The organism is Candidatus Baltobacteraceae bacterium, assembly GCA_035502855.1.
Taxonomy (GTDB): Bacteria; Vulcanimicrobiota; Vulcanimicrobiia; order Vulcanimicrobiales; family Vulcanimicrobiaceae; genus Aquilonibacter.
Genome location: DATJTX010000022.1, coordinates 1 through 56,827, shown reverse-complemented (window position 1 = coordinate 56,827; position 56,827 = coordinate 1). Strand labels below are relative to the sequence as shown.

Sequence of the window (56,827 nt, the reverse complement as noted above, 5' to 3'; positions counted from 1 at the left end):
CAACGTCGCGAACGCGCTGGCGGCGATCGGTGTCGCGCGCTCGTTGGATCTCGATCTGGAGACGTGCGCGCACGGGTTGGATGCGCTCGAGCGCGTGCCGGGCCGCATGGAGCACGTGAACGGCGGCGACATCGACGTGGTGGTCGACTACTCGCACACGCCCGATTCGCTCGAGAACGCGCTGATCGCGCTGCGCGAGACCGCTCCGCGCGCGCTGGCCGTCGTCTTCGGCTGCGGCGGCGATCGCGACCGCGGCAAACGTCCGCAAATGGGACGCGTCGCGGCGGCGTACGCGGACCGCATCTACGTCACCAGCGACAATCCGCGCAGCGAATCGCCCGAAGCCATCGTCGCCGAGATCGAGACCGGCATCGGTGCGCATCCGCACGTCAGTCAGGTCGACCGGCGCGCCGCGATTCACCGCGCGATCGAAGAGGCCGGTCCGGGCGACGTGGTGCTGATCGCCGGCAAGGGGCACGAAACCTACCAGATCATCGGCACGCAAACGTTGCCCTTCGACGACGTCGAAGTCGCGCGCGAGGCGCTGGCGGCGCGGGGTGCGCACGCATGAAACTGCCGTTCGACGAAGCGGCCAAAGTGACGCACGGCGTGATCTTCGAGATCGAGCGTGCGCCCGAACGGATCGAGATCTCGACCGATACGCGCACGCTCGAACCGGGCCAAGCCTTTCTCGCGCTGCGCGGGCAACGGTTCGACGGCAACCTCTACACGCAAGACGCCGTCGAACGCGGCGCAACCGCGCTGATCGTCGACGATCCCGACGCGGTGATTCCCGGGATCGCGACGATCGTGGTCGAGAGCACCCTCGATGCGCTGCTGGCCCTGGCCGCCGCCGCCCGCAACCGGTTCGCCGGCAGCGTGCTCGCGATCACGGGCAGCGCCGGCAAGACGACGACCAAGGCGTTTGCCGCGCAACTGCTCGCACTGCGCTACGGCGCGCGGGTGCTTTCCACGCCGGCCAACGAGAACAACGAGATCGGCGTGAGCAAGGTCCTGCTCGCCGCCGAGGGCGCCGAGCACGACGTGCTGGTGATCGAGATGGGCGCGCGGCACTACGGCGATATCGAAAAGCTGGTGCGCGCGGCCCGGCCCGACGTAGCGATCCTCACCAACATCGGCGACGCGCATCTGGAGATCATGGGTTCGCGCGAGCGGCTCGAGATCACGAAGTGGGCGCTCTTTTCAACCGGAGCGCGGGCCGTCCTCAACGCGCAAGACGTGGCCTCGATCAGGCGCGCCCCCTCGCTCTCGGCGCCGCCGCACTGGTTCTTCACCGGCGGTCCGGGCGAGAACGTGCCGATGTACGGGCGCGTCACCGCGCTCATCGGCTCACGGCAATGGATCGAGATCGACGGCGAGCGCGAGCACACCTACGATGTCGACGCGCGCGTGCCCGGTGCGCACAATCGCGCCAATCTTGCCGCCGCGATCGCCGCTGCGGTCGAGCTCGGCGTCGAGCCGATGCAGATCGCGCCCGCGGTCGCCGAGATCGAGCTGCCGCACGGCCGGTACGAACGCATCGAACTCGAGAACGGCGTGACGCTGATCTACGACGCGTACAACGCGAATGCAGCCGGGATGATGGCGGCGCTCGATGCCTTCGCCGGCGAAGATGCGGCGCGCCGCATCGCGTTGCTCGCAAGCATGGCCGAGCTTGGCGAGGGAGCGGCTGACTTGCACCGCCGGGTCGGCAGCCACGCCGCGGCCACCAAGGTGGACGTAATGCTGGTCGGCGGCGAGTTCGCGGGCGAATTGGCATTGGGTGCGCGCAGCGCCGGCCTGCCCTCCGAGCGCATCGTGCCGTTCGTGACCAACGAACAAGCAGCCCAGTGGGTGCGCGATCACACGCGCGCCGGGGATGCGGTGCTGTTGAAGGGTTCGCGCAAGTACAAGTTGGAGGAGATCGTCGAGGACTTACGCCGTTGACGTTGACGCGCATTCCAGGAGTGGTTGCTCTTCCGGTTCGAACGCGCGTCGTGCGCGTCGGTGACGACCTCGCCGCGCTCGTCGCCGCCGCCGTGCACGGCATCGCCCGCACCGGCGACGTGATCGCGATCTCCGAAACCGCGGTCGCGATCGCCCAAGGTGAATTCGTCGTGGCCGAACACATCCGGCCGTCGCGCCTTGCCTACACGCTCTCGCGCCGTGCCGGCGCGATGGCGACGGTGAGCCAACCCGAGTCGCTGCAGCTCGTCATCGACGCGGTCGGTCCGTGGCGCGTCTTCTCGGCCGCGCTGCTCAACGCGCTCGGCAAAATCGTCGGCAAACGGGGGATCTTCTACGAACGGCTCGGTGAAGCAATCGCGGCGATCGACGGCTACACCGGCACGATGCCGCCCTACGAGCGCGCGATCGTACTGGCGCCGCGCGACCCCGACGGCGTGAGCGAGACGATCGCCGCCGCGACCGGCACCGGCGTCGCCGTTGTCGATGCCAACGATTTGCAGAAGGCCAAGGTGCTGGGCGCCTCGCGCGGCGTCGATCGCACGCTGGTCGAGCGAGCGTTGCTGGATAATCCGCACGGCAACGGCGACGAGCAGACGCCGCTCGTCGTGCTGAAGTGGCGCGCGTCCGGAGCGAATCCGCTGCAATGCTGAGCGTCATCTCGATCCTCGTCATCGGAAGCTGCGCGATCGCGATTCTCGCCGGCACCGTGCTGCTGCCGATTCTGCGCTCACTTCAGCTGCGCGCGTTCGCCTACGAAGACGCGCCGCAATCGCATCAAGTAAAAACCGGTACGCCCACGATGGGCGGAATCGTCTTCATTTTGCCGATGCTACTCTTATGCGGTCTCACCTCGTTTCCGTTCGTCGCACCGATGATCTTCATCGTCGCGGCCTGCGGTGCGATCGGGATGATCGACGATCTGCTCGGCATCACCCGCGGACGCAACCGCGGCCTGCGCGCGAGCACCAAATTGCTGGCGACCGCATTGGTGGCGATCGCGTTTCTGCGGATGATCGACGCGACGACCGCGATCTTTCCGCGCGACGTGATCTTCCATGCCGGCACGTTCGCGCTCACCGTGCCGCATTGGCTCTGGCTCGTGCTCGGTATCCTGGCGGTTACCGGCACGATCCACGCGGTCAATCTGACCGACGGGCTCGACGGCCTGGCGACCGGAACGATGATTCCACCGCTGCTGGTCTTCGTGGCGATCGGGTACTCGCTCAAGCTCGCCATCCCGACCGCCGCCGCGCTGATCGGCATCGGCGCCTCTCTGGGTTTTCTCGTCTACAACGTGCACCCGGCCAAACTGTTCATGGGTGATACCGGCTCGCTCGCGCTCGGCGCGCTGCTTTCGGGCATCGCGATTCTCGAAGGCGAGATGCTGCTGCTGATTCTGATCGGCGGCGTCTTCGTCGCCGAGGCGCTCTCGGTGATCGTGCAGGTCACCTATTTCAAGGCCACGCACGGCAAGCGGATCTTTCGCATGAGCCCGCTGCACCACCACTTCGAACTGGGCGGTTGGCCCGAGACCAAAGTGACCGCGACCTTTTGGACCGCCTCGGCGGCCCTCTCCGCACTCGGATGGATCCTCGTAAAATGATGACTTTTGATGCACGCGAGACGGTTCTCGTCATCGGGTTGGGCAAAAGCGGCCTGGCCTGCGTGCGCGTGTTGCGCTCGCGCGGCGCGACCGTCTACGCGACCGACGAGAAACCGATCGACGAGTTGGAAACGGCGATCACGGCGATCGAAACGCTTGGCGTCACCTTTGTTGCGCCGGATGCGCTCGACTCGATCGTCGGGCGTCTGACCTCGGCCGTGCTCTCGCCGGGCGTACCGCTCACCTCGCCGATCGTGCGCGCGGTGCAAGACCGCAGCGTGCCGGTCTTCGGCGAGATCGAACTCGCGTTCCGCCTGTGCAAGGCGCCGATCGTGGCCGTCACCGGAACCAAAGGCAAGTCGACGACCACCGCGCTGATCGGGCACCTGCTGCGGGCCTGCGGCTACAACGTGCGCGTGGGCGGCAACATCGGCAACCCGCTGATCGACGAAGTTATCGACGCGCGCACCAGCGATTGGGTCGTGGCCGAGGTCAGCTCCTTCCAGCTCGAGACGATTCGCGCGTTCAAACCGCGCGTGGCGGTGCTGCTCAACATCGCGCCCGATCATCTCGACCGCTACCATTCGATGGACGAGTACGCCGAAGCCAAGTTCCGCATCTTCGCCAATCAAGCGTTCGGCGATTTCTTCATCGGCAACCGCGACGACGAGCGCGTCGCCGATCTCGACGTGACCAAGAGCGAGCGCAACATTCGCTCGCGCCAGCTCTGGTTTACGCTCGGCGAGCGTCATCACAACGCCACGATCTATTTGCAGAACGATCGCATCGTGTACGCGCCGATCAGCGGCGACCCGCGGCCGATCACCCTGATGGCCCGCAACGAGATTCCGCTGGCGGGCGCGCACAACGTGCAAAACGTGATGGCCGCGCTGCTTGCGGCGTTCGCGGTCGGCTGCGATCCGAGCGCGGTGCGCGAGGCGGTGATGAGCTTTCATGCGATGCCGCACCGGCTCGAGAACGTCGACGAGATCGACCGCGTGCTCTACGTCGACGATTCGAAGTCGACCAATCCGGGCTCGGTGGTGGCGGCGCTGCGCGCCTACGACCGGCCGATCGTCTTGATCGCCGGCGGGCGCGCCAAAGGCACCGACTTCGTCGAGATGGGCGTGGCGATTCGCCAGCGCGCGAAGGCGTTGGTCGCGATCGGCGAGGCGGCCGATGCGATCGCGCAGCACGTGGGCGAGCTTCCGGTCGTGCGGGCGCCCTCGATGATCGATGCGGTCGGTGCGGCCCGCGAGCTGGCCTCGCCGGGCGACGTGGTGCTGCTCTCGCCGGGCTGCGCTTCCTTTGATATGTTCAGTTCGGCTGAAGATCGCGGCGAGCAGTTCTCGGCCGCGGTGCACGCCTTGAGGCAACCCGCTGGTGCTTAACGCGCAGCCCGCGCAGCGGCAGGCGACCAGGGTGCGTTCGTATATCGCGACGCCGCCCGACGCGCTGCTCTTCTTCGCGGTCGCTTCGCTGGTCGCGATCGGGTTGGTGATGGTCTTTTCCGCCTCGAGCGCGACCGCGTATCTCGAACATCACGACGTCGCCTACTACGCGAAACGCCAGATCGCGTGGCTGGCGGTGGGTCTGGTCATCGCGTACGGCGTCTACCGGCTCGATTATCACCTGCTCAAACGCTGGGCGCCGTATCTGCTGGTCGCGTCGATTCTCGGACTCGCGCTGGCACTGGTGCCGCACGTCGGGATCGCGGTCAACGGCGCGCGGCGTTGGATCGGCGCGTCCTCGCTGACGTTTCAACCCTCGGAATTTGCCAAGCTGGGCTTGGTGATCTATCTCGCCGCGATGCTCGCCGCGCGCAGCGACCGCATCCTCTCGCTCGTGCGCGGCCTTTTTCCGCTCTGCATTCCGGTCGCGATCGTCGCCGTGCTCGTGCTCAAAGAACCCGACATGGGGACGGCGAGCCTGCTGGTGATGATCGCGTTCGCGATGTTCTTTGCCGCCGGCGCGCGCTTCTCGCACTTGATCGCGATTGCGCTGGCCACCATGCCGGCCGTCGTGGTGGAGGTGCTCGCAAGTCCCTACAAGCGCGATCGCATCTTCGCCTTCCTCAATCCGTGGAAGGACCCCGAGAATTACGGCTTCCACATCGTGCAGTCGCTGCTCGCGCTCGGAAGCGGGGGCATCTTCGGCGTCGGTCTGGGGAACTCGCGCGCGAAATTCTTCTATCTCCCCGAGCAGTACACCGACTTCATCTTCTCGATCCTGGGCGAAGAGCTGGGCTTGATCGGCGCGCTGGCGGTGGTCGTGCTCTTCATCGTGTTCGGCTACCGCGCGGTGCGCATCGCGATCGCGGCGCCCGACCGCTTCGGCTTCTTTCTCGCGATCGGGTGCATGGCGATCGTAGTGATCCAGGCCTTCGTCAACATCGGCGTCGTGACGTCGTCGTGGCCGGTGACCGGCGTACCGCTGCCGTTTATCTCGTTCGGCGGCAGCTCGCTGATCGTGAACCTGATCGCGGTTGCGTTGATCGCCAACGTCGGCCGCGGAGCACGCATCGCGCAACCGTGATCGCGGATCCGGTCGAGCGGCGTCTCGTGCAGCAGATCGAGGCGTTCGGGATCATGGGCTCGCAGCTCTATCAGCGCGCGTTGGAACGCGCGCTTGCCGATTATCGTGCCCACGGCGCGATGTATCGCTTCTTCGAGGAGGATCCCGCACGCAAGCAGATGTCGACGCCCGGCGTGCGTCTGATGGCGGCCTTTCATTTTCTTGCGCTGAGCGGCGAGGCGCCCGACGTCGCGGCGCTCTTGCCCTCGTGCGGCGGCGCCGAGCGGCAGTGGGACAAACTGTGGGAGGCAATGCGTGCGCGGCTCGAATCCAACGACGAGCGCATCGGCAAGCTCTTTGCGCGGACGCCGCAGACCAACGAGGTGATGCGCGCGCGGGTTCTAGCCGCCGGACTCTCGACGTTCGCGCGAGCCTCGGGGTTCCCGTTGCGCCTGTTCGAAATCGGCGCAAGCGCGGGTCTGAACACGCGGATCGAAATCGACGGGTACGACATCGCCGAACGGGCGGCGTGCGACCTGCACCCCCTCGATATCAATAAGGAAGAAGATCGCAGACGCCTGCTCTCTTACGTCTGGGCGGACGACGGGGAACGCGTCGCCCTCCTTCACCAGGCAATCGAGCGGGCGCGTACGCGGCCGCTCGCGGTCGAGCAGGCGGATATGTTCGAGTGGCTGCCGCGCCGCGTCGAGCCGAAGCCCGGTTACGCAACGGTGGTGATGCAGTCCGTCGTGAGCGATCATCTCACCAAAGACGAGCGCGCGCGGCTTGCCGGCATCATCGAAGCCATCGGCGCTGCGGCAACGGCGAACGGCCCGTTCGCGTGGCTTCGCATGGAATTCGAGCGCGGAAGCCGCCGCTACCAGACGCGCCTGCGAACCTGGCCCGGCGGATACGATGAGCTGATCGCCACGAGCACCGGACACGCGCGAGAGATCGAATGGATCGGCTGAACGTCGTCTTCACCGGCGGCGGAACCGGTGGTCATCTCTATCCGGCCATCGCGATCGCGCAAGCGCTCGGGGATCGGGCGAACGTCACGTTCATCGGTACGGCCGATCGACTGGAAGCAACGCTCGTTCCCAGAGCCGGCTATCCGCTGGTCACGATACGAAGTGCGCCGGCCAAACGCGCGTACGTCAATCTCGTCGGCGTCGTTCAGGCGATGAGCGCGCTGCGCCGGCTCCGGCCGGACATCGTGATCGCGACCGGGGGTTACGTCGCGTTCCCGGTTGCACTCGCGGCACGGATGTTGCGAAAGACGATCGTCTTGCTCGAGCCGAATGCGCACCCGGGGCTCACGAATCGGCTGCTCGCGCCGCTGGTCGACGAGGTGTGGGGCGCGTTCGCGGACGGCGACGCGCACTTTACCGGCAAGTACGTGCACACCGGCATTCCGGTGCGTGCGGCGCTGCGCGCGTTGCCGAGTCGCGATGCCGCGGTCGAGCGGCTCGGGCTTTCGACCAAACGGCAGACGTTGCTGGCGGTGGGCGGCAGTCAAGGCGCGCGCACGATCAACGACGCGCTGACCTCACTGCTCACGAGCGACGGGCTGCCGCAGGGATGGCAACTCGTTCACGTGACCGGCGAAAAAGAGTACGACCGGGTGCGCAGCGCGCTCGGGCGCAGCGACGGTGTTCTTCGTGCATATCTCGATGACATGACCGATGCGTACGCGGCGGCGGACCTCGTGCTGGCGCGCGCGGGCGCTTCGACCCTGGGCGAGCTGGCGGCAACCGGCCGCCCGGCGATCCTCGTGCCCTATCCGCACGCGGCGCAGGACCATCAGCGCGCCAACGCCGCCATGCTTGCGCGATCCGGCGCGGCGGTGGTGGTGGACGACCGGGAGCTGCTCGCCGGGAAGCTGCGCGGTATCCTCGCCGAGGTCACGCGGCCCGCTCGCCTAGCCGAATTGCGCGCCGCCGCCTCGCGCACGGTCGAACCCGATCCGCTTACGACAATTCTCGCCCGGGTCGAATTGCTTACTGTGCGGAAGAATCGAGCGTGAGCAACGCGAGCGAAGCCGGCGCAAAAACCTGGCATTTCGTTGGGATCGGCGGGATCGGCATGAGTGCGATCGCGCGGATTCTGCTCGCACGCGGTCAGCGCGTCTCCGGTTCCGATCTGAAAGAGACCGCGCTCATCGCCGAGTTGCGCGAGGAAGGCGCCGACGTTCGTATCGGCCACGACGCGGCCAACGTCGATGCTGCGCACACGGTCGTCGTCAGCTCCGCGATCGATCGCCGCAATCCCGAATACCTGGCGGCGCAGCGCCGCGGTATTCCGCTTTTGCATCGCGGCGAGATGTTGGCTGAACTGCTGCGCAATCGCAGCGGCGTCGGGGTCTGCGGGACGCACGGCAAAACCACGACGACGGCGATGATTGCCGCGGTGCTGCGTGCAGCCGGGGTCGACGCGAGCCTGGCGCTGGGCGGCATCGACGGCGCGCTCGGCACCAACGCGTACGACGGGCGCAGCGCATGGTTCGTGACCGAGGCCGATGAGTCCGACGGCTCCTTCGCGCTGCTCGATCCGAAGATCGCGATCGTCACCAACATCGAGAACGATCATCTGCAGAGCGACGACGAGCTGCCGCAGCTCGTGCGCGCCTTCGAAGAATTTCTGCGCAAGCTTCCGAAAGACGGCTGCGCGATCGTCGGCGTCGATAACCCGCTTGCCGCCTCGCTGCTCGAACGCGAACGGCGCGCGCGCACGGTGACCTTCGGTTTCGGGCCGCGCGCCGACGTCCGCGCGAGCAACGTGCACGCGCAGGGCTTGGGTACCTCGTTCGATGCGATCGCCGGCGAGGTGTGCCTGGGTACGATCGAACTCAACGTGCCGGGCACGATCAACGTTCAGAACGCACTGGCCGCGATCGCCGCGGCGCGCGAGCTCGAGGTGCCGTTCGTGCGCATTGCCGAAGGCTTGAACGCGTTTCGGGGCGTGCGCCGCCGTTTCGATATTCTGGTGCGCAGCGATCGCATGGTGCTGGTCGACGACTACGCCCATCATCCGACCGCGGTGCGCGCGACGATCGCCGCCGCGCGCCAATACCATCGCGGGCCGGTGATCGTCGCGTTTCAGCCGCACCGGTATTCGCGCACGGCGTATCTCGCGCGCGATTTTGCCGATGCGCTCAAAGGCGCGGATCGCGTCTATCTCGCGCCGGTCTACGCTGCATCGGAACCGCCGATTCCCGGCATCTCGGAACGTTCGATCGGTGAGCCTCTTGCTGCCGCCGGCTCGCCGGTGACGTACGTGTCGCGGGTCGACGAGCTGGAAGAGGTGTTGCTGCGCGATGTGCCGCGCGGCGCGCTGGTGTTGATGCTCGGCGCGGGCAACATCACCGACGTGGCCGCGCGTTTGGCGCGGCGCGCCAACGCCGCCGACGTCAAGGTATGAGTCTCACCAACGCGCTCGCGACGGAGTCGCTGCTCTCGACGGCGGATCGGGCGGCGCTGCTGGAAACGTTCGGCGCGCGCGTGAAATTCGATGAACCGCTCGCGCCGTACACGTCGTGGAGGATCGGCGGGCCGGCGGACGCCTTTGCCGTCGCGGAAAGCGAAGCGGAAATCGCGGCGGTGATGGCACGGTGTTTCAAACGCAAACTCCCCTGGTTCGTGCTCGGCGGCGGCAGCAACGTGCTGATCGGCGACGGCGGTCTGCGCGGAATCGTGCTGCGGCTGGGCGGTGCGTTCAAGGCGATCGAGGCGCACACCGATGCGGCGCGCGTGCTGGTCGATGCCGGCGCTTCGGCCGAGATGGCGGCGGTCACCTCCCGCGCGGCCTCGCTCGGCGCGGTCGGCATCGGGTCGCTCGCGGGTATTCCCGGCACGGTCGGCGGCTCGCTGCGCATGAACGCGGGAACCGATCGTGAGATCGGCGAGTTCGTGCGCGAGCTGTGGGTGCAAAGTCCGGCCAAGCCGCAACCGCACGCCGTGACCGTGCAGTATTTCTACCGGCATACCTCGCTGGCGCGCGATGCGATCGTGGCGCGCGTGAATCTCGCGTTCGATCGCGGCGATCCCAAGCGCGTGCGCGAGGAGATGCGCTCGCGCTTGGTGCGCCGTAAGAGCACGCAGCCGATCGCGCTCCCCAACGCGGGCTCCTGCTTCCGCAATCCGCCCGGCGACAAGGCGGCGCGGTTGATCGAAGCAGCCGGGGCTAAGGGATGGCGGGTCGGCGGCGCGGAAGTCTCGGAGCTCCACGCCAACTTCATCAACAACGTCGGGGGAGCCAGTGCCAAGGATGTCGCAACGCTTCTTGCGCGCGTGCGCCGAGCCGTTTTCGATCGATTTAGGGTCGAATTGCAACTGGAAGTTCATTTGGTCGGTGTCTTCATCGATGAGACATGAAAGCTAAGATCGCCGTTGTCATGGGCGGCTCGAGCGCCGAGCGCGAGATTTCGATCTCGACCGGATCGGGCGTGATGCGCGCGCTGCAGTCGCTCGGCTACGACGCGCAATCGCTCGACTACGATCTGCGCTTCGTCGATGCGATCCGCGAGATCGCACCCGACGCGGTCTTCAACGCGCTGCACGGACCGGGCGGCGAGGACGGGCAAGTGCAGGCGCTGCTCGATTTCCTCGCGATTCCCTACACCGGCAGCGGCGTCGAGGCAGCAGCGATCGCGATGGATAAACATCTCACCAAGAAGTTGCTCGCCGCCGAAGGTTTGCCGACCGCCGCGTGGGATCTCTTCGATCTCTCGGGCGGCACGTTGCCGCTGCTCCCGGGCTCGCTGGATTTGCCGCTGGTGATCAAGCCGCGCTTCGAAGGCAGTGCGATCGGCGTGACGATCGTGCGCACGCACGAGCAGTGGACGAACGCCATGCTCGCCGCCGCCAAGAATTACGCGCAGATCATGGCCGAGGAGTATTTGGACGGACGCGAATTCACCGTCGCGATCTTGGGCGAAGAGGCGCTGCCGGTGATCGAGATCATTCCGAATCAAGACGAGTTCTACACGTTCGAAGCCAAATACGGTCCGGGGGGCAGCACGCACGTCGTGCCGGCGCGGATCGACGAAGATCTGGCGGCACGGTTGCAGATGATCGCGCTCTCGGTGCACCGGCTGCTCGGGCTGCGCGACTACTCGCGCACCGATTTCATCGTGACCAAAGAGGGGCGGCCGCAGATCCTGGAGATCAACACGCTGCCCGGTCTCACTCCGACGAGCCTCGTGCCCGACGCGTGCGGCTCGGTTGGTATTTCGTACGAAGCGCTGGTCGATCGGCTCGTCGGCTACGCGCTCGCGCGCCGCGACGTAAGGGATGTCGCCTAGGCGACTTTTGTCGGCAGGCGGGGGTGGCCGCCTCCTCAAAATTCACTAGGCTCTCGGCTACCTCGGGGGCGTTTCCTGGAGGGTTTTATGTCTACTGGTTTGGTTGTCGATCGCGGTCTCGAGGGCGTCGTGGTCGGATCCACCGTTCTTAGTAATGTCGAAGGCCAGATCGGCCGTCTGACATATCGCGGCTACGACATCGACGACCTCGCGCCAAACGTGACGTTTGAAGAAGTCGCGCATCTTCTGCTATTGGGCCATCTCCCGAACGCCAAAGAATTGGAAGAATTCAAGCGCGAACTCGCGTCTCGGCGCGCGCTTCCGGGACCGTTGCTGACCGCAATGCAGACGGTGCCGAAGACGGCATGGCCGATGGACGTGCTGCGCACGGTCGTCAGCGGACTCGCGCTCTTCGTGCCGGTCAACAATCACGGCGAACATGTCTCCGACGTGCACAGCGCGATCGAACTCATTGCCAAGATGCCGACGATCGTCGCGGCATGGGATCGCATCCGTCGCGGGCTCGACCCGATCGAGCCGCGCACCGATCTCTCGGATGCGGGAAACTTCCTGTACATGCGCACGGGCAAAGTGCCGGCGGCGGTAGAGGAGGACGCGATCGACACCTATCTCGTGCTGCTCGCCGATCACTCGTACAACGCCTCGACGTTTTCGGCGCGGGTGACGGCCTCGACGCGGGCCGACATCTATGCCAGCGTCACCTCGGCGCTCGCCACGCTTACCGGCGATCTCCACGGCGGCGCCGCGAGCGCGACGTACACGAACCTCGTCGCCATCGGCTCGCCCGAGAAGGCCGAGAAGTTCGTCCACGACGAGATCGCCAAACACAATCGCATCATGGGCATGGGCCATCGCGAGTACCGGGTGCGCGACCCGCGCGCCAAGCATCTCGAGGCGATCGCCAAAGATCTTTCCGCGCACAGCGGATCGAAGTGGTATCCGATCGCGCGTGAACTCGAAACGCAGAGTCAGCGCATTCTCGCCGAAGAGCATCCGGATCGCAAGATTTACGCCAACGTCGATTTCTACACCGCGCCGGTTCTGGCTGATTTGGGCATCCCGGGCGATGAGTTCACGTGTCTATTCGCGTGCGGACGAGTCGCCGGCTGGACCGCGCACATCCTCGAGCAACTGCACGACAATCGTCTGATTCGCCCGCAAGCCACGTACAGCGGGCCGCCTCCGGGACCGTTCGTCCCGATCGCATCGCGCCAATGATCGTCATCCCGGCACTGGATCTGCTGGGTGGGAAATGCGTGCGCATGGAGGCGGGCGATATCGCTACCTCGACCGTGTATGCCGAGGATCCGGTCGCGCAGGCGAAGACGTTCGTGTCGCAAGGCGCGCAGCGTCTGCACGTGATCGACTTGGACGCGGCGTTCGGGCATGGCGACAACATGGGCGTGGTGAGCGCGATCTGCAAAGCCGTCGAGGTGCCGGTGGAGGTGGGCGGCGGCATTCGCACCGTCGACAAGGCACAGCAACGGATCGACGCGGGCGCGTCCGAAATCGTGATCGGCACGATGCTGGTAGACGACGAGCGCAGCGCGCGCGCGATCATCGGGCGCTTCGGCGAGCGCGTGATCGCCGGGATCGACGTACGGGGCAAACACGTCGCGACGCACGGCTGGCAAGAGAGCCGGCCGGTCGACCGCGATTCGCTGGTGAAACGCGTCGCGATGTGGGGGATCAAGCGGATCATCTTCACGGAAATTCGCCGCGACGGATTGGGCGAAGGCTACGACATCGAGGCACTGCGCGAAGTCGCGGCCGTCGCCGACCTGAAGATCACCGCCAACGGCGGGGCACGCACGATCGACGACCTGCGCGCGCTCAAAACGCAGGCGCCGCCGGCGGTCGACTCGTGCATCGTCGCGAGCGCGATTTACAAGGGAACGATCAAACTCCCCGACGCTATCGCCGCCGTCAAATAAATTCGCGCGTGAGTGTCGGCGGCAGCCGCGTGACGATCTCGTAATTGATCGTATCCGACCAGATTGCCCAGTCATCGACCGTGATCTCTTCGTCCCCGTCGCGCCCGATCAGCGTTACCGTTGAAGCGGCTTGCGCACCGGGTGCGTGACTGAGATCGATGCTGAGCATGTTCATGCCGATGCGCCCGACGATCGGGCATCGCGCGCCTTCGACCAGTACCGCGCCTTTATTCGAAAGCGCGCGCGGGATGCCGTCGGCGTAGCCGAGCGGTACGACGCCGATACGCATCTGGCGCGGCGCGTGAAAGGTCGTGCCGTAGCCCACCGGCTCGCCGGCCTCGATCGTGCGCACCACCACCAGTTCCGACTGATACGAAAGCGCGGGAAACAGCGGTACATTTGCGCCGTCCATCGCCGCGCGCGTTTGCGCCGAGGGCCACAGGCCGTAGAGGGCGATGCCGAAGCGCGAGAGATCGAGTCGCGTCTGCGGCCAAAGCATTGCGGCGGCCGAAGCGGCGATGTGGCGAATCGGTTTGGCGCCGAATGACGCGAGCGTCGGTTCAGCGTGCGCGTAGGCCGCATTGAACCGTTCGAGCTGGTGCATCGTGAACGGGGAGTCGAGTTCTTCGGCGGCGGCAAGATGCGAAAAGATGCCGGCGACCTCGAGGCTGGCGATGTGACCGTACGCTTCCACCGCGTCGGGCAGATCCTCCGCCTGCAAGCCGAGCCGGTTGAGCCCGGTGTTGATCTTCACGTGCACCTTCGCGCGGGTCTGCGCTGCAGCCGCGGCTGCGGCGACGTCGCGTACGAAGGCTCCGGTATCCCAGAGCGCGATCTCCGCATCTGCACGCATCGCCTCGCCGAGCCGTTCGGGCGGTACCGGCCCGAGAATCAAAATGGGCGCGGTGATGCCGCCGTCGCGCAGTTCGAGTGCTTCATCGACGGCGTAGACGCACACCTTGACCGCAAGCCGTTCGATCGCGAGCGCCGTCTCGACCATGCCGTGCCCGTAGGCGTTGCCCTTGACCACGAACGCCGCGTGATGCGGGCCCACCAGCTCGCGCAGCGCTTGCGCGTTCGCCTGCAGCGCCGCCGTGTCGATGCGGACCGCGCCGATCATTCGCCGTTCATGCGCGCCACCACATACGCGACCGGTACCCCGAAGAAGAGCACGTGCGCGATGACGTCGTTGAAAAAGGCGTTGGGCGTCGGCGGGAAGACGAAGGCGTGCGCACCGAGCAAAAGGATTTGCATGAACACGTACACCACGATGCCGTACGTCGATCCCGCCAAGAGCCAGCGCTTATTCGCGATCGGCTGTGACTGCGCGAAGTACGCGTAGCCGCCGGCCCAACCGATGCTGACGATGAAGTTCACCAGCAAGCCGAGCCACGCGTAGGCGATGGCGGTGAACGCCGTCGGACCGATCGCGGCCGCGGCGATCGCTTGCCAGTCGGCGAGCACGCTGCCGTGCGCCGGCAGAACGGTCGTGAGATAGAGATAGAGTTGAAAGACGGCACCGCCGGCGACTCCGGCCGCGACGCCTTGCGCGAGAACGCGGCCCCAATTCAGGGATTGTGCCGTTTGCATGGCTCCGAGGTTGTTCTCATCTCCCGCCAAGCTCCTTGTCAGCAGAAGTGGGTACGATTGGCAGCACCATGATGAAAGAGCGTCCCGCCTCCGCGCCCGCGGAGGTCGTCATTTGGGTCTCCACCTCGTTGCTGGGCGTGCTCGCCGGCGTTGCGGCGGCGTACGGTCTGTGGTCGCAACTCCATGCGACCGCCAAACCCGGCCTGCTGGGCGGCGGGGTCGCGGCCCTCGCGGCCGGGCTGTTCCTGATCGCGGTGGCGATGCCGCGGCGGACGGCACGGCTCTTTCTCATCGTTGCGGCGTGCGCGCTCGCGCTTGCCTTCTTTACCGGTTCAAGCGCCTTCGCCGCCCTGAGTCAGTGAGCTAACCATCGCGAAGAGATGCGCGCGATGTCTACATCCATCCGAAATCCTGATGATACACATTGACGATGTTTACGGCCCGGGCCTCCTCGTCAACAAAATACCAGAACCTGCATATCTTTCCGAGTTTCCCCGACTTCGGCGGCTCGAAAACCTCAAGGATGTTGTCACCAGCAAACGGGGTTCGTTGCGGCATTTGGGTTTCGATGGACACTCGATCCCCAGCGTGGATGCGTGGAGAGAATATGAATAACCCGCCGTTCTACGGCGGGGACCATGCATTTGTTGTAATCGTCCTCGACGTCCTCGGCTACTCTGATTTCGTACAGGAGCCCTACTGAACACCCTACGGCTTATAAGCGGTTTTGAATCTTCCGGCGCTTATCTGCTCGTGGCCCTTTTTCGCTCGCGCAACCTGCTCCTCATCGGAAAGGGCCTCTCGCCACACCTCTGCTCCCACGCGCTCTTTGATCTTCTCGTAAATCTCCTGGACAGCCGTGAGATATCTAATGGCCTCGTCGCGATGCGCGACCATATTGTAGAACGTCGTCACTTCCCAAACGGCGCGATCAAGCCGTTCGCGCATTGACGCACGCGGAACCATTCCGAGCACCAGCGCGTGGAAAAACTGCCTGTCCTGCGGATCGAGACTATCCCAATCCTCGCAAATGTAGGTGTCGATCTCGTCCAACTCGCGCAGTATTTTTTCAAGCCAGCGCGAAGGCGGCACCGCACGACGGTTAATCAGGGACTGCCGGACGTGCGGATGCAGGCGCACCCAAGGCACCCCAGCATAGGCCGTACTCATGTCTCTGTTCCCTGCATTTGTCGTTCGCTTTTTGTCGAGTTCGTTCGCCTGCTTCATATTAACGGCACGGGACACAATCTGTGTCAAGTTGGGGCAGGCCGGCTAGAGTAGCGCTCTCGGTCGAAGAGTGCAAGGCCCGGCATAGGGGCACCCTCCCAAGCGCTACAGTACCCCGTTTCCCTGGGGACCGCGCCATGAGGGGATAGTCCCCACCCAAAACAGCTTGCAGTCTCCGATTGACTCTGCTAAAATGCCAGGGCTGGCACTCCTTTGCTGCGAGTGCCAACGACAAGCTAGCAAATTTTCTGGAGGTTTACGTGAATCTCAAGCCTTTGGCCGATCGCGTGGTGATCGAGCACGTCGAACAGGACGAGAAGAGCTCGGGTGGCATCTTTCTGCCGGACACCGCTAAAGAAAAGCCGCAAGAAGGCGTGGTCCGTGCCGTCGGCACCGGCCGCCTCACTGACGACGGCAAGACGCTCCCGATGAGCGTCAAGGTCGGCGACCGGGTGATCTACTCGAAATATTCGGGTTCCGAAGTGAAGATCGACGGTAAAGAATTCCTCATCGTATCCGAAAAAGACGTTCTCGCCGTCGTCGATAAAGTTCCGGCCGGCGTTTAAGGAGCATTTGAACTAAATCATGGCTGCAAAGCAAATCGTATTTGACGAAAATGCGCGTCGCGCATTAGAGCGCGGCGCCAATCTGCTTGCCGATGCGGTGAAAGTGACCCTTGGACCCAAGGGCCGCAACGTCGTACTCGACAAGAAGTTCGGCTCGCCGACGATTACCAACGACGGCGTGACCATTGCCAAGGAGATCGAACTCTCCGATACGTTCGAGAACATGGGCGCACAGCTCGTGAAGGAAGTCGCCTCGAAGACTAACGACATCGCCGGCGACGGCACGACCACCGCGACGGTGCTCGCGCAAGCGATCATCCGTGAAGGTCTGCGCAACGTGACCGCAGGATCGAATCCGCTGCTGATCAAGCGCGGCATCGAGAAGGCCGTGGACGTTGCGGTTGAAGAGATGGGCTCCGGCTCGAACCTTCAAAAGGTCGACACCAAAGAGAAGATCGCGCAGGTCGCGTCGATCTCGGCCAACGACAAAGAGATCGGCGATTTCATCGCCGAGGCGATGGAGAAGGTCGGTAAAGACGGCGTGATCACGGTCGAAGAGTCGAAGACGCTCAAGACCGAAGTCGAGACCAAAGACGGCATGCAGTTCGACAAGGGCTACATCTCGCCGTACATGGTGACCGACAGCGAGCGCATGGAAGCGGTGCTCGACAATCCGTACATTCTCGTGACCGAGCGCAAGATCTCGGCGATTGCCGACATTCTGCCGCTGCTCGAGAAGGTCGTACAGGTGCAGCGTCCGCTGCTGATCATCGCCGAAGACGTCGAAGGCGAAGCCCTCGCGACGCTGGTGGTGAACAAGCTGCGCGGTACGTTCACGTCGGTTGCAGTGAAGGCGCCGGGCTTCGGCGACCGCCGCAAGGAGATGCTCAAAGACATCGCCACGCTGACCGGCGCGACGGTGATTTCGGAAGAGCTGGGTCTCAAGCTCGACAAAGCGACGCAGGAGCAACTCGGTCAGGCCAAGCGCGTGACCGTGACCAAGGAAGAGACGACCATCGTCGACGGCGCCGGCAAGCAGGCCGACATCAAAGGCCGTATCGAGATGATCAAAAAGCAGATCGAGGACACCGATTCGGACTTCGATCGCGAGAAGCTGCAAGAGCGTCTTGCCAAGCTCTCGGGCGGCGTTGCGGTCATCCAAGTCGGTGCCGCCACCGAGACCGAACTCAAAGAGAAGAAGCATCGCATCGAAGACGCGCTCTCGGCGACGCGTGCCGCCGTTCAGGAAGGCATGATCCCCGGAGGCGGTTCCTCGCTCGTGCATGCGGTCAAGGCGATCGATAAGTATATCGAAAAGGCGCCGAAGAGCAACGGTCACGCGAACACGTGGGCCGATGAGAAGATCGGCATCGAGATCGTGAAGAAGGCGCTCGAAGAGCCGCTTCGTCAGATCGCGTACAACGCGGGCTACGAAGGCTCGGTCGAGGTCAACAACGTCAAGCAGAAGAGCTCGCCGTTCGGGTTCGACGCGATGACGGGACAGATCGTCGACATGTTCAAAGCCGGCATCGTGGAGCCGTTCAAGGTGACGCGCTCGGCACTGCAAAACGCGGCGTCGATCGGCGCGCTGATCCTCACGACGGAGACGCTGATCGCCGACAAGCCCGAGCCGAAGAAAGAAGCGCCGGCAATGCCCGGCGGCGGCATGGGCGGCTACGACATGATGTGACTTTAGCTCGCAAAGATAAATCTTTGCGACCTAAAGTCGCGTGGGCTGCCGCGCGGCGGCCTCACGCAACGCCTAGAAAAGCACAGGGCCTCGCGAAATGCGGGGCCCTTTTTTATGCGTGCGTGTCGATGCGCGTGCCCGTCGGGGTGTGGACCTTGTCGAATTCCACGCCTTGCGCGGTTACGCCGGCCACCGCGTTGACGTCACTCAGGACGTTTATTGGATACCTCGGGAAGTCCGCCATGCCGTCGTATTGCGTATGGACGTTGATGGGTTGAACGTTCATCATTCACCTCACGATGTGTCCGTCCGTGGAACGACTGTGCGGCTATTCTAGCACGCCTGGGCACCCCGATGCGCTACGGGCGCTTTTTTGAGCGCACCTCAGGGTGACAGCGTTAGCGCGTTAGGACGAGTGCGTTGTTGATTTGGCGGCCGGGGGAGACGACGTAGCGGCCGTTGGCCCACAGGCCGCTCGAAGCGCCGCCGTCGAGTCCCATCGCGTCGTAGGCGCCCAAGCGCTTCATGATCTGCGCGCATTGCAGCGGCGTGCCGTCGGCGACCGCGAAGATCAACTCCGACTGATCCTCGCTCACCCCGACCATGCTGCGCGTGTCGGCGCGAAATACCTTCGGATCGCGGAACCCTTGCGCCGCCGGGTCATCGAGAATTGCACCGTCGACGAGGAGCTCCGGGCCTCCCCCGATCGCTTGCCATGCGTTTGCGAACGACCCGAGCGGCGCACCGTTTTCCTCGGTGACCACGTACGACGCGCGCCGCCCGACCCAGAACCGCTGCGCCACCCGCAGCTCGCCGCGGAAATAGATCACGTAACCATCGCGCGGGATCCGCGTAGGTCCGTCGTTGATCTCGGTCACGTAGCCGTTCTCCACCTGAACTTGCGGACCGCCGGCCAAATCCGTCGAAGCGCCCCAGGCCGGTGTGAAGATCGTGATCGTGTCGTGATCGGCGGTTGGCAGCCGGTTGATCCAATAGGCATACCAGTAATCCGGATACGCGTGGCCGCCCTCGAGGAAGCCTTCGATCCGTAACGGGATATGCTCGATCGACGCATGATTGTCGCGATCGAAGAAGAGCACGCTGCCGACGTCGCCTTTGAAGACCATCGACCCGTTGATCACCGTCGTTTGGTCCAAGTTTTTGCGCCAGAGCGGCTTGTAGGCTTCAAAAAAGCCGCCATTGATGGCGGCAATCGCATGGGCGCGTTTCGCGATCTGCGAGAGCCAGCCGGTATCGCCGACGAATCGCCCCCCGAGCGCGGCACGTACCCGCACGCGATCCAGCCGCGCGATCACGTACCGAACCAGACGGCCGTCGATCATGGCGGTGCCGATGTTGAGCGCCGGTGCGCGCCGCGCTTCGATCGCGGTCGGCGATGCCATAAGCAAAAAGCCGGCCGCCACAAATGCAAACGCGCGGAAGAGTGGCAATACCCTCACGTTTTGGTGATCGACACTTTCAGTTTGTACTTGAGACTTTTATCGAAGTCTAATCCGATTCGACACCGGCGAGTAGGCGGCGATGAGGTTGTCGGTCGCTAGCCGGCGAAGTATCGGTGCCATGGTCCGCGCATCTCTGCTCACGCTTTTGGCTGCGCTCTCTCTTTTTGCGGCCTCGAAGCCCGCATACGCGCCTTCCGCAACACCCGCTCCTTCCGTACTCGTTGCGGCCGCCGGTGAGAATGCGTCGCTGCAGCACTACACGTTCGACGTCGATGCGCACATCGCGCTCCTGACCTTTCCGTGGATTCGCTTCACTCTTCACGGCGTCGGCACGTACACGCGCGGCGGCGATTACAGCGTGCACTTCGACAATGTTCCGTGGTTCGGACGCGGCTTCGAAACGATGCCGATGAATTCGCTCGACGTCTCGACCTGGCCGTCGGTCTACACGATCGCGGTGGCCGGCACGCAGGGTAGCGTCACGACGCTCTCGATGCACGATGCGAAGGACAGCGAACTCACCGAGGCGCGCGCGAAGGTCGATGCCGTCGAAGGGCCGCTGCAAATTCTGTGGACCTACAACTACGGCGGCCATGTGAAGCTCACGATCACGCCGCAGCAGATCGGCGGCCACTATCTTCCGGCAGCGGAGGAAGCGGAAATCGTGATGCCGCGCTATCGCGCGATGGCCTGGGCGACTTTTTCCAACTACCGCTTCGACCGGCCGGCGGCGCTGCCGGAAAGCGGCACGGGCAAGCGCTGATTTTTTGCCGGTTCTAGCGGCAAAAAGCGGTCTTGGAGGTGAGTCTGCCTAAGCACCGTTGTAAGACCATGCCACAACGGGCCATCAACGACTTCACCATCCGGGTTGCCACGGTCAACGGTTCGGGCAGTCAGTCCTCAAATCTCGTCCTGACCAACGCCATCTTCCGCCTCGGAATCCCGGTCGCGCCCAAGAACGTGTTCCCTTCGAACATCGAAGGGTTGCCCACGTGGTTCGACGTGCGGGTCAGCTCCAAGGGTTATCAGTGTCGTACGCGCGACGTCGACGTGCTGGTCGCGTTGAACCCGGCGACGTGGCGTTCCGATATCGCCGGCGTCAAAGCCGGCGGCGCCGTAATCCACGAGGCGACGTACGCAATCGCGGGTGAGAGCCTACGCGATGATTTGGTCTACTACGCAGTCCCGTTCAACGAGCTCGCCAAGGCCAACTTCAGCGACGGCGCGCTGCGCAAGTATTTGCTCAACATGATCTACGTCGGCGTGCTGGGCCACTTGCTCGGCATCGACGAAGCAGATATCGACGCGGCGATCGGCGGACAGTTCAAGCGCAAGGCCAAAGCGGCAGCGACCAACGTCGAAGCGGCGCACATCGGGTTCACCTATGCGCGCGAGCATCTGACGAAGAGCGATCGCTTCGTGCTCGAGCGCATGACCGGCAAGACCGAGGGGCGCTCGTTCTTCGACGGCAACCGCGCGGCCGCGCTCGGCTGCATCATGGGCGGCTGCACCGTCGCGGCGTGGTACCCGATCACGCCGTCATCGTCGCTCTGCGAGAGCTTCATCGCGCTGGCCGACAAATATCGCATCGATCCGGAAACCGGTGAGCGGCGCGTCGCGATCGTGCAGGCCGAAGATGAACTCGCTGCCATCGGGATGGTGCTCGGCGCGGGCTGGGCGGGTGCGCGCGCGATGACGTCGACCTCCGGGCCGGGCATTTCGCTGATGGCCGAATGGGCCGGGTACGGGTACTTTGCCGAGGTGCCGGCGGTGATTTTCGACGTGCAGCGCGCGGGGCCGTCGACCGGCCTGCCGACGCGCACGATGCAAGGCGACGTCTCCTTTGCCTACACCCTCTCGCACGGCGACACCAAACACATCGTCCTGCTGCCGGCGACCGTGCAAGAAGCCTACGAGATGGCGATGGAGGCCTTCGATCTCGCCGATCGTTTTCAAACGCCGATCTTCGTGCTCTCCGATCTCGATCTCGGGATGAATTCCTGGCTAACTTCCGCGCTGCCGTATCCCACCAAGCCCTTCGATCGCGGCAAAGTGCTGACCGAAAAAGATCTCAACAAACTCGAGTCGTTCGGACGTTACCGCGACGTCGACCATGACGGGATTCCCTATCGCACGCTTCCGGGCACGTCGCACGGCGCGGCCGGCTACTTCACGCGCGGCACGGGGCACGACGAGGAAGCGCGCTATTCCGAAATGCCCGACGTGTGGCAGCGCAATCTCGATCGGCTGGTGCGTAAGCACGAGACCGCACGCACGATCGTGCCGCAGCCGATCGTCGACGAGCATGGAAGTTCGATCGGCATTCTCGCTTACGGGACGACGCATCACGCCGTGATCGAGGCGCGCGACTTGCTGCACGAGAGCGGCCTCGACGTCGATTATCTCCGCGTGCGTGCGCTGCCGTTCGCGCCCGACGTCGCGGCGTTCATCGCGCGCCACGAGCGCGTGTACGTCGTCGAGCAAAATCGCGACGGCCAATTGTATCGTCTGCTGCGGGCGGAATTGCCCGATCATCTCGTCTCGCGGATCGAGTCAGTCCGCCATTACAACGGCGTGCCGATCGATGCGCACGCGATCGTCGACCCGCTTTTGGAGGCCGAGCGCGAGCCGGCCGTGGTAGCAGAATGAGCGTCAACATCATCGGCCTCTCCCGCGACGTGTACAAGGGCTTGCCCACCACGCTCTGCGCGGGATGCGGGCACAATTCGATCACCAATCATCTGATCAAGGCGCTCTACGAATACGGTGTCGCACCGCATCTGCTCGCCAAGATGAGCGGCATCGGCTGCTCGTCGAAAACGCCGGCATACTTCGTCGAACAGGCGCACGGCTTCAACGGCGTGCACGGGCGCATGCCCTCGGCCGCGACCGGCGCAAAACTCGCCAACCGCGACCTGCTGGTGCTCGGCATCAGCGGTGACGGCGATACCGCGAGCATTGGCCTGGGACAGTACGCGCACATGGTGCGACGCAACGTCGACTGCGTCTACCTGATCGAAAACAACGGCGTCTACGGGTTGACCAAAGGGCAGTTCTCGGCCACCGCCGACGTCGGTTCGACGCTCAAGAACGGCACGCCCAACGAGTATTCGACGATCGACGTGTGCGGTCTGGCGATCGAACTCGGCGCGACCTTCGTCGCGCGCTCGTTTTCCGGCGACGGCAAGCAGCTCGTTCCTCTGCTGCAAGCCGCGTTCTCGCATCGCGGCACCGCGATCATCGACATCATCAGCCCGTGCGTTACCTTCAACGACCACGAAGGCTCGACTAAAAGCTACGCCTACGTCAAGGATCACGAGATCACGCTGAACGCGCCGGATTTCATCCGCCAAACGGAAGAGATCACGGTCGACTACGAACCGGGCACCGTGCAAAGCATCGAGCTCGAAGACGGCTCCCACCTCATGCTGCGCAAGGTCGGCCGCGATTACGACGCGACCAGCCGGATCGGTGCGCTCTCGCTGATCCACGAGTCGCGCGCGCAGGGCGAGTTCGTCACCGGGCTGCTCTTCGCCGATACCGGTATCCCCGATCTGTGCGAGCGTGAGAAGCTCACGCGCACGCCGCTCAAAGACCTCAAAGAAGACGACCTGCGGCTCAGCCGCGCGGATTTCGACGCACTCTTCACCGCTTGAGAGGGAAAGCTACGTGAAAATCGTCTCGACCGTTGCCCGCATCCTATTGGGCTTGCTCTTCGCTATTTTCGGATTGAACGGGTTCCTGCACTTCATCCCGGCGCCGCCGTTCAGCGGTTTGGTCCTGCAATTCTTTACCGTGCTCTTCGCCTCGCACTTCTACGTGATGGTCTTCGCGGTGCAGTTCGTCTGCGGCATCCTGCTGCTGACCAATCAGTACGTGCCGCTCGCGATCGTCGTGCTCGGCGCCGTGCTCGCGAACATCCTCACCTTCCATGCGACGATGAATCCGCAGGGATTTCCGGTGGCGATCATCGCGACGATCCTGTGGTTCCTCACCGCGTGGCCGATCCGCGCGCAATTCGCGCCGATCTTCGCTCGTAGTCCTCGGACCTAGGGAGTTCTGGTTTGGTCAGATCGAGGAAGCGAAGTCCGAAGTTTGCTATGGCAAATGAGGGCTGAGCTGACGAAGAGCTGGCCAAACCAGAGCCCCTAGGCGGTTCGGCGGAATTCTCCGAGGCGTCCTTCGAGCCGCGCGAACGCGTCGACAACGGCCGGATCGAACGCCTTGTTGCGCTCGCCGCGAATCTGCGCCAGCGCGTTCGCGGTCGTAAATTCAATACGGTGCGGGCGCTCCGAGGTGAGCGCGACGAAGGTGTCGGCTACCGCGACGATACGCGCGAAGATCGGAATGTCTTCGCCGGCTAGACCGTCGGGATAGCCGGTTCCGTCGTAGCGCTCGTGGTGGTAGCGCGCGATCGTCTCGGCCGTGCGCAGCAGCGGCCGCGTCGCGCCGCCGAGGATCACCGCGCCCGCGTCTACGTGTCCGTTGACGACGCTGCGCCAGCGCAGCGGCAACGCCGACGGCATCGAACGTACGCGATCGGGAACCGAGAGCATGCCGATGTCGTATACCAAGGTTGCCGTGCGCAGCGCCTCGATCTCAACCGGTGAGAGGTGCAGTTGCTCGGCGATTGCGACGGCGAGATCGCGCACCTGTTCGGCGCTGATCGCCAGCTCACGATTGCACGTGCGCATCGTGCGGTGCAGCCGCTCGATCGTGTCGCGCTCATCGGTGGGCATCACGACCTCACCGAACGTGCTGCGGCTCGGCGGGTGGATGGTGGCAAAGCGCCGCACCTGGGCCGAAAAATCCTTGATGGAAAGCGGCTTTTCGATACAGGCCGTGGCGCCGGCATCGAGGGCACGCGGGCCGAGCGTTTGGTCGCCATGCGCGGTGAGCATCAGGACCGGCGTGAGCGCATGTCCCGCCTGCCGCCGGAGCGCGCGTGTGAAATCCACGCCGTCCATCTCCGGCATGAGATAGTCCACGATGACGAGCGAGGCGCGCAGGTTCTCCAGTTCCACCAGCGCGGTGCGCGCGTCGCTGAAGGCGATCGGCGGCTCGCCCTGCACGCGCTTGATGACGGCGCTGTAGAGCTTGAGGGTCGCCTCGTCGTCGTCGACGATCACCACACGGTACATGTACTAAGTGTGCCCACTTTCGTCGGGCCCAGGATTAACGGGGCGGTAACCTTTGGCCCGGGCTTCGTAAAGCAGCGGTCAAGCGGACGAGCGATCGTTCGACCAGCGCCGCATGCGATCGAAGAGATACCAGACCGGAATTCCGGTGATCAGCACCGCGATACCCAGGAACGTGTCGGTCGGCGATTTCACGAGGACGTCGCCGACGATGCCCCAGGCGACTATCAGAAAGAGCAGCGTGCTCCACGGATGTAACGGCATGCGGAACCACGGCTCGGGTGCGCCGGCAGTGCGATCGCGCTGCCGGAAGATGAAGATCGCCAACGCGGCAAACCCGAAGAAAATGTAGTCGATGCTCGTAACCCAATTGAGAATCAACAAGTACTGTCCGGAGAGCGCGATGAGGATCGCGGCTGCGCCCTGCACCACGATGGCGACGATCGGCACGTGGGTTCGCGGGCTGATCCATGCCAGTTGTTTGAAGAACGTGCCGTCCGCGGCCATCTGAAAATAGACGCGCGGCGACGTGAGGATCTGGTTGGCGATGAAGCCGAGCGTCGAGAGCGCCACGATCGTCGCCATGATTTTTGCGCCGAGCGGGCCGGCAACCACACGCACGATGTCCGACGCCGGCGTGTTGGTTGCTGCAAGTCGATCGGGTCCGAGCACGAAGACGCACACCGCCGTCATCCCCAGATACAACACGATCACGCCCAGCACGCCGACGAGTATCCCAAGCGGTAGCGAGCGGTTCGATTCGCGCATCTCGCCCGCCATGAACGTCGAGGTTTGCCAACCGCTGTAACTGAACATGATCGGTACGAGCGAGAGTCCGATCGCGACCAGCGGGTTGAAACCGGCCGGCGGCGCCGCCATCGCCGGATGCGTCGCGATGCGGCCGAGCGCGAAGAGTCCGGTCGCAATCACCGCGAGGATCGCGACGATCTTCGCGATCATGAACCCGTTCTGTGCGCTGGTGCTCTCGCGCACGCCCAAACAATTGACGATGGTGAAGAACGCGAGCACGACGATTGCGACCGCGGTCGCCTGCGCGGCGCCCAGGCCGATGCCGACGATCGCCGGCAGATAGAAGGCGAACGTCACCGCCGACGCGGCGGCGCCGCCGCTCTGCGAGATCAAGAGCAGCGTCCAGCCGTAGCAGAACGCGACCACCGGGTGATACGCGTCGCGCAGGTACGCGTAGACGCCGCCGTCGTGCGGCCGGCGCGCAGCGAGTTCGGCGAAGACGCCCGCGCCGATGATCGCGACCGCGCCTCCGGCGATCCAGCTCAGCATGATGAGCAGCGGCGTATGCACGATGCGCGCGACGACCGAAGGCGTCACGAAGATACCCGAGCCGACGATGCCGCCCATGACGATCAGCGCCGCGTCGCCCACGCCGAGCCGGCGCAGCAGCGCAGGGCGTTCAGCCGTTTTGCGCAAAGCGCTTCCAGGCGTAATAGAACACGATTCCCGCCACGATCACCAGCGTGCCGTAGAGCGTATCCAGTGGCAAAAGAGCAACTTGCGAGGCGAAGATCGCCAGCAGCGCCGCCATCAGGAGCATCGTCGAATACGGGTGCAGCGGCACGCTGATCGGCGGTTTCGTTCCGGGACCATCGCGTTTGCGAAAGATGAAGATCGCGCCGCCGGCAAGCACGACGAAGATCCATTCCGGCGCGACCACCCAGTTCACGATCTGTTCGAACGTTCCACTGATCGCGATGATCGCGGCGATCACCCCTTCGATGACGATCGCGACCGTCGGCACGTGCGTGCGCGGACTGACCCAGGCGATTTGCTTGAAAAAGTTGCCGTCGGCTGCCATTTGATGGTAGATGCGCGGCGTGACCAGCATGCGCGTGCTCATGAAACCGAGCGTCGAGAGCGCGATCGCGATCGCGATCACGCGTGCGCCGATCGAACCGAGCGCCGCCTGCATCACGTCGGAGGCCGGCACCTTGCTCGCCGCCAGAGCAGCGGGGCCAAGCACGCGCAGACAGCCGATGTTCACCAACACGTAGATCGCCATGACCGCGACCACACCGTAGATCAAGCCGCGCGGGATCGTGCGCTGCGGTTCGATCGTCTCGCCGGTGATGTAACTTGCGCCCTGGAAGCCGTTGTAGGCGAAGAGCACGGGAATCATCGCGATGCCGAACGCGCCGAGCAGTGCGCCGTTCGAGGCGAATCCGGGCAGCGTCGCCGCCACGCCGGCGGACGGGTGCGCGAACAGTCCGGCGGCGATCAAAGCCGCGATCGCGGCAACCTTGAAGATCACCAGCACGTTCTGCCACGTTCCACCCTGCCGCACGCCCAGACAATTGATACCGACCAACACCGCGAGCGTCACGACGGCGACGAGATGCGTGTCGATGTTCATGCCGGTGAGCGGCGTCAGGTACCCGGAGAAGAGCACGGCCGAGGCGGCGGTGCCGCCGGTGTCGGCGATCAAGAGCAGCGTCCAGCCGAATACGAACCCGACCACCGGATGATAGGCGTCGCGCAGATACGCGTAGAGGCCGCCGCTAACCGGCCGCCGCGCGGCCAGCTCCGCGAAGACGAACGCGCCGATCACCGCGATGATCCCGCCCGCCACCCAGCTTCCGATAGCGAGAGCGGGCAGGTGTGCCCGGTTCGCGACCAGCGCCGGGTTGCGGAAAATCCCCGATCCGATGATGCTGCCGATCGTGATCAGCGTCAGATCGAAAACGTTAAGGCGCCGTCTCAGTAAAGACATGCGCTGCTAGCTTGCTTGTGCACTCCGCTGCTGTGTTTCGTGCACCACCCGCGAAATCTCATTTAAATTGCCGCGAACCGCATTGACGACGGCCGGATCGTACAGCGTTCCCGAGCCCTTCTCAATGGTTTCGATCGCTTGCGCGAGCGAGAGCGCGGCCCGATCGCCGCGCGCGCGCAGGAGCGCGCTCATCGTGTCGGCGACCGCGACGATGCGTCCCATGATCGGAATCGCCGAGCCGCGCAGCTTGCGCGGATAGCCCGAGCCGTCGTACCGTTCGTGATGCGTTTGCGCGACGATGGTCGCGGCGCGCATCACCGGATCGTCGCGGCCCGCGAGCACACGGGTTCCAGCCTCGGCATGGCGCTCGATCGTGATGCGGTCGGCTTGCGTGGCGGGGCTGCGGCTTTCCAAGATGCGTTGCGGAATATCGGACTTGCCGATATCGTAGATGCGCGAGGCTTGCATCAACAACTCGAGTTCATCCGGTGTGAGTTTGAGTTCGCGCCCGAGCGCGGTCGCGAGCTGCGAGGCGAGGTCGTGATGGACGACGATCGTCGGATCGTGCAATACCGCGACGTCGAGCATCGCGTCGATCAGCGCAGCCGCATCGATTCCTTCACCCGACGAAGGCGGCGCCGAGGCACGCGAACCGGCCGCTTGCAAGCGGGCTTGCATGTCGGCGCGTTCGCGCCGAGCGTCGACGATGTGCATCGCGTGCACGAGAAACTCCGATGGATTAATCGGTTTTTCAAGAAAGGCGTGGACGTCGAGTTCGAAGGCGGCGCGGCGCAGATCGCGGTCGGCCTTTGCGCTGGTGAAGATGACCGGCGTGCTCGCTCGGCCCTCGATCAAGCGCAGACGGCGCACGAAATCGACGCCGGGGATGTCGGCGAGGGTACTGTTGACCACGATGAATGCTGGATCCACGCCGCCGACCCAGTGAAGGGCATCGGAGGCTTTCTTGAAGCAGATCGGCTCGACTTCGGCGATCCGCCGTAGGATTTGTGAAAAGCCAGCGAGCGACGACTCCTGGTCGTCGACGACGGCTACGTGCATTGCCGCTCCCTTGCCCTGCTCGTGACGGGCGAAATCCAGGGTGTCTCGAAGGGCGCCCTCTAACTAGAAGTGATCGGCAGGCAAGGGGGCTAGCAGTAGGTGCAACTGAGTGCTAAGATTGCGAATCTAGGGACATAAGGAGCCATGGATTTCATCGTGAGGCCCCGGATGGGGTTTGAGCCCAACGCGGACGTGTTTGTTGACGAGGAGCGCGGTCAGGTCGTGGTGGCGGTCGAGGTGGCCGGCGCCGACCCCGAGAGCCTGCGCGTCGAGGTCGACGACCGTTCGCTGATGATCTCCGGCCTGCGCGCCGAACCGGTGCGCTTCCGCCGCGGCTCGTTTATTCAAAAAGAGATTTCCTATGGGACGTTCGCCAAGCGCGTCCGGCTGCCGGTGGCGGTCGACCTGCTCGGCGATGCGAACGCCAACTACGCCGACGGCGTGCTGGTGATCGCGCTGCCCATCTCGTCGACGACGTATTTGCCGCCGGCGCGCACCGAGATCCGTATGATCGTGAAGAGGACGTTATCCTGAACATGGCTGAACGCAAAGCCAAAGAAATCGTGCCCGCCAACTTGATCGGCATTCTGCCGCTGCAGGAGGCGGTGCTGTTCCCCAACACCGTAATTCCGCTCGCGGTCGTGAAAAAGCCGGGCATTCTGCTGGTCGAAGAAGCGCTGCGCGAGGGCAAGCCGATCGGCTTGACCGTGCTCAAAGATCGCGAGATCGAGAACCCGGGCCCCGGCGACGTGCAACGCATCGGCACGATCGGCATCATTCAAAAAATGCTCAAAGTCCCCGACGGCACGATTCGCTGTATCGTCGCCGGTCAGAGCGTGTTCAAAATCGAAGAATTTACGCAAGAGCAACCCTATATGGTCGCCGCGTATACCGAGCTGCCCGACATCACCGTCGAGAACGAAGAGCTGCTGGCGATGCAGCGCAATCTCGCCGGCTTGTTCCAGAAGCTCCTCTCCTACTTGCCGCAAGCGCCGCGCGAGATGGAGATGGAAGTGCAGAACATCACCGATCCCAGCGTCTTGACGTACTTCGTCGCCTCGACGATGCGTTTGGAGACGGCGGACCGGCAGGCGCTGCTCGAAGAGCGCAATACCGCGCGCCGCATGCGCAAGCTCACGCTGCTGCTGACCAAGGAACTCGAGGTGGTCGAACTCGGCCACAAGATTCAAAGCGACATTCAGCGCGAGATGGAGAAGAATCAGCGCGAGTTTTATCTGCGTCAGCAGTTGCGCGCGATTCAGGAAGAATTGGGCGAAGTCGATCCGCAGCAAGCCGAAACCAACGAGCTGCGGCAAAAGATCGACGAAGCCAAGATGCCCGAGGACGCCAAGAAGGCGGCCGAGCGCGAACTCGACCGGCTCTCGAAAGTTCCGCAGGCAAGCCCTGAATATAGCGTCATCCGCACGTATCTCGATTGGCTGGTGCAGTTGCCGTGGAGTGCGGAAACGCCCGACCATATCGACATCCGCAAAGCGCGTGAGATTCTCGACGAGGATCACTACGATCTCGAGAAGATCAAAGATCGGATCATCGAGTACTTGGCCGTCGGCAAGCTCAAGAAGAAGCTGACCGGCCCGATCCTTTGCTTCGTCGGACCGCCGGGCGTGGGCAAGACCTCGCTCGGGCAGTCGATCGCCCGCGCGATGGGCCGCAAGTTCGTGCGCATCTCGGTCGGCGGCGTGCGCGACGAGGCCGAGATTCGAGGCCATCGCCGTACGTACATCGGCGCGATGCCGGGGACGATCGTGCGTGCGATTCGCGACTCCGGAACCAAGAATCCGGTGATGATGATCGACGAGATCGACAAGGTCGGTGCGGACTTCCGCGGCGATCCGCAGTCGGCACTGCTCGAAGTGCTCGATCCGGAACAGAACAACTCGTTCCGCGATCACTACCTCGACCTGCCCTTCGATCTGAGTCAGGTGCTCTTCATCTGCACCGCCAACACGCTCGACACGATTTCGCCGCCGCTGCGCGACCGGATGGAGATCATCGAACTTTCGGGCTATACCGAGCTCGAGAAGCTTCAGATCGCCAAACGCTATCTGCTGAAGAAGCAGCGCGCGGCCAACGGTCTGAAGGAGACGCAAGCCCAGATCAGCGATTCGGCGCTGCGCGCGATCATCAATGATTACACGCGCGAAGCCGGAGTGCGCAATCTCGAACGCGAGATCGGGACGGTCTTTCGGAAGGTCGCGCGCAAAATTGCGGAGCTGCCGCGGTTCAAGGCGCGCGTGCGTCCGGAGAATCTCTCCGACTACCTGAGCAAGCCGCGCTTCTTCGCCGAAGTCAAAAAGCGCGTCGCTTCGGTCGGCGTGGCGACCGGCATGGTGTGGACGCCGGTCGGCGGCGACATCGTCTTCATCGAGTCCTCGGCGATGCCGGGCACGGGTAAGCTCGTGCTCACCGGTCAGCTCGGCGACGTGATGAAGGAGAGCGCGCAAGCCGCGGTTTCGTTCTTACGCTCGCGTTCGAGCGAACTCGGACTGGCCGACGACTACTTCGCCAAGCACGACATCCACGTGCACGTGCCGGCGGGTGCGACGCCGAAGGACGGCCCCTCGGCGGGCATCACGATGGCGACCGCGATCGCGTCGATGCTCACCGGGCTCAAGGTCGATCCGAATTTGGCGATGACGGGCGAGATCACCCTGACCGGACAAGTGCTGCCGATCGGCGGCCTCAAGGAGAAGGTGCTCGGTGCCAAGCGCGCCGGGATCACGAAGATTCTCCACCCGAAACGCAACGAGATGGATCTCGACGACATTCCGAAGGAAGTCCGCGATACGATGACCTTCGTGCCGGTCGAAGAGATCAGCGAGGTGCTGCATCATGCGCTGGGTAAGCGCGTGATCTCACCCGTACCGCTCGGCGAAGACGAACGCGCGAGCAACGTGGTGCCGCTGCGCCGCCGCAACGGCGTGGCCAAGCGCGCTAAAGAAACCGGAACGCGCGCTCGACGACTGCCTTCGCGCCGCCGGTGACGCAGTCGCCGTGGGCGACGATCAGGTTGTCGAAATCCCACGAGAGGAGCTTGCGCAGCGAACGCCGCGCAAGCGCTTTGTTCGTGAAGGAGAGCTTGATATCGTTCGGCACGCCGCCGTTCATTGCACCGCTGATTTTGATCAGCGCGTCGAGGAGCGGCCGATGCGGCTGCGGCGGATAGTTTTGAATGAAATCGGCGAAGACGAGCGTTCGCGATTGCGGGTGATAGAATTCGACTTCCGCGAGAAAAGCGTTTCCGCGCATGACGGTCTGATCGAGATCGCGCGCCCAGGCCGCGGGTGGGTCATCGGATAGAATCGCCGGCGGGGCCCACAGCCGTGCCTGCGGGAAGCGGGCTTTCCACGCCCCTAATCGCCACCGGTGCAGGCTCGTCGGCGCGACGAGATGCCTAACTTCCCCGAGCCTTGCGACGGAGGGCATTTCTTCCGGCGACGCGTCGATCGGCGAGTTGATCCACAGCGAGCCGTCGCCCAGCCGGACGACGATCATGCGCGTCGGCAGTTTTAAGGGACCGAAAACGCTGACCGGCGGACCGTCGGCGATCCAGATCTCCGGTCCAAATTCTCGCAGGACCATACGGTTGTCCCTTTCGGAACGCCCCGTGGTGGCTCCCATCATCGTGCCGCGTAGTACATTCGGACTACGCCCTAATCGGGTTCCTGTGCGCCCGCGATCGGACCTCGATGGATGACGATCGCGGGCCCCTCGGTTCCCGTCAACGCCAGGAGCGAAATCACCGGTTGCGCGCCGACGCGGATCTCGATCAGAATCGGAGCACCCGGGTCGCGCCCGACCATCATCTCGCCTGCGACGTACTCATAATCTTCGGTCTGCAAGCGCAAGGCAAGCGACTGAAAGAGAAGTTCCAGCGTTTGCCGGTCGACGCCGCTCTTGCGTGAAATCGCGCGAGAGATCGTGGCCCCGTCCAGCGACGACATCTCGCTGAGCTCCGCGATCGTCAACCGCTTCGTTCGCTCGCGGCCGGTCGCCATTTCCACGCGGGCTCGGTCGATCTTTCCGAAGCCGATCGCGGTTAAGACAACGCCACGTCGGCGCTTGTAACGCTGGACGATCATTTCACACCTCAAAATGCCTTCGTCTTTAACGGTGTTCTTTGCACCTCGGCGCAGTTACCTGTCACGAAGATAAGTGAGATTGTGAAGTTTGGTAACTTACCCTAACTACCGTTCTTTGCCGCGCTTCCCAACCTCTATCATTGGCGATATCGCCACGCTCTACAGGAGAGAATATCGTGCCGGGTTACGATTACACGATCCAACTCACAATGGACTCGGACACCGTCAAGGGCCTAAAAGGGGCCGGCTTCGTGCTCTACGGTTTCAAAGCCGTCCAAGGTCCGCAAAGCGGCGTGCCGACGGTATGGTTCAAAGATCCCAATTTCAGCACGACGACGACGGTTCAGTGGTCCGAATCGTACCAAGCGTTCGTGTCGAACGTCGATCCCATTCCCGGCGGTCAGATCGTCGATAGCGACGTGGCCGACATCAAGCTCGGGCAACAAGCGCCGATCAACTCGGCCGGAACGTTCGACACCGTCATCACGGGCGACGCCGGTCAGATCGAGATCTACAACGGGGCAACCAGGCAATACACGACCGGTATTGCCCAGTATCAGGGGGGCTCATATCAGAACCTCTGCGCCTTCCCGACCTTCGGCCAGATGGTGACGTCGATCGTCCCGATTGCGCGCGTTTTCCTGATGTTCGCCACCAAGGCCTACGCGACGAGCACCGTCGTCGTCCAATCGAGCGGACCGGGATTCATCATCGACCTGACGGCTTCCAACAATCGCCAGGTTTCCTACGTGCTCAACGGCGGCTGGTCATCCAACGGCCAATCGTGGGGAACGGCGGTCGCCGCCAACAACCCGATGAACCCGTTCCTGATCCTGCAGCTTTCGCAGTAAGGGCAAAGCGATGCCGCGTCAACGTATAGGAACCGGAGCGAACTTCGTGTTCCCTCCCGGTACCATCCAAGACTCCGCAGAAGTCGATAATCTGCACAACGTCAACGGGAACGTCAACTATCAGATCAATGCGCAGCAGGTCGTTACGATCCCGATCCGGCCGAACGAAGAGAACGTCATCAATCACGTGTACGGCCAGCAGCTTACGGTCTGGAACAACTGCCCGAACAGTATCGAGATCGTTTATTGAGCGAACCGGCCCAGGTCGAACGCTTCGGCGTCGACGTTTTCATCTCGCGCGATTGCGTTTTGCGCCTCAAGGAAGAGGAATTCGCGCTAGTGGGGCTCCGAGCCGTTCGCGAGATCGCGGACGGCTTACCCTTTCACTGGTTCACGAATACCAGCTATAGCACGATAACGAGCATTCGTTGGCATGGGAGGACGAGCTGGGTGTTCTTGATCTTTGTAACGCCGCTCGTCGCGTTAGAGCGCTCGGCGTCGCGCACGTTTTCGTCCGGCGTCCTGATCGACGTCACGCGTGGACTGAGGCAATACGCTTTTGATTGTCAGCGCGGATGGGAGCGCATCTCGTGAGTGACTACACGCTTACCGTCAACATGAGCACCGACACGGTACAACAGCTCAAAGCGAACGGTTACGCGCTCCACGCGTTTTTCGCGGTCCAAGCGCCGCCCGCGGGTCTGCCTGTGCTCGTTTATCGAAATCCGAACTTCCTGCCTCAGACTGCGATCGTCTTCTCGCCCGACGCGCTCAACGTATTTCTCTCGGCAACGCCGTTGCAAGACAAGACGCGCCTCCAAAACGCGCAACTCCAACCCATAGCGCTCGGGCAGCTGTGCACGATCGATTCCTCGGGCGTGCTCGATCCGCCGGCCGATGGACTGCCCGGCGCGGTCACGGTGTACAACGCTTCGAAAACGACGTATACGACTGGGCTTGCCGTCAGCGTCAACGGGAATCCGGCCAACGTGGTCGCGCTCAGCGTCTCGGCGCAGCTTGCCCAGCTTGCGGCACCGTATTCGCGCGCCGTCGTGATGCTGTCAAATCTTCCGCTCTCGCCGGGCTTGATGCTCGCGCAAGCCGGCGACGCATGCTACAGCGTCGATTTCGGCGCGAGCGTAAGCCGGCAAGTGACGTTCGATGTGAACGCCGGATGGTCGTCGACCGGAGCATTTGCAAGCTTGTATCCGCCGCCGGTAGACTTGACGGAGGTGCTCATCTTGCAGCCACCGAGGTACTTGCTGAAGTCGCTAGCGGCCTTTGTTGCCATGTATGCCCACTAACGTGCATGGTGCCAATCATTCTCTTACCCACGAGAGTGCCGCGACGCCGAGCACCACGAACGCGATGAAGCCGAAATAATCGGTCGCCGGTTCAAACGTTCGCGCGAATTCGCCGCCGTGCGCGGCTGCACTCGCGAAGTACACCGCGCTCGCGACCGCGACGCCGAGCAGCTGACCGCTCGTGCGCGACTCGGCGAGCATGGCCGCAGCGATGCCGCGCCTGGCCGCCGGCGCCGATCCCATGATTGCGCTGTTATTGGGCTGGCTGAAGACGGCGGTGCCGCAGCCGGTGATGATCAGCGCGCGGATCAGCTCCAACTCGGTCGGGTGCGGCGGCAGACGCGAGAGCAAGAAGAGGCCGCCCGCGACCATGAGTGCCCCTGCGGTCGAGACGTAGCGAGCCGGAACGCGATCGGAGAGCGAACCGGCGAACGGCGCGAGCACGACGTTGAGTGCGGTGATCGGCGTGAGCAACAGTCCCGCGGCGAAAGCCGTGTACGTAAGTGCGGTTTGCGCGGCGAGCGGCACGATGAAGATCAGCCCGGAAAGGGCGATGAAGTAGATCAACGATGCAAGCAGCGACACGGCGAAGATACGAATCTTGAAGAGATTGAGGTCGAGTGTCGGCGCCTTCACGAGCCGCTCGACGAAGATGAACAGCACGAGCACCGCGACTCCAAAGACGAGCAGGCCGATCGTTCTCGGCGAGTCCCAGCCCCAGATATGCGAGCGCGAGAGCGCCAGCGAAATGCAAAAGAGCCCGACGATCGAAAGCAGCGCACCGATGGGATCGAATCCGCGGTTCTCGCCTCGTATGTGCTTGAGCACGAGCGTCGCGCCGATCAGCGCGATGATCGAGACCGGAACATTGATCATGAAGATCCAGCGCCAGTCGCCGAAGGTGACGATTGCACCGCCGATGATCGGGCCCAGCGAAAGTCCGGCCGCGGCCGCCGCGCCGTTGAAGCCGATCGCGCGTCCGCGCTCGGTCGACGGAAACGTATCGACGATCAGCGCCTGATTCGAGGAGACGAGCATCGCCGCACCGAGTGCCTGCACGGCGCGCGTGGCGATCAGGAGACCGAGTGAGGGAGCGAGCGCGCACGCCAGCGAGCTGAGCCCGAAGACCGCGAATCCGGCCAGATAGATGCGTTTCTGACCGAACATATCGCCGAGGCGCCCGAAGAGCACCAGCGTCGACGCGGTCACGAGCATGAAGGAGAGAACGACCCACTCCGCGTCGTCGAGCGAATGATGGTAGACGCGCGCAATCGTGGGAATCGCGACGTTGGCGATCGAGGAGTCGAGCGTACCCATCGTGGTTCCGAGCATGATGACGGCGAGCGCGTACCACCGGTACTGCTCGTGCGCTCGGATCGTCGCTTTCACCCGACGGTGATGCCTTGGCCTTCGGCGACTTTTCCGATTACGGCATCGAGCGCGTTTGCCGCGCGAAGCGCCGCGCACAGCCGTTCGACCCGGTCCGGCGCGATGCTGATTAGGAGGCCGCCCGACGTCTGCGCGTCGGAGAGCGCGACCCGCACGGCGTCACCGACGTCGTCCGCGAACGTGGTGAAGCGCGCGTGCGTGCGCACGTTGTTTTTCGTTCCGCTCGGTACGACGTCACGCCGAATCAAATCGAGCACACCGTCCATGAGCGGAACCGCGCGAGCCTCGATCACCAGCCGCACGCTCGAAGCGCGCGCGAGCTCGCCGGCATGGCCGAGCAGCCCGAAGCCGGTGATGTCGGTTGCGGCATGGACTCCCGCCGCGAGCATCGCCGACGCTGCGCCGGCGTTGAGCATCGTCATCCATTCGATCGCCGGCCGCAGGTCGCCATAGCGGATCGCGTCGCGCTTCGCGGCCGTCGTCAGAACGCCGGTACCGAGCGGTTTGGTGAGCACGAGCACGTCGCCGGGCACTGCGTTGGCATTGGTGACGATGCGCCGCGGGTCGATCGTGCCGCTCACCGCCATACCGTATTTCGGCTCGTCGTCCTTGATCGTGTGGCCGCCCAAGATCGCGACGCCGGCCGCGCGCGCAACATGTGCGCCGCCTTCGAGAATTCGGGCGAGAATCGAGAGATCGAGCGCTTCCGGAAACGCGACGATGTTGAGCGCCGAAACCGGCGTTGCGCCCATCGCATACACGTCGGAGATCGCGTTGGTCGCGGCGATGAGACCAAAGTCGTACGGATCGTCGACGATCGGGGTGAAGAAGTCGACCGTCTGCACCAGCGCGAGATCCTCGCGCAGTGCAAACACGCCGGCATCGTCGGCGGTGCCGAAGCCGACCAGCACGCGATCGTTCGCGGTGGAGGGCAGACCGGCGAGGACGGAAGCAAGCTCCGCCGAGCCGAGTTTGCTCGCACATCCGCCGCACGAAGCGAGCGCGGTGAGCCTGAGCGGAGCCTCTACTTCCATAACGAACTCCTCGGAGATGAGAAAGACGCTGCTGTTGCTGCCGGGTCCCGTTCCGGTAGCGCAACCCGTGCTCGAAGCGATGGCGTGGCCGATGATCAATCATCGCGGTCCGGAATTCGCCGAGTTGCTCGCCCGGCTGGAACGCGGAATGAAGCCGTTGTTCGGCACGGACGGTGACGTATTCTTCTTGGGCTGCTCCGGTACCGGCGGATTGGAAGCCGCGGTTGCCGCCGTGTTTTCACCGGGCGATCGCGTGCTTTCGTGCCCGGTCGGCGTCTTCGGAAAACGGTTGGCCGAGATCGCGCGCGTGCATGGATGCGAGGTCGAGGTGCTCGAGACGCCGCTGGGCGCCGCGGTCGATCCGGCAGCGTTGCGCGCGCGCCTCCAGCGCGAGGACGCGCGCCGCTTCCGCGGGATCTTGCTCACCCACAACGAGACCTCGACCGGCGTGCAGAACGACATGGAAGCGATCGCCGCGGTCACGCGCGCGCACGGCGCGCTCACGGTGGTCGATTCGGTGAGCGGCCTGGGCGCCACGCGGTTCGCGATGGACGACTGGGGCTACGACATCGTCGTTACCGCCTCGCAGAAGGCGCTTGCCGCGCCGCCGGGCGTTGCGGTCGTCGCCGTCAGCGAGCGCGCGTGGGATGCGATCGCCAAAGCGCGCAGCACGCGCTTCTACTTCGATCTGGGCAAGGCGCGCGAGTTCGCGAGCAAGGGACAGACGCCGTGGACGCCGCCGATCTCACAATTTTATGCGCTCGCGGTCGCACTCGAGCGCTATCATGCCGACGGTCTCGAGGCGAACGTCGAACGCCACGCGGTCTATGCGCGCGCGGTGCGCGCGGCTTTTGAGGCGCTCGGCTGCGCGATCTTCTCGCGCTCCGACGCACATTCGGTCACCGTCGTCGCTGCGTATCCGCCCGACGGCGTCGACGCCGCCACGTTGCTCAAGACGCTGCGCGAGCGCTACGGCGTCGTGATCTCCGGCGGGCAGGGTGAATTGACGGGCAAGATCGTGCGCTTCGGCACGATGGGCGACGTCGCCGAGAACGACTTGCTGGGAGCGATCGCCGCGCTGGAACTGGCGCTGGCCGACTGCGGCGCCGGCGTCAGCTTGGGCGCGGGCGTTGCCGCCGCGGCCGCGGCGCTCACCGGCGCACGCGCGGCAACTGTGTGAGTCGACTGTACGGGTCGTCCCTGGTGGGGCGCTCGCGCAGGCGGCAGAATACGGGTTATGCTTTGCTATTCCGAACGGGGGCAGCTCGAAGCCGCAATCGCCGGTCTCGAGCGTAGCTGGAACCGGCACGACGCCGATGCGTTCGCGAACGGGTTCTCGGTCCACGGCACCCTGATCAACGCGCTGGGCGATCGGCTCGTCGGCCGCGAGAGCATCGCACGGTTCTATCGGCCGCTCTTCGCCACCATCTTCCGCGTCGCGGTGCAGCGCTTTGCCCTGCTCGACGTGACGACGATCGACGACACCGTGACGCTCGCGACGATGTCGTGGCATCTGCAGGGCGAAGAAGGCCCGAGCGGCGCGCCGATCAGCGAACGCTGGGGACGCGCGCACATGGTCTTCGTTTGCATAGAAGGTACCTGGCTGGCGGCAATGATGCACGTTGCGCAGACCGGCGGCGACCATTTCCGGCGCGGCATGCTCAACGTGGTCCGGCTCGAAGGAGCGCTCGATCTCTAACGTCAAAGCGTTCCCTCCCTATGGAACCGGCCGCGGATTTCGGTTCCTTGCTGCGAGGATTTCGCCGCGCAGCGAATCTCTCGCAGGAGGAACTCGCAGAACGCGCTCGTCTGAGCGTTCAGGCGATTAGCGCGCTGGAGCGCGGCGTTCGCCGCGCGCCCTATCGCGAGACGGTCCGTCTGCTCGGTGATGCGCTTCGGTTGAATACGGCGCAGCGTGCCGAACTCGAAGCAGCGGCAAACCAACAACGCGCTCGCGGTGCGAAAGCCGAACGGCCGGTCTCGAAGATGGTGCCGTTCACCCCGCTTCCGCTCACGCCCATCGTCGGGCGCGACGTCGAACTCGCGCTCATCGGTGAAGCGCTGCAGCGACCCGAACTGCGGCTGCTCACCCTGACCGGTCCCGGCGGCGTCGGCAAGACGCGCCTGGCGCACGCCGCCGGTCAGATGTTCGCGAAGCATTTCGCCGACGGCGTCTCGCACGTCGCGCTCGCGGCGATCGCCGATCCGGACTTGTTGCTTCCTGCGATCGCATCGGCACTGCGCGTCCACGACGAGGGCTCCTCGCCGCGCGAGGTTTTGCAGCAATGGCTCGAACCGCGCACGATGCTCCTCGTGCTCGACAACTTCGAGCAGATCGCGTCCGCGGCGTCCGCCTTGACCACGCTGCTGGGCGGCGCGCCCGGAGTGAAAATACTCGTCACCAGCCGCGAACTCTTGCACGTGCGCGGCGAGCATCAGCTGCCCATCGCGCCGCTGGCGTCGGCCGAGGCGGTCGAGCTTTTCATGCAGCGCGCCGAGGCCGACGATCCGGGTTTTAGTCCATCCGCCGCGGAATGCGAAGCGATCGAGCGGATCTGCGCGCAACTCGAAGGGTTGCCGCTCGCAATCGAGCTGGCCGTCGCGCGCCTGCGCTTCGATTCACCGTCGTCGCTGCTTGCCGACATCGACCGCCGCCTGGATCTTCTCGTCGGCGGTGCACGCGATCTGCCCGCGCGCCATCAAACGATGCGCGCCGCGATCGCGTGGAGCTACGAACTCCTCGAGCCGGCGCAGCAGCGCCTGTTCGATCGCTTGGCGCTCTTTGCGGGCGGCTTCAGCAAGAGCGCCGCGCGCGCGGTAGTGACCGACATGCCGGCGATCGAACTCTCGAACGGCATGCGCGCGCTGATCGAAAAGAGCCTCTTGCAGCGCATGCCGCGCAACGGCGGCGAGCCCTGCGTGCGCATGCTCGAGACCGTTCGCGAATACGCGCTGGAGCGGCTCGGCTCGGGTTCGCAGGCGTATGCGGCTCGTCTCGCGTTTGCGCGCTATTTGGTCGATCTCGCGGAGACGGCGGAACGAGCGCTGGTCGGGAAGGAGCAAGGAGATTGGGTCGCGCGTCTCCACGTCGAGCGCGATAACATTCGCAACGCGCTCGCGTGGACGCGCGAAGCCGGTGAAGCCGAACTTGGCCTGCGCTTGGGCGGCGCGCTGTGGCGATACTGGACGCGCCAGGGACAATTGCACGAAGGGCTCGAGTGGCTCTCCAGCCTCCTCGCGCTGCCCGACGCCGGTGCGTGCGCGCCGACGACGCGGGGGCGGGCTTTGCTCGCGGCGGCGATGCTTGCGCAGCGCGCCGGCAAGGTCGAAGGCGTCGCGCCGATGCTCGAAGAGAGCCTTGCATGCGCGCGCGAGAGCCGCGATGCGCAATTGGAATTCACCGCCTTGAACAGCCTGGGCGTTCTGGCGCGGGCGGAAGGCAACTACGCGCGCGCGCAAGAGCTCTTTGAGGAGAGTCTGCGCATCCGCCGCTTGGCGGGAACGCCGCGCGACGTCGTCGTCGCGCTGAACAACCTTGGCGCCCTTCTCCTGACGACCGGCGCGCTCGAGTTGGCGGAAACGCTGATCGAGGAGAGTCTCGCGCTCGAGGGGGCGACGTCGGACCCGTGGGCGTACTCGATGTCGCTGCACAACCTCGGTGAACTGGCGCGCAGTCACGGCGCATACGATCGCTCGATCGATCTCTTGAATCAGGCGCTGGCGCTGCGCGAGGAGACGCGCGATGGGCTGCGCGTCGTTCAAACGCTCTACGCCTTGGGCGATACGATGCGGGATTGTCAGCGAATCGACGAGGCGCGCGACTATTACCTGCGCGCACTGCGGTCGTATCCTCAAATCGCCGATCCGCTCGAGGTGGCGGCGAAGCTAGGGAAGCTCTGAAGAAGTCGCTGTACCGATCGCAAGGAGCATTTTCCGGTGCGAATCGAGGCGCATCCGAGGGAGCATAGCAACGCGCTCTGTGGCAACGAAGACCCGCACCGGAAAATGCCTTTGCCCGAAGGGTTATGGCCGCGATGGCGCATCTCCATCGTCGTCGGCTCGGTCACAGAACACCCCGGCTATGCTCCCTCGCCGACTCCTCGGGTCTGCGACCATCGGGGCCATAACGATCGGTGCATGGACTTCTTCAGAGCTTCCCTAGAACGGCTCGGCCGATGAGCCCGTCTACAGGTGGTGGCGGTGGAAGTACGGCCAGAGCGCAGGACGTGCGAACCACGGAATCATCGACTCGATCACGCCGTCGATCCTCGGATCGGGCTGTACGAAATACGGCGCGAGTCGCGACTGATGCAGATCGCCCCGGATGTCCCGCGAGAGCGGAAAGAAGAGCGCGATGAAGAGCACGAGCCAGATCAGCACCGCACCCTTCGCGAAGCCGATCGCCGCGCCGCCAAGCGAATTGCCGATGTTGAGCAGCGGAAGTTTGGCGAAGCGATTGAGCACCCAGGCGATCGCGAGCACCATCGCATAGGTGATGAAACCGCACAGAAACATGCCGATCACGTGCGCCGATCCGGCGCCGAGATGCGTGACGCTTTCGATCCACGGATCGAACGAGCCGTTGTAATACCACGGCGTGATCAGTGCCGCCACCACCGCCACCGCGCCGCCGAGCTCGGATACGAAACCGCGCGAGAAGCCCTTGAACGCCGAGATCAGCAGAACCACGGCGATCAGGATGTCGGGCCAGGGGATGCCGAGGATCACCGGCGGATCGTACCTCCCAATTCGTTGCGTACCGCTTCGACGGCCCGCGCGATCGCGGCGTCGGCTTCTTCGTCGGTTATCGTGCCGTCGTAGCGCCGCATGGTCGCGCGCACCGCGATGCTCTTGCGCCCTTCACCGGCTTGTGGGCCGCGATACTCGTCGAAGACGCGCACGCCGGTGCACAGCTCGCCAATAGCGGAACGTACGACCGCGCCGATGCGTTCCGCGTCGACGTCGAGACCGACGGCGATCGCCAAATCGCGATAGGTCGACGGATAGCGCGACGGCGGACGGTAGACCGGCCGCTGATACTCCGGAATCTTATCGAGATAGATCGAGCACATGTAGAGCGGGAGCCGCGCGTCGAAGGCTCGGCTCAAACGCGGATCGATCTTGCCGAATGCGGCGACCTCCTGACCTCTCCACATCGCGACCGCGCTCTTACCGGGATGAAATCCGCTGCGAGCGTCGCGCGTGGTCTCGACCTCGACGCCGCTGATCGCGCGGATCAGCGCTTCGACGTCGCCCTTCAAGTGCAGAAAGTGCGTGTCGTGCCAGGGGGGTTCGTCGAGCGGCTCGGCGGCGAAGCCGAACGCAACCGCCGGAGCTTCGGTCGGCAGGACGCCCTCGTCCAACGTGAAGACGTGACCCAACTCGAAGACGCGGTACGGCCGATCGATTCTAGCGAAATACTCGAACATCCCCGGACCCAGCGCCCAACGCAAAACGCGCTGCTCTTCGGTCAGAGGATTGAGCACGTGCACGATTCGATGGCTCGGCGCCAGACCGGAGCGCTCGACGCGCGTCAACAGCGCGCTGCCTTGCAGCGCGTAGGTCACGATCTCATGGTAGCCGAGCGCAGCCAGCGCGGATGCGAGCTTGTTCTCGAGCGCGTACTCCGCGCTCGTAATCGCATGGGCCGGTATCTGCGGCTCGACCGCTTCGATCGCGTCATAACCCTCCATCCGCGCCACTTCTTCGACCAAGTCGGCCGGAATGATCAGATCACGCCGCCACGCCGGCACCGTGACCGCAATCGTCTCATCGTTCGCCTTGGTCGCGCACCCGAGCAGTTGCAGATGCCGCGCGATGCGCTCGGTGGACAAGTCGAGTCCGAGTAGGCGCGCGACCTCACCGCGCCTCAACTCGATCGTCGCCGGCTGCGGCAGCCGCTCACCGAAGATCTGCGGGGCAAATGCGTGCGCGCCCAACCCGACCAGCAGTTGGGCCGCGCGCGCGGCTCCGATATCGGCAAGAATCGGCGCCGGCGCCTTTTCATGCCGCGACGAGGCCTCGGTGCGCAGTCCGAGCGCGCTCGACATCCGGCGCACGCGTGCGCCGTTGAAGTTGGCGGATTCGAGAATGATCCCGCGCGTCGAATCGCGCACTTCGCTCGTCTCGCCGCCCATCAATCCGGCAAGGCCGAGCGCGCGGCGGGTATCGGCGATCACCAGCATCTGCTCGTTCAACGTGCGCTCGACGCCGTCGAGCGTCACCAGTTTCTCGTCCGCGCGCGCGTCGCGCACGACGAAGCGCCGCTGCGCGACCTCCCGCTCGTCGTAAAAATGCAGCGGCTGACCGGTTTCGAACATCACGTAGTTCGACACGTCGACCAAATTGTTGATCGGGCGCTGCCCGCATAGGGCGAGGCGCACGCGTACCCAAGCCGGCGCCGGCGCGACCGCGATGCTCTCGAAGCGTTGCGCGATGAACCGCGTGCAGTCGGGCGATTCGATCTGCACGCTCGGCGGCGTCGGATCGTCGTCCACGCCCGGATTTTGGAACGAAGGCAGCCGAAGCGGCACGCCGTACGAGGCCGCCAGCTCGCGCGCGAGGCCGATTACGGCCATCGCGTCGACGCGATTGCTGGTGATCTCGACGTCGAGCACGTCGTCGCGCAGTCCGAAGAGCTCGACGACGTCGGTACCGAGCGGCGTGCCGGCGTCGAGCTGCATGATGCCGTCTTCGAACCATTCCGCCGGCAGCGCGAGCTCGTCGGCGGAGATCATCATCCCTTGGGAATCGATACCGCGCATCTTGCGCGGCTCGATTGTGAGCAACGGCAGCTTTGCTCCGATCGTCGCGACCGCGATCGTCTGTCCGGCGGCAACGTTCGTCGCGGCCGTGGCAATGGTGAGCGGATTGCGGGCGCCGACGTCGATCGAACCGACCTGCAGACGGTCGGCGTTGGGATGCTTCTCGAGCGCGGCGATCTTGCCGACGACGACACCGCTGATCGCCGGCCGGCGGATGATTTCCGCGACCGGAAAACCGAGCATCGCCAAGCGATCGGCGATCGCTTGCGCGTCGCCCGGGAGGTCAACGTATTCACGCAACCACGAGATTGGAACGCGCACTCAACAACCTTCTTAAGCGAGTTGGGCCAAGAAATCGGGATCGCTTTCGACGAAGCGGCGGATGTCATCGATTTCGTAGCGCGCGAGCGCGATCCGTTCGATGCCGAAGCCGAACGCCCAGCCGGTGTACACGCCGGTGTCGTACCCAACTTCGTGCAGGACGTTGGGATGAACCATGCCCGAACCGCCGAGTTCGATCCAGCCCGAACCGCCGCACATGTTGCACGATTCCGACCGCCCCTTGCACTTGGGACAGGTGGTGTCGAATTCCGCGCTCGGTTCGGTGAATGGAAAGAACGACGGCCGGAAACGGACCGATTGATCCTCGCCGAAGAGCTCGCGGCACATGCCGGTGAGCATGCCTTTGAGGTGCCCGAAATGGATGCCTTCGGCCACCAGCAGCCCTTCGATTTGATTGAACTGAAAGAGGTGGCGCGCATCGACCGCGTCGCGCCGGTAGCAGCGCCCCGGCGCCACGATGGCGATCGGCGGGCGATAGGTTTGCATCGTACGGATCTGCATCGGCGAGGTGTGCGGCCGCAGCAGCAGTGTTTCGGTGATGAAAAACGAGTCGAAGCCTTCGCGGGCGGGATGGCCGGCTGGAATGTTCAGCGCGTCGAAGTTGTAATAGTCCGGTTCGATTTCCGGGCCGAGTACCACCGCAAATCCGCGCCGCTCGAAATACGAAGCCGCGTCGCGCAGCACGCGTCGAATCGGATGAATCGTTCCGAGCGTGGCCGGAATCGCGGGAAACGTGACGTCGATGCGTTGCGCGAGGTCGCTCTCGAACTCGCGGTTTTGCAGGCGTGCTTGCGCGTTCGCAAGCTCGTCTTCCATCTGCTCGACCGCGCGATTGATCAGCATCCCGGCATCGCGGCGCTGCGCCGGCTCGAGCCGTCCGATGCCGCGGCGCAGCAGCGTTACTTCGCCGCTGCGGCCGAGAAACGCGACGCGCGCGGCGTCGAGTTCGCGTTCGTCGGCTGCTTGGGTGACCGCCGCGCTGAAGCGGAGGCGGAAATCGTTCAGTTGGGTTTCCAAATTCGAAGCGCCCGGCTGCATATACCGGGCGCTTTCGGGAACTGGACGCTTACTTCTTGGTCAGCTTGGGCTTGGCACCGGATCGATCCGACGGTAGGCCAGATAGGCGCTGATCGAGCCCGTTTGGGCGAAAAGTCTCCAGAAGAGATCGCTGGTTGCCATTGCTTGCTGACGTCTCCTTCCAGGCGCGGAGCGGCCTAAAACCATTGGAATGTCGAGATTGTACCATGCGACTTTTAGTGCGGGTAGTCTTGACTTTTCGGCCCTGCGAGACTCTCTTGACAACGCCGAGCGACCACGTACAAAGCAACCGACCCGGCTACCGCGGCATTGAGCGATTCTGCCCCCTCGTTCATGGGGATTCCGGCCAACCGGACCCCGGGAAGCTGCCAGAGACCAAGCCCCCGGCGTTCGTGCCCCACGATGAGGACGGCCGGCGTCCGCACCTCGACCCGCTCGAGGTCCGGCGCCCCGGCGGCCAGGCCCAGCACGCTGAAGCCGGCGGCTCGCGCCGCGGCCATGAAGTCGCCGGCGGACGCGATCGCATGGGGCAGCCGGAAGATCGAGCCCATCGCCCCGCGCACGACTTTGGGGTGATAGGGGTCCACCCCGAGGTTTCCGTGCACGACGCCGCTGGCGCCGAAGGCCTGCGCCGAGCGCACCAGCGCGCCCACGTTCCCGGGATCGTTCAAATCGGCCAGGGCCAGGACCAGCGGTCCCTTCAAAAGCGCGTCCACGTTGCTCGTCTGCTGCCGAGCCACGGCCACCAGGCCGGTCGGCGTCTCGAGGTCGGAAATCTTTCGTAGCGTCCGATCGTCGACCACGTAGACCGGGACGCCGCGTTCGTCGAGTTCCCGGACGAGGGCGTTGCCCTCCAGCACCGGTTCGGTGACGTAGAGTTCTTCGATCGGGACGTGGCTGCGGAGCGCCTCTTGGAGCAGGGTCGGTCCCTCGAACGCGAAACGTCGGTGCTCTTTGCGGCCCTTTACGCTTTGCAACTCGCGAACGCGTTGGACGCGTTCGGCATGCGCGCCGGTCAGCGTCGCCATCGCGCCCTGGTAGCGATCATTACGAGCGCCGCAATGACGGCCGCTAGCACGTCGGCGATTTTATCGTTGAAGTGATGCGGAACGACGAAGATATTGAACGCGTAGACGAGGACGACAAAAATCGCGAAGAAGTACGCGAGCCACGCGATTTCGGCGACAATCGATGAGCGCTTATGCCACACTAAGGAGAGTTTATGGACGACACGCCCCAAGTCATCTCGTCGCACGAGCGCTTCGAGGGTCGGGTTTTTCGCGTTCGCACCGACGAGATCGAGTTCGCCGACGGTGCGAGAGCGAGCGTCGACGTGGTCGAACATCGCGGCTCATACGCCCTGATCGCGACGCCCTCGCCGGACGAGCTGGTGCTGGTCCGGCAATACCGTCATCCGGTGCGGCGCGAATTGTGGGAAATCCCAGCCGGCACGGCCGATCCCGGCGAGAGCGTCCTCGAGGGCGCCCTGCGCGAACTGGCCGAGGAAACGGGCTACCGGGCGGCGGCGGCGCGCCTGCTTGGAAGCTTGTATATGACGCCCGGATTCTGCGACGAGATCATGCATTTCATACACGCCGACGCACTTACGGCCGGTAGGCAGAACCTCGATGACGACGAGCGGATCGCTGCTCGAAACTTTACAATCGAGCAAGCGTGGGCACTGGTGCGGCAAGGTGAAATCGCAGACGCCAAGACTCTGCTTGCTTTGACGTGGATGCGTGGTTCAAGGGGTGAACTTGCGGCGCTGGGTGCCGATAATTGAGGTACGGGTTACGGCTGCAGCGCGCGATACACGTTGCGGCCGTTGACCATGGAGGAAGACGTGGAAGTACCTCGCGACATCGATGCCGTTTTGCGGCGTCTTCTGGAGCAAGGCTCATTTGGCGGCGACACCGATCAATCGGCGCTCGCTCCCGAAGATGAGTCGTACTTGTCATCGCTGATTGCGTCGGTTCGCTGCGGTCGTCGTGCAGTGCTCATCGTGGAAGACGCCGACGAGCGCCTGCGCTACATGTTCAGCAACGCCACCCGCGCCGAAGCCGTAACCATGCTGGGCAAAGTGGTCGAAGCTACCGGACGCCGCCTCTCGGACGGCGACGAATAAAAGCCCCGATCGCGTCATCTCATCGTTTTACGGCACCAGCAGAAGTTCGTTGATTTTTCCGTCGGGCGTCAGGCCGAAACGATAATGATAGGTTCCATGCTCAAAGCGGACCAAGAACTCGTAGATCGTACTTCCATCGTTTCCACTCCAACTCGCAACCGGAATCACGTCCAGCGGCCTTCCTAGCGCCGCAAAATTCGCATGCGCTACGAGCGCATCGGTGAGATAGGCCGAGAACGCCGGCGTCAACTGCGTTCGATCGATCTTCCGGTCGGCAATGCGCGTGAGCCACTCTTTGGCGCGGGCGACGATCGTGTTGTCCATGTGGGTGCGCGCGGGCGGCGCGACGATGTCTAAAACTTCGGCGGCGACCTGCTCGGGCGCGATGACCGCATGCGAACGAAAATCGTCGGTGTTGGCGAGGACGATCACCGCGACGTGATCTTCGGGCAGCAGCGCGTTCATCGCGTGATAGCCGGCCAACTCGCCGTTGTGCCACATGTACGGCCGGCCGTTGCGCTCGTCGATCACCCATCCCATACCGTATTGGAATGCTCCGGGGACGTCGGTGGGCGTGAACATGTCGCGCACCGCGTCGACGCGCAGCAGCAGCGGCATACCGATGTCCCACTTGGCGAGATCGTAGAGGTTGGTGACGATCTCGCCGTCGCCGAAGAGCCAAGCCGGATCCCACGGCTTCGTGCGTTCGAAATCTCCGGGCGCTCCCGTATAGCCGACGGCGTGCTGCGGCGAGATGCCGGTATCGCCGGCGCAGAAGGTTTGGTTCATCAGCAGCGGCAGAAAGATATGCTGCTGCAGATAATCCGAGAGGGGGACGCCGCTCGCCCGTTCGACGATCAGGCCGGCAATCGCGTAGTTGAAGTTGTTATAGCGGAATTGCGAGCCCGGCGTTGCCACGAGTTTGAGTTTATCCATCGCCGCGACGAGGCGATCGAGTTTGATGCTCTTGGTGCGGTCCTGGTCGATTGCGGCTTGCGATTCGTCGGGAAGCCCGGAGGTTTGGTTCAACAGCTCGCGGATCGTGACGCCTTTGGCGATCGACAGTTCTGGAACGAAGCGGGTAACCGGATCGTCGAGCTTGAGTTTGCCGTCCTGTTCGAGCAAGAGGATCGCCGCCGCCGTAAACTGTTTGCTGATCGAGCCGACGTAGGTTTGGGTCGAAGGATCGAAACGGCGATGATGCGCGAGGTCGGCAAAACCGAATCCACGTGTGTAAACGATACGACCGTTCTCGACGACGCCGAGCGCAAAACCGGGCGAGCGCTTGGCTTGGATGAGCTGTGTGCCGAGGTCATCGATCCGATGCTCCATTCTCGCCGTAAAGAGCACCGCGGATAGGGCAATGCCGGGAAGCATGCTGCGCTTTTCGGCTAGAAAGCGAGCTGGGCCTGGCCTACCACGCGTCCATCGAGCATCAGTGAGAGTTGATTCATGCGATGACTCTTGGGCAAGTAAAGGAGCGCTACGTCGCCGTGCGGCATCGCGAAGCCGAGCATCGTTTGGGTCCCGTCGTGCGGCCACAACAGCGCAAGCGGGCGTTTTGCTCCGCGAATCACGACCATGTACCACGAGCCGTCAGGTGCGTACATCACGCGTGCGTCGGCGCCGGTAAAGCTGGCCGTTCGATGCGGGAGCATTGCTACGCGCGCCACGCCTTGCGCATCGGCGATCATCGCTTGGTGCATCGCAAGGTTCTGCTCGAGCAAATAGCCCGCGGGAAGCAGCGCGATCACGATTGCCGCCGCGAATGCAAGGCGCAGCGGAGCACGCACGGGCTGCGCCGCGCGCGGAGCGCGCAGCGGCGAGGGCGGATCGAGCCGGGCCTGCGCAGACACCATCGCGGTGACGTCGGCTTCGGCTTGCGCGAGCAGGCGGCGGCACGCGTCGCAAACCTCGAGGTGCTTTTCGACGCCGCGCTGCTCGTGCGGTTCGAGCGCACCGAGAGCGTAGAGCGCGGCGAGTTCTCCGAGATGACCGGTCATTCGCTTGCTCCGAGCGCCGCGCCCAGCTTGCGCAGGCCGAGCGCGATGCGGCTTTTGACCGTGCCCAGCGGTTCGCTCAGCTCGCGTGCGATCTCAACGTGTGTCTTGTGCTCGTAGTACGCAAGTTCGAGCGGCCGGCGCTGCTCGGGCGGTAGCGCCCGCATTGCGGCGCGCAGGCGATCGTGCTCGATCACGTCGGCCACGTTCAACTCGTCGTGTTCTTGCGGTTCGGCTGCGACGCGCTCTTCGAGCTTGCGGCGGCGCGCTTTGGAACGCAACCGCGTAATCGCCTCGTTGCGCACGCACACGGTCAGAAAGCTGCGAACGGCGCCGCGCGAGCGCATGTACGAGTCGGGTGAACGCCACACGCGGGCCAAGGCGTCGTGAACGCAATCCTGCGCGTCCTCGGCATTTCCGAGCACGTGGTAGGCGGTCGAGTACAGCAATTTGCCGAAGCGCGCGTACGCTTCATCGAATGCCCAGCGCTCTTTGGCCGCGAATGCCGCCGCGAGCGCCTCGTCGTCGAGGACGGGACGCATAGAGCGGGGGCGTTCGACGGGGAGCGCGCTCATTACCTAGGGAACGCGCCGCGCCCGCCGATGGATCATAATATGGGAATCACGCTAGCTGCGGCGCTGATCGCGGCGCTCGCTGTAGGGCAGCCCGTGGGCCCCGATCACGTCGGCTGTAACGTGACCGAGCAGCTCGTGGAGCACTGGCATCCGCACCTGACGATCGAGCATCGCGGCGCGCAGGTGCGCGTTCCGGCGCAGATCGGCTTCGTGCAAACCGGCGGCATCGTGCTCTGTCTGTATTGGCTGCATACGCACGACGACTCCGGCACCATTCACGTCGAATCGCCCATTCCCAAAGTGTTCACGCTCGGCGATTTCTTCGCGGTGTGGGGACAGCCGCTTGCGAGGACGCGAGTCGGACCGTACCGCGGGCACGTGCGCGCGTACGTGAACGGCGCGCCGTATACGGGCGCGCCGCAAAACATTCCGTTGCTCGACGGCGAGCAGATTCTGCTACGGATCTAAGGAAGCTCTGAAGAAGTCCATGCACCGATCGTTATGGCCCCGATGGCCGCAGACCCGAGGAGTCGGCGAGGGAGCATAGCCGGGGTGTTCTGTGACCGAGCCGACGACGATGGAGATGCGCCATCGCGGCCATAACCCTTCGGGCAAGGGCACTTTCCGGTGCGGGTCTTCGTTGCATCCTCGGTCACAGAGCGCGTTGCTATGCTCCCTCGGATGCGCCTCGATTCGCACCGGAAAATGCTCCTTGCGATCGGTACAGCGACTTCTTCAGAGCTTCCCTCGGCGCTCACCTCCTTGCACAAAAATACCTTCGTTCGGGTGTACCGGGCGCTCTCACCGACCGGTCAGAATGCTGCTAGGGGGTGTGTCTCATGGCGTTCAGACCGTTTCTCGTTCTTTGCGTCCTCGCGCTCGCATTGGCGTCCTGCAGCGGGCATTCATCGCCGGGTTCCTCCGTCGGCAGCGTGCTGCCGCAAACGGCGCGCCACCCGGATGCGACCTCGAGCGTCGTCTCGCTCGGAAGTTACAATATCAATCCGGCGCACGTCTACGTGGCCGGAATTTCATCCGGCGGTTTCATGGCCGTGCAGTTGCACTTTGCGTATTCGGGAACGTTCAAAGGCGCGGCGATCTACGCCGGCGGCCCCGATTACTGCGCGCAAGACAGCGAGGCGACGGCGATCGACGACTGCGGCGGCGCAGGCCTGTACGGGAGCGAACTCTCGCCATCGGAAAGCTACATCAATTCCAACCAGGATACGTCGGGCATGGATCCGGTGAGCAACATCAGCGGGCAGAAGGTGTATCTGTGGTCCGGCACCGGTGATACGATCGTCAATCCGAAGACGATGAACGACCTGGAAAGCGAGTACGAGCACTACGGGGCGAGCGTGAAGTACGACAACACGTTCGACGCGGAGCACGGTTGGGAGTCGCCCTACGGAACGGTCTCGTGCGATACGGCCGAGAGCCCGTATATGATCGTGTGCGATCAAGGCAGCACCGCATACGATTCCGAAGACACGTGGCTGACGCTGTTCCTCGGAACGCTCAATGCGAAAAACACCGGAACGCTAACCGGTTCGCTGCTGAACTTCAACCAAGATCCGTTCGGCGGCGGTTCAAACGATCTCGATACGAACGGCTGGGTCTTCGTACCGAAGAGCTGCGCGAGCGGCACGCAGTGCTCGCTGGTCGTGGCGCTCGACGGCTGCGAGATGTATCAAGCCGCAATCGGGACCGATTTCGTGACCGAGTCCGGGCTCGATCAGTGGGCCGATACCAACAACATCATCGTGCTCTACCCGTATCAAACGACCGGCGGAAGCAATCCCGACGGCTGCTGGGATTGGTGGGGTTACACGAATTCGAGCTATGCGCTCAAGTCGGGCGTGCAGATGAGCGCGATCTACGACATGGTCAAGCAGCTCGAGGGCGGAACGGCGACGGCCGCGCCGTCACCGACCGCGTCTCCAACTGCTGCTCCGACCACATCGCCGACGGCGTCACCGAGCGCGACGCCGACGGCAACGCCGACGCCGTCACCGGCACCGAGCGCAACACCGCCGTATTCGCAGAAAGAGACGAACACGGTCGTCGAATTCTATTCCATGGGCTACATCACGCTCGATGAATACCTCGAGCTAGGGCAGGCCTACGGATATGATTCCGATATCACGCTGTACGATTGCGGCGGGACGTGGACGGACTCGTCTACCTGCGGACCGATGACCTACTAAAGCCCGCGTTAGGCGATGGCGCCGACGAACTTCGCCTGATCGACCGCATCGTAGAAGGCGTTCTTCGTTTCGCTGATCCCGTGCGACGCCCACGGATCGATCTGCTTGCGCGCGGTCGGCGCATGGATCGTCGGGCCGACGGCGTCGGCGTAGCTCGATCCGTCGAACGGACCAAAGCCGCGCGACTCCTGATGCGCCATCACGAGCGCGCGCGTAGCATTCGCCGCGGCGCGCGCATCGCTGCGTAACGACGAGGGCAGCGCGGCATCCGAGGCGATCGTATCGTAGAGCGCGATCGCCGGCCGGTCGGCGTGCCAGGGCATGTCGGGCGTCGCGCCGGAGAAGCGCACCATGCCGCTCACCGACGCGACGTCGCGGCGAATCGTCGGGCGGTCCGCGGCGTCGGCGGCGACCGCGTCGTTGAACGTTTTGATCGCGCGCTCGGCGTTCGCAATCTTTGTGGGCGAGAGATCGAGCACGTCGAACGCGGCAGCCGTCCCGAACCATTCGCCGTCGGGTCCCGGGTAACGCACCCGCATCGCGGTGTTCACGACGCTGCGAGCCATGGCGTCGGGATCGCCGGCGTTGCGTGCGATCGCATCCGCGACGCCGGTGGGCACGCCGGGCGAGAGCATCGTCTCCGGGGACGCTGCCAAGTATTTGACCCCAACGCGCGAAAGCGCGTCCGCGAAGCCCATCGTATCCATGAGGCACTGATTGGCGACCACGCCGTCGACGGTGCGGCCGGCGTCTTCGGGATGTTCCTTCGCGTGCAGCGCGACGCCGTCGGCGATCGCTTGGGCCATGTCCGGCATCGACATCACCGCGCCGGTATGCGTCTCGAGTCCACCGCCGTCGCCGCCGCCATGATCGACGAGGTCGATCCACGTCTGCTTCGCGCCGGATTTCTCGGCGCGCTCCAGTGTCTGCGCGACGAACTGCGCGAGATTCGACTCGCTCGCCATGTTGCGCGCTTTTCCGATCTGCGGGTCGGAGATCTGTCCGTCGGCAATGGTGAAGCTGTCCGTGCGCTTGCGGCCTTCGACGAGATCGCCGTCGTCGACGCGCAAGCCGGTCGTGTCTTCGACGGTGAACTCGACGGCCGAATCGGTTCGGCTCGACTGCAGCGCTTGCGCGACGGTCAGTGACTGGGATGCGTCCAAATTGTTATCGCCGTCGCGGTAGATGCCGAACTCGAGCGCGCGACGAGAGGGAATGATCGTGGCCGTTGTGGGTTGCATAAGGCTCCTTTGACACGGGAATGACGAGGTATCGACCTACTGCGCGGCAGCGCCGAAATGGAAGCAGGTGGAAACCCGTATTTTTCGCAATTTGCAACACCATGAAGACGCGTGCTTGTGCGATGGCTGTCTTTTGCGTATTGGGTTCGCTCGCTGCTTGCTCGTCCTCACGCGGGCTAATACCGGCGGCAACACCGATCCCGACGGCGGCGGCAACAGCGACCCCCTCGCCGGCGCCGGGCGTGGTGACGCTCTCTTCAAGCAGCTTGGCATTCACCGCAACCGGAGCCGGCAACGCGCAAACGGTGACGGTGACGCAAGCCAGTTACAGTGGCGTCTTCACGCCGTCGACGACGAACTGCACGGGCATCGCGACGATCTCCCCCGCCAGCGGCACGTCGTTTTCGGTGACGCCGGTCGCCGCGGGAAGCTGCACGTTCACGATTACCGGCGGCGGCGGGCAGAGCGCCACGCTCACGATCGGCGTCACGACCACCACGGTGGGAGGCTCGTAAGATGCGCGGGCTTGCACTGGTCGCGATCGCGGCGCTTCTCGCCGGATGCGGCGGCGGCGGATCGACGCCCGGCGTCGTCACGCGGCCGCTTGCGCAAGCGACCGGGCAACCGTCCCCCAAGGCACCGCAGGACGTCAGCGTGTCGTTCACGATCGTCGTGCCCACCGCGAGCGGCGCACACGCGCGGCGCGTGCCGGACTACGTTTCCGCGTCGACCAAATCCGCCACGATCGCGGTCGGCAGCGCAACGCCGACCACGGTGAACTGCACCGCGACGTGCAGCGGAACCGTGAGCGCACCGGTCGGCAGCGACATGTTCACCGTGAACCTCTACGACGCGACCAACGGCACGGGTGAACTGCTCTCGACCGGCACGCTGACGCAAACGATCGTTGCGAATACCGCCAACAGCGTGAACGTAACCTTTAACGGCGTGGTCGCCTCGCTCGCGATATCGCTTGCGTCATCGACGGTCACGCCGGGGATCGCCGGTTCGGACGGCGTCACGGTGAACGCGCTCGATGCCGACGGCAACACGATCGTTGGCCCCGGCGTCTACGTGAACGCAAGCGGCACGCCGGTGACGATCGCGCTGAGCAACTCCGATGCGAGCGGCAACTCGACACTCTCGCAGACCTCGGTCACGCAGCCGACCACCGGGATCGAGCTGAACTACACCGCTGCGTTCGATGCGAACCCGACGATCTCGGCCGCGGCGAGCGGATTCACCACGGCGAACGCAGCCGTGCATTTCCCTACGCCGACGCTCACGAACTTGAGCGCGGTCAGCGGCGTAGCCGGCAATACCGTGAGCGAGACCGTGACCGGCACGAACTTCGTGAGCGGAAACACGAGCGTAGCGGCGGGTGCCAACGTCACCGTGAGTAGCGTGAACGTGACGAGTTCGACCTCGTTGACGGCGAGCTTCGTCATCGGCGGCGGCGCGGCGTTCGGTTTGCAGAACGTGAGCGCTACGACGGGCAACGGAACGAGCGGCACGTTTCCTTTTGCCATTGGAACCAGTGCGATCGCGGTTACACTCGATACCGACAGCAATCCGGGCACGCCCGCGGGAACCGGTTCGGGCTCGGCGGGCGATTTGCGCAGTGCGATCTTCGCGGCCGATGCCGCGTCCGGCAGCGTGATCACGTTCAGCAGCTGTACCGTGGGTTCGCCCTGTGAGATCACGCTCAACGGTCCATTACCCCCGATCACGGCGAACACGATCATCGACGGCGGTACCTACGGAAACGTCATCATCAACGGCAACAATACGTACCGCGCTTTTTGGGCCGAGAACGGCACGATCGAACTCGCAAATCTCGAGATCGAGAACGCCCTCGCGCAAGGCGGGAACGGCAGCGGACCGGAGATCGGCGGCGGCGGCGGGGCCGGTTTGGGCGCGGGGCTCTTCGTCGACGCTGCGACGGTGAGCGTGGTGAACGATCTGTTCAGCAGCGCGAGCGCGGTCGGGGGCACCGGCGGTAGCTTTTCGGCGAGTGAGAACGACGGCGGTGGAGGCGGCGGGCTCGCGGGCAACGGTGGATCCGACGCGTCCGGTTACGGTGGTGGCGGCGGCGGCGGCATCGCCGGCGCCGGCGGGAACAGCAACGCATCGGGTGGTGGCTCCGGTGGGGTCGGCTTCAACGGTGCAAACGAAGGGACCGGCGGCGCCTTTTCCTCGGGCGGAAACGGCGGCGGCGGCGGAAGCGGCAGCTACGGCGGCGGCGGTGGGGGCGGCGGCGGAAGCGGCACCAGCTCGGGTGGCGCGGCTGGAGCCGGCGGCTTCGGTGGCGGGGGCGGTGGAGGCGCCGGCATTGGCGCCGTGCGCGGAGGTGGTGCAGGCGGCTTCGGCGGGGCTGGCGGCGGTGCCAGCCCTGTAGGCGGATCCCACGGCGGTTCCGGCGGACCAGGCGGCGGCGGTGGCGGCGGCGCGGCAGCGGCTGGTGGAGCTGGTGGCGCGCTCTCGGCAAGCCTGGCCGGCGGCGCGGGCGGAGGGACCACGAGCCCGGGCGGCGGTGGCGGCGGCGCGGCGGCCGGCCCCGCAATCTTCGTGAACACCGGAACGCTGACGATCCTCAACAGCTTCTCGAGCGGCTGCTCCGCGACCGGCGGGGCAGCCGGTACCGGTTTTGACAGCGCGAACAACGGGAGCCCCGGCGGCAGCGATGCGACGCCGGTCTTCAACTACGGCGGCACGGTGAACGGCGTGAGCGTCACCGCCGGCAGCGGCGGCCCGGTCACCGGCGTGCTAGGCAGCGGGACTCCATAGGAGACTGCGGCGCACGTCTACCGCACGGTCTGTTTGACGGCCGGGCGCTGCGAATTGTACAATTCGCACGTTATGGCGTTAGAGTACAGTGAAGTGGCGGCAACCGAGTTGCGCGATCATGCAAGCGAGATCGTGAATCGTGTCGCCTATGGCGATGAAGAGCTGGTTCTGACGCGCCGCGGCAAACCGGTGGCGGCGCTCGTTTCACTCGCCGCACTCGAGAAGCTTCGTCGGATTGAAGACGAAGAG

General features: G+C 64.3%; 57 protein-coding genes (1 of these 57 cut by a window edge). 35 read left to right on the top strand and 22 right to left on the bottom strand.

Annotated elements, in window-relative coordinates; genetic code table 11:
* The 13 genes from VMF11_08145 to VMF11_08085 all read left to right on the top strand — a co-directional run.
* A protein-coding gene (locus VMF11_08145) for a UDP-N-acetylmuramoyl-L-alanyl-D-glutamate--2,6-diaminopimelate ligase (protein ID HTU70281.1) crosses the window boundary here: on the top strand, positions 1-571 show its end. The gene continues 881 nt to the left of window position 1, outside the view; the window shows 571 of its 1,452 coding nt (coding positions 882-1,452); its start codon lies beyond the left edge, outside the window; the stop codon is at positions 569-571.
* Complete coding sequence (gene murF, locus VMF11_08140; GenBank protein HTU70280.1) at positions 568-1,947, top strand: UDP-N-acetylmuramoyl-tripeptide--D-alanyl-D-alanine ligase; 1,380 nt, start codon at positions 568-570, stop codon at positions 1,945-1,947. Before VMF11_08145 ends, murF begins: the two co-directional genes overlap by 4 nt.
* Positions 1,944-2,618: a coenzyme F420-0:L-glutamate ligase gene (locus VMF11_08135; GenBank protein HTU70279.1), complete on the top strand. Its 675-nt coding sequence runs from the start codon at positions 1,944-1,946 to the stop codon at positions 2,616-2,618. Before murF ends, VMF11_08135 begins: the two co-directional genes overlap by 4 nt.
* The gene (gene mraY, locus VMF11_08130; protein HTU70278.1) at positions 2,612-3,571 is read left to right on the top strand and encodes a phospho-N-acetylmuramoyl-pentapeptide-transferase; all 960 of its coding nucleotides are present in this window, start codon (positions 2,612-2,614) and stop codon (positions 3,569-3,571) included. Before VMF11_08135 ends, mraY begins: the two co-directional genes overlap by 7 nt.
* Positions 3,568-4,962, top strand: a complete 1,395-nt coding sequence (gene murD / locus VMF11_08125; protein ID HTU70277.1) for a UDP-N-acetylmuramoyl-L-alanine--D-glutamate ligase — start codon at positions 3,568-3,570, stop codon at positions 4,960-4,962. Before mraY ends, murD begins: the two co-directional genes overlap by 4 nt.
* Complete coding sequence (ftsW, locus tag VMF11_08120) at positions 4,955-6,106, top strand: putative lipid II flippase FtsW (GenBank protein ID HTU70276.1); 1,152 nt, start codon at positions 4,955-4,957, stop codon at positions 6,104-6,106. The genes murD and ftsW overlap by 8 nt, the downstream gene beginning before the upstream one ends.
* On the top strand, positions 6,103-7,056 hold the full coding sequence (locus VMF11_08115) for a DUF2332 domain-containing protein (protein HTU70275.1): 954 nt from the start codon (positions 6,103-6,105) through the stop codon (positions 7,054-7,056). The genes ftsW and VMF11_08115 overlap by 4 nt, the downstream gene beginning before the upstream one ends.
* Positions 7,044-8,111, top strand: a complete 1,068-nt coding sequence (murG, locus tag VMF11_08110) for an undecaprenyldiphospho-muramoylpentapeptide beta-N-acetylglucosaminyltransferase (protein HTU70274.1) — start codon at positions 7,044-7,046, stop codon at positions 8,109-8,111. The genes VMF11_08115 and murG overlap by 13 nt, the downstream gene beginning before the upstream one ends.
* Positions 8,108-9,505 (top strand): UDP-N-acetylmuramate--L-alanine ligase, encoded by a 1,398-nt coding sequence (gene murC, locus VMF11_08105; protein ID HTU70273.1) that lies wholly within the window; start codon positions 8,108-8,110, stop codon positions 9,503-9,505. The genes murG and murC overlap by 4 nt, the downstream gene beginning before the upstream one ends.
* Entirely contained in the window at positions 9,502-10,458 is a 957-nt protein-coding gene (gene murB / locus VMF11_08100) for a UDP-N-acetylmuramate dehydrogenase (GenBank protein HTU70272.1), read from the top strand. The genes murC and murB overlap by 4 nt, the downstream gene beginning before the upstream one ends.
* Positions 10,455-11,387: a D-alanine--D-alanine ligase gene (locus tag VMF11_08095; protein ID HTU70271.1), complete on the top strand. Its 933-nt coding sequence runs from the start codon at positions 10,455-10,457 to the stop codon at positions 11,385-11,387. Before murB ends, VMF11_08095 begins: the two co-directional genes overlap by 4 nt.
* Positions 11,388-11,474: 87 nt before the next feature.
* Positions 11,475-12,626, top strand: a complete 1,152-nt coding sequence (locus VMF11_08090; GenBank protein HTU70270.1) for a citrate/2-methylcitrate synthase — start codon at positions 11,475-11,477, stop codon at positions 12,624-12,626.
* Entirely contained in the window at positions 12,623-13,342 is a 720-nt protein-coding gene (locus VMF11_08085) for a HisA/HisF-related TIM barrel protein (protein ID HTU70269.1), read from the top strand. The genes VMF11_08090 and VMF11_08085 overlap by 4 nt, the downstream gene beginning before the upstream one ends.
* Here the strand turns inward: VMF11_08085 and alr are convergent.
* The gene (gene alr / locus VMF11_08080) at positions 13,335-14,462 is read right to left on the bottom strand and encodes an alanine racemase (GenBank protein HTU70268.1); all 1,128 of its coding nucleotides are present in this window, start codon (positions 14,460-14,462) and stop codon (positions 13,335-13,337) included. The two genes, VMF11_08085 and alr, sit on opposite strands and share 8 nt — an antisense overlap.
* Complete coding sequence (locus VMF11_08075) at positions 14,459-14,932, bottom strand: hypothetical protein (GenBank protein ID HTU70267.1); 474 nt, start codon at positions 14,930-14,932, stop codon at positions 14,459-14,461. The genes alr and VMF11_08075 overlap by 4 nt, the downstream gene beginning before the upstream one ends.
* Positions 14,933-15,000: 68 nt before the next feature.
* Between VMF11_08075 and VMF11_08070 the strand changes: the two genes are divergently transcribed.
* Positions 15,001-15,294, top strand: coding sequence for a hypothetical protein (locus tag VMF11_08070; GenBank protein HTU70266.1), 294 nt, complete (start codon positions 15,001-15,003; stop codon positions 15,292-15,294).
* Between the two features lie 346 nt (positions 15,295-15,640).
* Here VMF11_08070 and VMF11_08065 read toward each other — a convergent pair whose 3' ends face one another.
* The gene (locus VMF11_08065) at positions 15,641-16,102 is read right to left on the bottom strand and encodes a hypothetical protein (protein ID HTU70265.1); all 462 of its coding nucleotides are present in this window, start codon (positions 16,100-16,102) and stop codon (positions 15,641-15,643) included.
* 317 nt (positions 16,103-16,419) lie between these two features.
* Here VMF11_08065 and groES point away from each other — a divergent pair, with 317 nt between their 5' ends.
* Positions 16,420-16,725, top strand: a complete 306-nt coding sequence (groES, locus tag VMF11_08060; GenBank protein ID HTU70264.1) for a co-chaperone GroES — start codon at positions 16,420-16,422, stop codon at positions 16,723-16,725.
* A 19-nt stretch (positions 16,726-16,744) separates the two neighbouring features.
* Positions 16,745-18,415 (top strand): chaperonin GroEL, encoded by a 1,671-nt coding sequence (groL, locus tag VMF11_08055; protein HTU70263.1) that lies wholly within the window; start codon positions 16,745-16,747, stop codon positions 18,413-18,415.
* A gap of 112 nt (positions 18,416-18,527) precedes the next feature.
* Here groL and VMF11_08050 read toward each other — a convergent pair whose 3' ends face one another.
* Together VMF11_08050 and VMF11_08045 are read right to left on the bottom strand one after the other, a co-directional pair.
* Entirely contained in the window at positions 18,528-18,701 is a 174-nt protein-coding gene (locus tag VMF11_08050) for a PE-PPE domain-containing protein (protein HTU70262.1), read from the bottom strand.
* A 112-nt stretch (positions 18,702-18,813) separates the two neighbouring features.
* Positions 18,814-19,875 (bottom strand): phosphodiester glycosidase family protein, encoded by a 1,062-nt coding sequence (locus tag VMF11_08045; GenBank protein HTU70261.1) that lies wholly within the window; start codon positions 19,873-19,875, stop codon positions 18,814-18,816.
* A 121-nt stretch (positions 19,876-19,996) separates the two neighbouring features.
* Between VMF11_08045 and VMF11_08040 the strand changes: the two genes are divergently transcribed.
* The 4 genes from VMF11_08040 to VMF11_08025 all read left to right on the top strand — a co-directional run bounded on the left by VMF11_08040 (position 19,997) and on the right by VMF11_08025 (position 23,931).
* Positions 19,997-20,641, top strand: coding sequence for a hypothetical protein (locus VMF11_08040; protein HTU70260.1), 645 nt, complete (start codon positions 19,997-19,999; stop codon positions 20,639-20,641).
* A 68-nt stretch (positions 20,642-20,709) separates the two neighbouring features.
* The gene (locus tag VMF11_08035; GenBank protein ID HTU70259.1) at positions 20,710-22,527 is read left to right on the top strand and encodes a 2-oxoacid:acceptor oxidoreductase subunit alpha; all 1,818 of its coding nucleotides are present in this window, start codon (positions 20,710-20,712) and stop codon (positions 22,525-22,527) included.
* Positions 22,524-23,534, top strand: a complete 1,011-nt coding sequence (locus VMF11_08030) for a 2-oxoacid:ferredoxin oxidoreductase subunit beta (GenBank protein ID HTU70258.1) — start codon at positions 22,524-22,526, stop codon at positions 23,532-23,534. The genes VMF11_08035 and VMF11_08030 overlap by 4 nt, the downstream gene beginning before the upstream one ends.
* Positions 23,535-23,547: 13 nt before the next feature.
* Positions 23,548-23,931, top strand: coding sequence for a hypothetical protein (locus VMF11_08025; protein HTU70257.1), 384 nt, complete (start codon positions 23,548-23,550; stop codon positions 23,929-23,931).
* A gap of 95 nt (positions 23,932-24,026) precedes the next feature.
* On the opposite strand, the gene VMF11_08020 is transcribed toward VMF11_08025, so the two are convergent.
* From VMF11_08020 to VMF11_08005, 4 genes are all read right to left on the bottom strand, one after another.
* Positions 24,027-25,019 carry an HD domain-containing phosphohydrolase gene (locus VMF11_08020; protein HTU70256.1) on the bottom strand — a complete coding sequence of 331 codons (993 nt, stop codon included), beginning with the start codon at positions 25,017-25,019 and terminating at the stop codon, positions 24,027-24,029.
* A 78-nt stretch (positions 25,020-25,097) separates the two neighbouring features.
* A complete protein-coding gene (locus tag VMF11_08015) occupies positions 25,098-26,462 on the bottom strand; it encodes an amino acid permease (protein HTU70255.1) in 1,365 nt (454 codons plus the stop codon).
* Positions 26,446-27,759, bottom strand: a complete 1,314-nt coding sequence (locus VMF11_08010) for an amino acid permease (protein HTU70254.1) — start codon at positions 27,757-27,759, stop codon at positions 26,446-26,448. The genes VMF11_08015 and VMF11_08010 overlap by 17 nt, the downstream gene beginning before the upstream one ends.
* A 6-nt stretch (positions 27,760-27,765) precedes the next feature.
* The gene (locus VMF11_08005; GenBank protein ID HTU70253.1) at positions 27,766-28,818 is read right to left on the bottom strand and encodes an HD domain-containing phosphohydrolase; all 1,053 of its coding nucleotides are present in this window, start codon (positions 28,816-28,818) and stop codon (positions 27,766-27,768) included.
* 144 nt (positions 28,819-28,962) lie between these two features.
* On the opposite strand from VMF11_08005, the gene VMF11_08000 reads away from it, so the two are divergent.
* Positions 28,963-29,352: an Hsp20/alpha crystallin family protein gene (locus VMF11_08000; protein HTU70252.1), complete on the top strand. Its 390-nt coding sequence runs from the start codon at positions 28,963-28,965 to the stop codon at positions 29,350-29,352.
* A gap of 2 nt (positions 29,353-29,354) precedes the next feature.
* Positions 29,355-31,823, top strand: a complete 2,469-nt coding sequence (lon, locus tag VMF11_07995; protein HTU70251.1) for an endopeptidase La — start codon at positions 29,355-29,357, stop codon at positions 31,821-31,823.
* Here the strand turns inward: lon and VMF11_07990 are convergent.
* Both VMF11_07990 and VMF11_07985 read right to left on the bottom strand, forming a co-directional pair.
* A complete protein-coding gene (locus VMF11_07990) occupies positions 31,774-32,421 on the bottom strand; it encodes a DUF4336 domain-containing protein (GenBank protein ID HTU70250.1) in 648 nt (215 codons plus the stop codon). The two genes, lon and VMF11_07990, sit on opposite strands and share 50 nt — an antisense overlap.
* Before the next feature lie 71 nt (positions 32,422-32,492).
* Entirely contained in the window at positions 32,493-32,921 is a 429-nt protein-coding gene (locus VMF11_07985; GenBank protein HTU70249.1) for a hypothetical protein, read from the bottom strand.
* A 176-nt stretch (positions 32,922-33,097) separates the two neighbouring features.
* Here VMF11_07985 and VMF11_07980 point away from each other — a divergent pair, with 176 nt between their 5' ends.
* The 4 genes from VMF11_07980 to VMF11_07965 are packed head-to-tail and all read left to right on the top strand — an operon-like array spanning position 33,098 to position 35,076.
* Positions 33,098-33,772: a hypothetical protein gene (locus VMF11_07980; GenBank protein ID HTU70248.1), complete on the top strand. Its 675-nt coding sequence runs from the start codon at positions 33,098-33,100 to the stop codon at positions 33,770-33,772.
* Positions 33,773-33,782: 10 nt separating this feature from the next.
* Positions 33,783-34,022, top strand: coding sequence for a hypothetical protein (locus VMF11_07975; protein ID HTU70247.1), 240 nt, complete (start codon positions 33,783-33,785; stop codon positions 34,020-34,022).
* Positions 34,019-34,366 (top strand): hypothetical protein, encoded by a 348-nt coding sequence (locus VMF11_07970; GenBank protein HTU70246.1) that lies wholly within the window; start codon positions 34,019-34,021, stop codon positions 34,364-34,366. The genes VMF11_07975 and VMF11_07970 overlap by 4 nt, the downstream gene beginning before the upstream one ends.
* A complete protein-coding gene (locus tag VMF11_07965) occupies positions 34,363-35,076 on the top strand; it encodes a hypothetical protein (protein ID HTU70245.1) in 714 nt (237 codons plus the stop codon). The genes VMF11_07970 and VMF11_07965 overlap by 4 nt, the downstream gene beginning before the upstream one ends.
* Before the next feature lie 15 nt (positions 35,077-35,091).
* Here the strand turns inward: VMF11_07965 and VMF11_07960 are convergent, their stop codons facing one another.
* Together VMF11_07960 and selD are read right to left on the bottom strand one after the other, a co-directional pair.
* Positions 35,092-36,465, bottom strand: coding sequence for an MFS transporter (locus VMF11_07960; GenBank protein HTU70244.1), 1,374 nt, complete (start codon positions 36,463-36,465; stop codon positions 35,092-35,094).
* The gene (gene selD / locus VMF11_07955; protein ID HTU70243.1) at positions 36,462-37,499 is read right to left on the bottom strand and encodes a selenide, water dikinase SelD; all 1,038 of its coding nucleotides are present in this window, start codon (positions 37,497-37,499) and stop codon (positions 36,462-36,464) included. The genes VMF11_07960 and selD overlap by 4 nt, the downstream gene beginning before the upstream one ends.
* A gap of 16 nt (positions 37,500-37,515) precedes the next feature.
* On the opposite strand from selD, the gene VMF11_07950 reads away from it, so the two are divergent.
* Genes VMF11_07950 through VMF11_07940 form a run of 3 tightly spaced genes read left to right on the top strand, consistent with a single transcriptional unit; the run spans position 37,516 to position 41,399 of the window.
* Positions 37,516-38,679 carry an alanine--glyoxylate aminotransferase family protein gene (locus tag VMF11_07950; protein ID HTU70242.1) on the top strand — a complete coding sequence of 388 codons (1,164 nt, stop codon included), beginning with the start codon at positions 37,516-37,518 and terminating at the stop codon, positions 38,677-38,679.
* 57 nt (positions 38,680-38,736) lie between these two features.
* Positions 38,737-39,198, top strand: coding sequence for an SgcJ/EcaC family oxidoreductase (locus tag VMF11_07945; GenBank protein ID HTU70241.1), 462 nt, complete (start codon positions 38,737-38,739; stop codon positions 39,196-39,198).
* Positions 39,199-39,245: 47 nt separating this feature from the next.
* Entirely contained in the window at positions 39,246-41,399 is a 2,154-nt protein-coding gene (locus VMF11_07940) for a tetratricopeptide repeat protein (GenBank protein HTU70240.1), read from the top strand.
* Between the two features lie 285 nt (positions 41,400-41,684).
* On the opposite strand, the gene VMF11_07935 is transcribed toward VMF11_07940, so the two are convergent.
* The 5 genes from VMF11_07935 to VMF11_07915 all read right to left on the bottom strand — a co-directional run bounded on the left by VMF11_07935 (position 41,685) and on the right by VMF11_07915 (position 46,853).
* Positions 41,685-42,227: a CvpA family protein gene (locus tag VMF11_07935; GenBank protein HTU70239.1), complete on the bottom strand. Its 543-nt coding sequence runs from the start codon at positions 42,225-42,227 to the stop codon at positions 41,685-41,687.
* Entirely contained in the window at positions 42,224-44,584 is a 2,361-nt protein-coding gene (gene pheT, locus VMF11_07930) for a phenylalanine--tRNA ligase subunit beta (protein HTU70238.1), read from the bottom strand. The genes VMF11_07935 and pheT overlap by 4 nt, the downstream gene beginning before the upstream one ends.
* Before the next feature lie 12 nt (positions 44,585-44,596).
* Positions 44,597-45,643, bottom strand: coding sequence for a phenylalanine--tRNA ligase subunit alpha (gene pheS / locus VMF11_07925; GenBank protein HTU70237.1), 1,047 nt, complete (start codon positions 45,641-45,643; stop codon positions 44,597-44,599).
* 215 nt (positions 45,644-45,858) lie between these two features.
* The gene (locus VMF11_07920) at positions 45,859-46,671 is read right to left on the bottom strand and encodes an RNA methyltransferase (GenBank protein HTU70236.1); all 813 of its coding nucleotides are present in this window, start codon (positions 46,669-46,671) and stop codon (positions 45,859-45,861) included.
* Entirely contained in the window at positions 46,659-46,853 is a 195-nt protein-coding gene (locus VMF11_07915) for a hypothetical protein (protein HTU70235.1), read from the bottom strand. Before VMF11_07915 ends, VMF11_07920 begins: the two co-directional genes overlap by 13 nt.
* Before the next feature lie 12 nt (positions 46,854-46,865).
* Here VMF11_07915 and VMF11_07910 point away from each other — a divergent pair, with 12 nt between their 5' ends.
* Positions 46,866-47,426: an NUDIX hydrolase gene (locus VMF11_07910; protein HTU70234.1), complete on the top strand. Its 561-nt coding sequence runs from the start codon at positions 46,866-46,868 to the stop codon at positions 47,424-47,426.
* A 60-nt stretch (positions 47,427-47,486) separates the two neighbouring features.
* On the top strand, positions 47,487-47,768 hold the full coding sequence (locus VMF11_07905; protein HTU70233.1) for a hypothetical protein: 282 nt from the start codon (positions 47,487-47,489) through the stop codon (positions 47,766-47,768).
* 27 nt (positions 47,769-47,795) lie between these two features.
* Here the strand turns inward: VMF11_07905 and VMF11_07900 are convergent, their stop codons facing one another.
* From VMF11_07900 to VMF11_07890, 3 genes are read right to left on the bottom strand one after another with little or no spacing between them, the layout of a single operon-like run.
* Complete coding sequence (locus VMF11_07900) at positions 47,796-49,145, bottom strand: serine hydrolase domain-containing protein (GenBank protein ID HTU70232.1); 1,350 nt, start codon at positions 49,143-49,145, stop codon at positions 47,796-47,798.
* 14 nt (positions 49,146-49,159) lie between these two features.
* On the bottom strand, positions 49,160-49,771 hold the full coding sequence (locus tag VMF11_07895) for a zf-HC2 domain-containing protein (protein HTU70231.1): 612 nt from the start codon (positions 49,769-49,771) through the stop codon (positions 49,160-49,162).
* Positions 49,768-50,310, bottom strand: coding sequence for a sigma-70 family RNA polymerase sigma factor (locus VMF11_07890; GenBank protein HTU70230.1), 543 nt, complete (start codon positions 50,308-50,310; stop codon positions 49,768-49,770). Before VMF11_07890 ends, VMF11_07895 begins: the two co-directional genes overlap by 4 nt.
* Before the next feature lie 72 nt (positions 50,311-50,382).
* Here VMF11_07890 and VMF11_07885 point away from each other — a divergent pair, with 72 nt between their 5' ends.
* Together VMF11_07885 and VMF11_07880 are read left to right on the top strand one after the other, a co-directional pair.
* On the top strand, positions 50,383-50,811 hold the full coding sequence (locus VMF11_07885) for a hypothetical protein (GenBank protein ID HTU70229.1): 429 nt from the start codon (positions 50,383-50,385) through the stop codon (positions 50,809-50,811).
* Between the two features lie 371 nt (positions 50,812-51,182).
* Positions 51,183-52,550, top strand: a complete 1,368-nt coding sequence (locus VMF11_07880; protein HTU70228.1) for a hypothetical protein — start codon at positions 51,183-51,185, stop codon at positions 52,548-52,550.
* A gap of 8 nt (positions 52,551-52,558) precedes the next feature.
* On the opposite strand, the gene VMF11_07875 is transcribed toward VMF11_07880, so the two are convergent.
* Positions 52,559-53,791 carry a hypothetical protein gene (locus VMF11_07875; GenBank protein ID HTU70227.1) on the bottom strand — a complete coding sequence of 411 codons (1,233 nt, stop codon included), beginning with the start codon at positions 53,789-53,791 and terminating at the stop codon, positions 52,559-52,561.
* A gap of 122 nt (positions 53,792-53,913) precedes the next feature.
* Here VMF11_07875 and VMF11_07870 point away from each other — a divergent pair, with 122 nt between their 5' ends.
* Entirely contained in the window at positions 53,914-54,306 is a 393-nt protein-coding gene (locus VMF11_07870; GenBank protein HTU70226.1) for a hypothetical protein, read from the top strand.
* 1 nt (position 54,307) lies between these two features.
* On the top strand, positions 54,308-56,578 hold the full coding sequence (locus VMF11_07865) for a hypothetical protein (protein ID HTU70225.1): 2,271 nt from the start codon (positions 54,308-54,310) through the stop codon (positions 56,576-56,578).
* The last annotated feature ends 249 nt before the right edge of the window (positions 56,579-56,827 follow it).

What these genes read in the sequence shown, in the direction of transcription:
- murF (HTU70280.1), top strand. Translation starts at nt 568, where the DNA reads ATGAAACTGCCGTTCGACGAAGCGGCCAAAGTGACGCACGGCGTGATC.
- mraY (HTU70278.1), top strand. Translation starts at nt 2,612, where the DNA reads ATGCTGAGCGTCATCTCGATCCTCGTCATCGGAAGCTGCGCGATCGCG.
- murD (HTU70277.1), top strand. Translation starts at nt 3,568, where the DNA reads ATGATGACTTTTGATGCACGCGAGACGGTTCTCGTCATCGGGTTGGGC.
- murG (HTU70274.1), top strand. Translation starts at nt 7,044, where the DNA reads ATGGATCGGCTGAACGTCGTCTTCACCGGCGGCGGAACCGGTGGTCAT.
- murB (HTU70272.1), top strand. Translation starts at nt 9,502, where the DNA reads ATGAGTCTCACCAACGCGCTCGCGACGGAGTCGCTGCTCTCGACGGCG.
- VMF11_08095 (HTU70271.1), top strand. Translation starts at nt 10,455, where the DNA reads ATGAAAGCTAAGATCGCCGTTGTCATGGGCGGCTCGAGCGCCGAGCGC.
- VMF11_08090 (HTU70270.1), top strand. Translation starts at nt 11,475, where the DNA reads ATGTCTACTGGTTTGGTTGTCGATCGCGGTCTCGAGGGCGTCGTGGTC.
- VMF11_08085 (HTU70269.1), top strand. Translation starts at nt 12,623, where the DNA reads ATGATCGTCATCCCGGCACTGGATCTGCTGGGTGGGAAATGCGTGCGC.
- alr (HTU70268.1), bottom strand. Translation starts at nt 14,462, where the DNA reads ATGATCGGCGCGGTCCGCATCGACACGGCGGCGCTGCAGGCGAACGCG.
- VMF11_08075 (HTU70267.1), bottom strand. Translation starts at nt 14,932, where the DNA reads ATGCAAACGGCACAATCCCTGAATTGGGGCCGCGTTCTCGCGCAAGGC.
- VMF11_08070 (HTU70266.1), top strand. Translation starts at nt 15,001, where the DNA reads ATGATGAAAGAGCGTCCCGCCTCCGCGCCCGCGGAGGTCGTCATTTGG.
- VMF11_08065 (HTU70265.1), bottom strand. Translation starts at nt 16,102, where the DNA reads ATGAGTACGGCCTATGCTGGGGTGCCTTGGGTGCGCCTGCATCCGCAC.
- groL (HTU70263.1), top strand. Translation starts at nt 16,745, where the DNA reads ATGGCTGCAAAGCAAATCGTATTTGACGAAAATGCGCGTCGCGCATTA.
- VMF11_08050 (HTU70262.1), bottom strand. Translation starts at nt 18,701, where the DNA reads ATGAACGTTCAACCCATCAACGTCCATACGCAATACGACGGCATGGCG.
- VMF11_08040 (HTU70260.1), top strand. Translation starts at nt 19,997, where the DNA reads ATGGTCCGCGCATCTCTGCTCACGCTTTTGGCTGCGCTCTCTCTTTTT.
- VMF11_08035 (HTU70259.1), top strand. Translation starts at nt 20,710, where the DNA reads ATGCCACAACGGGCCATCAACGACTTCACCATCCGGGTTGCCACGGTC.
- VMF11_08030 (HTU70258.1), top strand. Translation starts at nt 22,524, where the DNA reads ATGAGCGTCAACATCATCGGCCTCTCCCGCGACGTGTACAAGGGCTTG.
- VMF11_08020 (HTU70256.1), bottom strand. Translation starts at nt 25,019, where the DNA reads ATGTACCGTGTGGTGATCGTCGACGACGACGAGGCGACCCTCAAGCTC.
- VMF11_08010 (HTU70254.1), bottom strand. Translation starts at nt 27,759, where the DNA reads ATGTCTTTACTGAGACGGCGCCTTAACGTTTTCGATCTGACGCTGATC.
- VMF11_08005 (HTU70253.1), bottom strand. Translation starts at nt 28,818, where the DNA reads ATGCACGTAGCCGTCGTCGACGACCAGGAGTCGTCGCTCGCTGGCTTT.
- VMF11_08000 (HTU70252.1), top strand. Translation starts at nt 28,963, where the DNA reads ATGGATTTCATCGTGAGGCCCCGGATGGGGTTTGAGCCCAACGCGGAC.
- lon (HTU70251.1), top strand. Translation starts at nt 29,355, where the DNA reads ATGGCTGAACGCAAAGCCAAAGAAATCGTGCCCGCCAACTTGATCGGC.
- VMF11_07990 (HTU70250.1), bottom strand. Translation starts at nt 32,421, where the DNA reads ATGGTCCTGCGAGAATTTGGACCGGAGATCTGGATCGCCGACGGTCCG.
- VMF11_07985 (HTU70249.1), bottom strand. Translation starts at nt 32,921, where the DNA reads ATGATCGTCCAGCGTTACAAGCGCCGACGTGGCGTTGTCTTAACCGCG.
- VMF11_07975 (HTU70247.1), top strand. Translation starts at nt 33,783, where the DNA reads ATGCCGCGTCAACGTATAGGAACCGGAGCGAACTTCGTGTTCCCTCCC.
- selD (HTU70243.1), bottom strand. Translation starts at nt 37,499, where the DNA reads ATGGAAGTAGAGGCTCCGCTCAGGCTCACCGCGCTCGCTTCGTGCGGC.
- VMF11_07950 (HTU70242.1), top strand. Translation starts at nt 37,516, where the DNA reads ATGAGAAAGACGCTGCTGTTGCTGCCGGGTCCCGTTCCGGTAGCGCAA.
- VMF11_07945 (HTU70241.1), top strand. Translation starts at nt 38,737, where the DNA reads ATGCTTTGCTATTCCGAACGGGGGCAGCTCGAAGCCGCAATCGCCGGT.
- pheS (HTU70237.1), bottom strand. Translation starts at nt 45,643, where the DNA reads ATGCAGCCGGGCGCTTCGAATTTGGAAACCCAACTGAACGATTTCCGC.
- VMF11_07920 (HTU70236.1), bottom strand. Translation starts at nt 46,671, where the DNA reads ATGGCGACGCTGACCGGCGCGCATGCCGAACGCGTCCAACGCGTTCGC.
- VMF11_07910 (HTU70234.1), top strand. Translation starts at nt 46,866, where the DNA reads ATGGACGACACGCCCCAAGTCATCTCGTCGCACGAGCGCTTCGAGGGT.
- VMF11_07900 (HTU70232.1), bottom strand. Translation starts at nt 49,145, where the DNA reads ATGCTTCCCGGCATTGCCCTATCCGCGGTGCTCTTTACGGCGAGAATG.
- VMF11_07895 (HTU70231.1), bottom strand. Translation starts at nt 49,771, where the DNA reads ATGACCGGTCATCTCGGAGAACTCGCCGCGCTCTACGCTCTCGGTGCG.
- VMF11_07890 (HTU70230.1), bottom strand. Translation starts at nt 50,310, where the DNA reads ATGCGTCCCGTCCTCGACGACGAGGCGCTCGCGGCGGCATTCGCGGCC.
- VMF11_07885 (HTU70229.1), top strand. Translation starts at nt 50,383, where the DNA reads ATGGGAATCACGCTAGCTGCGGCGCTGATCGCGGCGCTCGCTGTAGGG.
- VMF11_07880 (HTU70228.1), top strand. Translation starts at nt 51,183, where the DNA reads ATGGCGTTCAGACCGTTTCTCGTTCTTTGCGTCCTCGCGCTCGCATTG.
- VMF11_07875 (HTU70227.1), bottom strand. Translation starts at nt 53,791, where the DNA reads ATGCAACCCACAACGGCCACGATCATTCCCTCTCGTCGCGCGCTCGAG.
- VMF11_07870 (HTU70226.1), top strand. Translation starts at nt 53,914, where the DNA reads ATGGCTGTCTTTTGCGTATTGGGTTCGCTCGCTGCTTGCTCGTCCTCA.
- VMF11_07865 (HTU70225.1), top strand. Translation starts at nt 54,308, where the DNA reads ATGCGCGGGCTTGCACTGGTCGCGATCGCGGCGCTTCTCGCCGGATGC.